This is a genomic window from Mesorhizobium sp. M0408 (genome assembly GCF_040321495.1).
In the GTDB taxonomy this organism is placed as follows: Bacteria; Pseudomonadota; Alphaproteobacteria; order Rhizobiales; family Rhizobiaceae; genus Mesorhizobium.
This window is the reverse complement of the sequence record NZ_JAMYRO010000005.1, coordinates 109,893-167,563: the sequence shown is the minus strand read 5'-3', so window position 1 is coordinate 167,563 and position 57,671 is coordinate 109,893. Positions and strand designations below refer to the sequence as shown.

The 57,671-nt window shown below is 62.3% G+C and carries 46 protein-coding genes and 2 pseudogenes (2 of these 48 cut by a window edge); 16 read left to right on the top strand and 32 right to left on the bottom strand.

The genetic code is table 11. The annotated features are described in order from the left end of the window. Positions 1 to 1,468, bottom strand: the start of a protein-coding gene (locus NKI67_RS07930; RefSeq protein WP_023675974.1) for an adenylate/guanylate cyclase domain-containing protein. The gene continues 1,832 nt to the left of window position 1, outside the view; the window shows 1,468 of its 3,300 coding nt (coding positions 1-1,468); the start codon lies at positions 1,466 to 1,468; the stop codon falls past the left edge of the window. Between the two features lie 216 nt (positions 1,469 to 1,684). Here NKI67_RS07930 and NKI67_RS07925 point away from each other — a divergent pair. Further along, positions 1,685 to 1,910, top strand: a pseudogene (locus tag NKI67_RS07925) (tetratricopeptide repeat protein); the annotation flags it as partial. A 97-nt stretch (positions 1,911 to 2,007) separates the two neighbouring features. Here NKI67_RS07925 and NKI67_RS07920 read toward each other — a convergent pair. From NKI67_RS07920 to NKI67_RS07910, 3 genes are all read right to left on the bottom strand, one after another. Beyond that, on the bottom strand, positions 2,008 to 3,393 hold the full coding sequence (locus NKI67_RS07920) for a hypothetical protein (protein ID WP_023675973.1): 1,386 nt from the start codon (positions 3,391 to 3,393) through the stop codon (positions 2,008 to 2,010). A 203-nt stretch (positions 3,394 to 3,596) separates the two neighbouring features. Further along, complete coding sequence (locus tag NKI67_RS07915) at positions 3,597 to 4,121, bottom strand: GNAT family N-acetyltransferase (protein ID WP_023675972.1); 525 nt, start codon at positions 4,119 to 4,121, stop codon at positions 3,597 to 3,599. A gap of 91 nt (positions 4,122 to 4,212) precedes the next feature. Further along, positions 4,213 to 5,019, bottom strand: coding sequence for a hypothetical protein (locus tag NKI67_RS07910; protein WP_352644938.1), 807 nt, complete (start codon positions 5,017 to 5,019; stop codon positions 4,213 to 4,215). A gap of 204 nt (positions 5,020 to 5,223) precedes the next feature. Here NKI67_RS07910 and NKI67_RS07905 point away from each other — a divergent pair, with 204 nt between their 5' ends. Next, entirely contained in the window at positions 5,224 to 6,639 is a 1,416-nt protein-coding gene (locus NKI67_RS07905; protein WP_023675969.1) for an adenylate/guanylate cyclase domain-containing protein, read from the top strand. Positions 6,640 to 6,676: 37 nt separating this feature from the next. Here NKI67_RS07905 and NKI67_RS07900 read toward each other — a convergent pair whose 3' ends face one another. The 8 genes from NKI67_RS07900 to NKI67_RS07865 form a co-directional block, all read right to left on the bottom strand. After that, the gene (locus tag NKI67_RS07900) at positions 6,677 to 7,156 is read right to left on the bottom strand and encodes a class I SAM-dependent methyltransferase (protein ID WP_023675968.1); all 480 of its coding nucleotides are present in this window, start codon (positions 7,154 to 7,156) and stop codon (positions 6,677 to 6,679) included. Positions 7,157 to 7,363: 207 nt separating this feature from the next. Continuing rightward, positions 7,364 to 8,545, bottom strand: coding sequence for an ABC transporter permease (locus tag NKI67_RS07895; RefSeq protein WP_031211575.1), 1,182 nt, complete (start codon positions 8,543 to 8,545; stop codon positions 7,364 to 7,366). Further along, positions 8,542 to 9,540, bottom strand: coding sequence for an ABC transporter permease (locus NKI67_RS07890; protein ID WP_023675966.1), 999 nt, complete (start codon positions 9,538 to 9,540; stop codon positions 8,542 to 8,544). The genes NKI67_RS07895 and NKI67_RS07890 overlap by 4 nt, the downstream gene beginning before the upstream one ends. Before the next feature lie 2 nt (positions 9,541 to 9,542). Then, positions 9,543 to 11,441: an ABC transporter substrate-binding protein gene (locus NKI67_RS07885; protein ID WP_023675965.1), complete on the bottom strand. Its 1,899-nt coding sequence runs from the start codon at positions 11,439 to 11,441 to the stop codon at positions 9,543 to 9,545. Continuing rightward, positions 11,438 to 13,333: an ABC transporter ATP-binding protein gene (locus tag NKI67_RS07880; RefSeq protein WP_023675964.1), complete on the bottom strand. Its 1,896-nt coding sequence runs from the start codon at positions 13,331 to 13,333 to the stop codon at positions 11,438 to 11,440. The genes NKI67_RS07885 and NKI67_RS07880 overlap by 4 nt, the downstream gene beginning before the upstream one ends. A 149-nt stretch (positions 13,334 to 13,482) precedes the next feature. Beyond that, positions 13,483 to 14,823 (bottom strand): adenylate/guanylate cyclase domain-containing protein, encoded by a 1,341-nt coding sequence (locus NKI67_RS07875; protein ID WP_023675963.1) that lies wholly within the window; start codon positions 14,821 to 14,823, stop codon positions 13,483 to 13,485. Between the two features lie 45 nt (positions 14,824 to 14,868). Next, positions 14,869 to 16,254 carry a nucleotide sugar dehydrogenase gene (locus NKI67_RS07870; protein ID WP_023675962.1) on the bottom strand — a complete coding sequence of 462 codons (1,386 nt, stop codon included), beginning with the start codon at positions 16,252 to 16,254 and terminating at the stop codon, positions 14,869 to 14,871. A gap of 63 nt (positions 16,255 to 16,317) precedes the next feature. After that, positions 16,318 to 17,478, bottom strand: a complete 1,161-nt coding sequence (locus NKI67_RS07865) for a DUF3095 domain-containing protein (RefSeq protein ID WP_023675961.1) — start codon at positions 17,476 to 17,478, stop codon at positions 16,318 to 16,320. Between the two features lie 92 nt (positions 17,479 to 17,570). Between NKI67_RS07865 and NKI67_RS07860 the strand changes: the two genes are divergently transcribed. Then, complete coding sequence (locus NKI67_RS07860) at positions 17,571 to 18,656, top strand: glycosyltransferase family 4 protein (RefSeq protein ID WP_023675960.1); 1,086 nt, start codon at positions 17,571 to 17,573, stop codon at positions 18,654 to 18,656. Beyond that, positions 18,656 to 19,480, top strand: coding sequence for a polysaccharide deacetylase family protein (locus tag NKI67_RS07855; protein WP_023675959.1), 825 nt, complete (start codon positions 18,656 to 18,658; stop codon positions 19,478 to 19,480). Before NKI67_RS07860 ends, NKI67_RS07855 begins: the two co-directional genes overlap by 1 nt. Before the next feature lies 1 nt (position 19,481). On the opposite strand, the gene NKI67_RS07850 is transcribed toward NKI67_RS07855, so the two are convergent. From NKI67_RS07850 to NKI67_RS07840, 3 genes are all read right to left on the bottom strand, one after another. Then, positions 19,482 to 20,336 (bottom strand): MBL fold metallo-hydrolase, encoded by an 855-nt coding sequence (locus tag NKI67_RS07850; RefSeq protein ID WP_023675958.1) that lies wholly within the window; start codon positions 20,334 to 20,336, stop codon positions 19,482 to 19,484. 122 nt (positions 20,337 to 20,458) lie between these two features. Beyond that, positions 20,459 to 20,908, bottom strand: coding sequence for a cyclic nucleotide-binding domain-containing protein (locus NKI67_RS07845; RefSeq protein WP_023675957.1), 450 nt, complete (start codon positions 20,906 to 20,908; stop codon positions 20,459 to 20,461). Positions 20,909 to 21,065: 157 nt separating this feature from the next. Beyond that, the gene (locus NKI67_RS07840) at positions 21,066 to 23,780 is read right to left on the bottom strand and encodes an ABC transporter transmembrane domain-containing protein (protein WP_023675956.1); all 2,715 of its coding nucleotides are present in this window, start codon (positions 23,778 to 23,780) and stop codon (positions 21,066 to 21,068) included. 2 nt (positions 23,781 to 23,782) lie between these two features. Here NKI67_RS07840 and NKI67_RS07835 point away from each other — a divergent pair, with 2 nt between their 5' ends. Continuing rightward, positions 23,783 to 24,103, top strand: coding sequence for a hypothetical protein (locus tag NKI67_RS07835; RefSeq protein ID WP_156937314.1), 321 nt, complete (start codon positions 23,783 to 23,785; stop codon positions 24,101 to 24,103). 145 nt (positions 24,104 to 24,248) lie between these two features. After that, entirely contained in the window at positions 24,249 to 24,917 is a 669-nt protein-coding gene (locus NKI67_RS07830; protein ID WP_156937317.1) for a class I SAM-dependent methyltransferase, read from the top strand. A 212-nt stretch (positions 24,918 to 25,129) separates the two neighbouring features. Here the strand turns inward: NKI67_RS07830 and NKI67_RS07825 are convergent, their stop codons facing one another. From NKI67_RS07825 to NKI67_RS07810, 4 genes and pseudogenes are all read right to left on the bottom strand, one after another. After that, positions 25,130 to 26,308, bottom strand: coding sequence for a glycosyltransferase family protein (locus NKI67_RS07825; protein ID WP_023675953.1), 1,179 nt, complete (start codon positions 26,306 to 26,308; stop codon positions 25,130 to 25,132). Further along, positions 26,305 to 27,549: a glycosyltransferase gene (locus NKI67_RS07820; protein ID WP_023675952.1), complete on the bottom strand. Its 1,245-nt coding sequence runs from the start codon at positions 27,547 to 27,549 to the stop codon at positions 26,305 to 26,307. The genes NKI67_RS07825 and NKI67_RS07820 overlap by 4 nt, the downstream gene beginning before the upstream one ends. A gap of 1 nt (position 27,550) precedes the next feature. Beyond that, positions 27,551 to 28,765 (bottom strand): glycosyltransferase family protein, encoded by a 1,215-nt coding sequence (locus NKI67_RS07815; RefSeq protein ID WP_023675951.1) that lies wholly within the window; start codon positions 28,763 to 28,765, stop codon positions 27,551 to 27,553. Between the two features lie 490 nt (positions 28,766 to 29,255). After that, a pseudogene (locus tag NKI67_RS07810) lies at positions 29,256 to 29,559 on the bottom strand (ferritin-like domain-containing protein); the annotation flags it as partial. Between the two features lie 401 nt (positions 29,560 to 29,960). Here NKI67_RS07810 and NKI67_RS07805 point away from each other — a divergent pair. Together NKI67_RS07805 and NKI67_RS07800 are read left to right on the top strand one after the other, a co-directional pair. Beyond that, the gene (locus NKI67_RS07805) at positions 29,961 to 30,299 is read left to right on the top strand and encodes a hypothetical protein (RefSeq protein WP_023675950.1); all 339 of its coding nucleotides are present in this window, start codon (positions 29,961 to 29,963) and stop codon (positions 30,297 to 30,299) included. A gap of 188 nt (positions 30,300 to 30,487) precedes the next feature. Further along, positions 30,488 to 31,726, top strand: a complete 1,239-nt coding sequence (locus tag NKI67_RS07800) for a M24 family metallopeptidase (protein ID WP_023675949.1) — start codon at positions 30,488 to 30,490, stop codon at positions 31,724 to 31,726. Between the two features lie 9 nt (positions 31,727 to 31,735). Here the strand turns inward: NKI67_RS07800 and NKI67_RS07795 are convergent, their stop codons facing one another. Next, positions 31,736 to 32,608 carry a helix-turn-helix domain-containing protein gene (locus NKI67_RS07795; protein WP_023675948.1) on the bottom strand — a complete coding sequence of 291 codons (873 nt, stop codon included), beginning with the start codon at positions 32,606 to 32,608 and terminating at the stop codon, positions 31,736 to 31,738. A 106-nt stretch (positions 32,609 to 32,714) separates the two neighbouring features. Here NKI67_RS07795 and NKI67_RS07790 point away from each other — a divergent pair, with 106 nt between their 5' ends. The 6 genes from NKI67_RS07790 (at position 32,715) to NKI67_RS07765 (ending at position 41,015) form a co-directional block, all read left to right on the top strand. Beyond that, positions 32,715 to 33,986, top strand: coding sequence for an ABC transporter substrate-binding protein (locus tag NKI67_RS07790; protein WP_352644933.1), 1,272 nt, complete (start codon positions 32,715 to 32,717; stop codon positions 33,984 to 33,986). Positions 33,987 to 34,189: 203 nt separating this feature from the next. After that, complete coding sequence (locus tag NKI67_RS07785) at positions 34,190 to 35,050, top strand: carbohydrate ABC transporter permease (RefSeq protein WP_352644931.1); 861 nt, start codon at positions 34,190 to 34,192, stop codon at positions 35,048 to 35,050. Then, on the top strand, positions 35,047 to 35,898 hold the full coding sequence (locus NKI67_RS07780; RefSeq protein WP_023675945.1) for a carbohydrate ABC transporter permease: 852 nt from the start codon (positions 35,047 to 35,049) through the stop codon (positions 35,896 to 35,898). The genes NKI67_RS07785 and NKI67_RS07780 overlap by 4 nt, the downstream gene beginning before the upstream one ends. Before the next feature lie 8 nt (positions 35,899 to 35,906). Beyond that, entirely contained in the window at positions 35,907 to 37,004 is a 1,098-nt protein-coding gene (locus NKI67_RS07775; protein WP_023675944.1) for an ABC transporter ATP-binding protein, read from the top strand. A 56-nt stretch (positions 37,005 to 37,060) separates the two neighbouring features. Continuing rightward, positions 37,061 to 39,094, top strand: a complete 2,034-nt coding sequence (locus tag NKI67_RS07770) for an aldo/keto reductase (protein ID WP_023675943.1) — start codon at positions 37,061 to 37,063, stop codon at positions 39,092 to 39,094. A 139-nt stretch (positions 39,095 to 39,233) separates the two neighbouring features. Then, complete coding sequence (locus NKI67_RS07765; RefSeq protein WP_023675942.1) at positions 39,234 to 41,015, top strand: NAD(P)/FAD-dependent oxidoreductase; 1,782 nt, start codon at positions 39,234 to 39,236, stop codon at positions 41,013 to 41,015. Between the two features lie 154 nt (positions 41,016 to 41,169). On the opposite strand, the gene NKI67_RS07760 is transcribed toward NKI67_RS07765, so the two are convergent. The 3 genes from NKI67_RS07760 to NKI67_RS07750 all read right to left on the bottom strand — a co-directional run bounded on the left by NKI67_RS07760 (position 41,170) and on the right by NKI67_RS07750 (position 43,574). Continuing rightward, the gene (locus tag NKI67_RS07760; RefSeq protein WP_023675941.1) at positions 41,170 to 42,399 is read right to left on the bottom strand and encodes an amidohydrolase/deacetylase family metallohydrolase; all 1,230 of its coding nucleotides are present in this window, start codon (positions 42,397 to 42,399) and stop codon (positions 41,170 to 41,172) included. Between the two features lie 22 nt (positions 42,400 to 42,421). After that, positions 42,422 to 42,787: a RidA family protein gene (locus NKI67_RS07755; RefSeq protein WP_023675940.1), complete on the bottom strand. Its 366-nt coding sequence runs from the start codon at positions 42,785 to 42,787 to the stop codon at positions 42,422 to 42,424. 358 nt (positions 42,788 to 43,145) lie between these two features. Continuing rightward, positions 43,146 to 43,574, bottom strand: a complete 429-nt coding sequence (locus tag NKI67_RS07750) for an Lrp/AsnC family transcriptional regulator (protein WP_023675939.1) — start codon at positions 43,572 to 43,574, stop codon at positions 43,146 to 43,148. A gap of 123 nt (positions 43,575 to 43,697) precedes the next feature. On the opposite strand from NKI67_RS07750, the gene NKI67_RS07745 reads away from it, so the two are divergent. Further along, a complete protein-coding gene (locus NKI67_RS07745) occupies positions 43,698 to 44,801 on the top strand; it encodes a saccharopine dehydrogenase family protein (protein WP_023675938.1) in 1,104 nt (367 codons plus the stop codon). Between the two features lie 168 nt (positions 44,802 to 44,969). Here the strand turns inward: NKI67_RS07745 and lpdA are convergent, their stop codons facing one another. The 4 genes from lpdA to NKI67_RS07725 form a co-directional block, all read right to left on the bottom strand. Continuing rightward, a complete protein-coding gene (lpdA, locus tag NKI67_RS07740; RefSeq protein ID WP_023675937.1) occupies positions 44,970 to 46,364 on the bottom strand; it encodes a dihydrolipoyl dehydrogenase in 1,395 nt (464 codons plus the stop codon). Between the two features lie 246 nt (positions 46,365 to 46,610). Then, a complete protein-coding gene (locus tag NKI67_RS07735) occupies positions 46,611 to 48,023 on the bottom strand; it encodes a dihydrolipoamide acetyltransferase family protein (protein ID WP_023675936.1) in 1,413 nt (470 codons plus the stop codon). A 10-nt stretch (positions 48,024 to 48,033) separates the two neighbouring features. Then, positions 48,034 to 49,047 (bottom strand): alpha-ketoacid dehydrogenase subunit beta, encoded by a 1,014-nt coding sequence (locus tag NKI67_RS07730; protein WP_023675935.1) that lies wholly within the window; start codon positions 49,045 to 49,047, stop codon positions 48,034 to 48,036. 2 nt (positions 49,048 to 49,049) lie between these two features. Further along, positions 49,050 to 50,282, bottom strand: a complete 1,233-nt coding sequence (locus NKI67_RS07725) for a 3-methyl-2-oxobutanoate dehydrogenase (2-methylpropanoyl-transferring) subunit alpha (protein WP_023675934.1) — start codon at positions 50,280 to 50,282, stop codon at positions 49,050 to 49,052. Positions 50,283 to 50,712: 430 nt separating this feature from the next. Here NKI67_RS07725 and holA point away from each other — a divergent pair, with 430 nt between their 5' ends. Then, positions 50,713 to 51,759 carry a DNA polymerase III subunit delta gene (gene holA / locus NKI67_RS07720; RefSeq protein ID WP_023675932.1) on the top strand — a complete coding sequence of 349 codons (1,047 nt, stop codon included), beginning with the start codon at positions 50,713 to 50,715 and terminating at the stop codon, positions 51,757 to 51,759. A 228-nt stretch (positions 51,760 to 51,987) separates the two neighbouring features. Here holA and NKI67_RS07715 read toward each other — a convergent pair whose 3' ends face one another. The 5 genes from NKI67_RS07715 to mnmE form a co-directional block, all read right to left on the bottom strand. Next, positions 51,988 to 52,869, bottom strand: a complete 882-nt coding sequence (locus NKI67_RS07715; protein ID WP_023675931.1) for a ParB/RepB/Spo0J family partition protein — start codon at positions 52,867 to 52,869, stop codon at positions 51,988 to 51,990. Positions 52,870 to 52,914: 45 nt separating this feature from the next. Beyond that, the gene (locus NKI67_RS07710; protein WP_084641031.1) at positions 52,915 to 53,715 is read right to left on the bottom strand and encodes a ParA family protein; all 801 of its coding nucleotides are present in this window, start codon (positions 53,713 to 53,715) and stop codon (positions 52,915 to 52,917) included. 33 nt (positions 53,716 to 53,748) lie between these two features. Then, entirely contained in the window at positions 53,749 to 54,390 is a 642-nt protein-coding gene (gene rsmG / locus NKI67_RS07705) for a 16S rRNA (guanine(527)-N(7))-methyltransferase RsmG (RefSeq protein ID WP_023675929.1), read from the bottom strand. Next, the gene (gene mnmG / locus NKI67_RS07700) at positions 54,387 to 56,276 is read right to left on the bottom strand and encodes a tRNA uridine-5-carboxymethylaminomethyl(34) synthesis enzyme MnmG (protein WP_352644926.1); all 1,890 of its coding nucleotides are present in this window, start codon (positions 56,274 to 56,276) and stop codon (positions 54,387 to 54,389) included. Before mnmG ends, rsmG begins: the two co-directional genes overlap by 4 nt. 202 nt (positions 56,277 to 56,478) lie before the next feature. Then, positions 56,479 to 57,671, bottom strand: partial view of a tRNA uridine-5-carboxymethylaminomethyl(34) synthesis GTPase MnmE gene (gene mnmE, locus NKI67_RS07695; protein ID WP_023675927.1) — the 3' portion only. Its footprint extends 136 nt past the window's final position; the window shows 1,193 of its 1,329 coding nt (coding positions 137-1,329); its start codon lies beyond the right edge, outside the window; its stop codon occupies positions 56,479 to 56,481.

Here is a 57,671-nt window from a genome sequence, read left to right as displayed (position 1 = left end):
GCGTGACCAGCAACATCAACCGCGTGCGTTCCAACCTGTCCATCACGAAACGTAGTGCCTCGAGCGACACGGCGTCGGCCCAGTGCAGGTCTTCGACGACAATCAATAGCGGCGACAACGCAAGCCGCCGTTCGATGATTGTGCGGACTGCGTAGAGAATTTGCCGCCGCAGCTGCTCGGGCTCGACATGCTGCAAGGTGGCATCGGGGTCGCCAAGGCCAAGCACATGGTAGAGCAAAGGCATCAGCCGCTTCGCCTCCTCGCCCTGCAGGCCGAGATCGGCAAGCAAGCCTGCGAGCTTCCCCCGCATTTCGTCCCCATTGTCGTTTTGCATCATCCCGGCAGCGCTGCGCACCACTGCGCCCAAGGCGCCAAAAGATTGTTCACCCAGCGGTGAGCACGTGGCCTGCCGCACGGCAACGTTGCGAAAACGCTCCTCGTCGCCGACGCGGGCGACGAACTCCTTCACCAGCCGCGATTTCCCGATGCCGGCTTCTCCGACGAGGCGGACAAGTTGGGCCGAGCCGCCGCACGCCTGGTCAAGGCTCGCCATCATTCTATTGAGCTCCGCACCACGACCTATTAGCGGCGCACTGAGGCCGAGCGCCTCGAGCCCGCGCGCTGCACGCGGCACCGCTAGCGGTGCGTCCAGTCGATGAACGAGCACGCTGCCAGCCTTGCCGCGAAACACGACATCACCCAGCGACTCGTAAGAGAAGGCATGCCGGGTCAGCCTGTGAGTGAGCTCGCCTACCAGCACCTCACCCGGTGCGGCCAGCGATTGCAGGCGTTGCGCCGTATTCACTGTGTCGCCGGTCACGGAATAGGATCTGGCGGTGCCGATGCCCAATCCGCCAGTAACGACCGGACCAGTGTTTATGCCGATGTGGAGTAACAGAGGCGAGCCGGAGTGGGGGGTGCTTTCGCCGAGCCGCGCCGTCCGGGCGATCATGTCGAGAGCGGCGCGAAGCGCACGTTCCGGATCGTCCTCATGCGCGACCGGCGCACCGAACAAAGCGAGCAGTGCATCGCCGATGAATTTGTCGACGAAACCACCAAAGTTTCGCACGGCCGCCGTCAATTCCTTGAACAGTTTGTTCTGCAGCGCTTGCATGACCTCGGGGTCGAGCTGCTCGCTGAGTGTCGTAAAGCCGCAAAGGTCGGCGAACAGGACCGTTACCGTCCGGCGATCGGCGTCAGAGACGGGATGCAGCCCTTCTTCGCTTTCGATGTTCGGAAGCAGCGACGGAGTTCGAGAAGGCGGCACAATGGTCCGGCTTGGTGCCGGAGCAGGCCGTTCGACGGCTTTTGCGGGCGCACCGACGCTTGCCCCACATTTCGGACAGAACTCGAAATCAGGTGCGCAGGTGTAGCCGCAACTGGCGCATGGCACGGGCTGGCGCCTGCCACACCTCGGACAGAAGGCGTAACCGCCCTCAATCTCGAAACCGCAGCCCGAGCAGTCCATCGAACAAGACCTCACTAGTGGCCGTGACGGCGTGATCTCGCCCGCACTTCACGGCCAGACTATTCACAAGGATGCACCGATAGTCGTCGACGGGCAAGCGGCAGCGAGCGATCCGTGTGGGTCCGGTGGCAGAGCGCTGCCCATTCGGGCGGCTGCGTGGCCGTCGTCTGCGAAAGTTCCCTCTTACCCTCCGTCTTCCTGCTATCATGAAGATGAGAGGCCGTTGACCTCTTGATGCAACGGGCTGACTCGCAACGCTGTCACCGACGTCTCGCGCGCTTCCGGCCCGCAGCTACGGCCATCTGGGCCGTTTCGCCGAAGCCCGCGCGGCATGGCAGGAGGTGCTTCGCGTCAATCCCGACTATTCGTTGGAATACCGTAGCAAAGTCTTGCCCTACAAGAACCGGTCGATTTCGAACACGTGGTGGATGGGCTCCGCAAGGGGCGGTGCGGTGCAATGACAGGTGAGGCCTATGCGGCCGGATCAGACGCTAGAGGCTCCCCGATAGATCGCCGTCGCTTGCGGTTGCGCACTAGTCTCAGGTCGGCTTGATCTCTGCCTGGCCGATCTTGCGCCATCTGGCGTTTTCGCGAACCAGTTTCAGGTCGTCGGTCGTCTCGGCAAATGTCCGCAATCGGTATTGCCGGAGCAGGTTTGGGAAGAGCGCCACTTCCGGCAGGCCGGCAAGCTGCTCGCGGACTGAGATCTTTTCATCGATGACCCGCATGCCCCAGGCATTTTCCCGAACCTGCAGCTCCGCGGCCAGATCGCGCTCTTCCGGCGCGTTTTCGTCCAGCACGGCCAGAAGGATCGAGTGGAAAAGCGCTACGTAGCCAATCTGTCTCAGGCCGCCCACGACCCGCACGCGCGGCAATATGGCAAGGACGAGGAACGTCAGGAACAAGTTCGGCAGCAGCACGCCTTCCAGCAGCGCCCGCCTGAGATGTGGCCGCTCGAACGGGATGGAAAGACCTTGCGGCCTGTCAGGCTCGATCAGGTGCCCGTTCTCGAGAACGAGCTTGCGCACGCGCTCCTCGCGGATTCCCCAGAAATAGTCCGTGGCATTGGGCAGGAATCTGCCAAATGGGCTCGATGCGGCCTCTTGCCAGGCATGTTCGAGACGCTGGCGTCTTGCGGGTTCAATGAGCAGCCTGGAAAGAAGGCTGCCGTCATATTCCAGATGCCGCGCCATGGCAGCCGCGGCGGCCCGATCATCGATGAAAACCGGCAGGGCCATGCCGGCACGATCCCAATTGGCGACCAGATCCTGGTTCAGGGCAGTCAGCGCATCGGCGGCGGTTTCAAACACCTTGTCCTGGCTGGCAAGCAGTGTGCCCAGCCAGCGGCTGGCATCCGTTTCGTCGCCCACCGCTTCGAGCGCGCGCTTGTTGAGGGAGACGGGACCGGCCACGCAGGCGCTTTTGCGGCACAGTTTGTGGCGCCCCATGCCAAACAGGTTGATCTTGTCGTCGCCGACGTCGAGCCATCCCGGCCCCTCCCGGCCAACTGTCTCCATGGTCATTGTCGTTCCCATGAAGCCGACGAAGGCCGACAGCCCGTTTTCGACCGCGCCGAGCCAGGCAAGCAGGAGGGCATCGAAGGTGATCCGGTCCATCAGAAGCAGGCAGTGCAGGCCGGACTGAATCACCGGTCTGTGCTCGAACTCGTCGAGGGCTTTGCCGATCTCGTCAGGCTGCATGATCCTACCGAGGCGCTGATGCAGGACTTCGCGCAGGATCGAGCGGGCAGCGATCGCCGGGCCCGATGCAGGCCTTGCCACCGGCCGCCAAAGATGGCGGGCGTAGTCGGAAACCGGTGCATTCCAGTTCTGCTCGATGTCGCGCACGACCTCCGGGCAGAGCAGCGACAGCACAGCCAGAATTTCCACCGGAGGGGTAGGGCTTGGGTCAAAGACGGCGGTCATTGGTCCCGTCTAGCCGCTTGCGGTGCAAACGCCAAGCGAGACCAGACTTGCTGGATGCGGCCGGCCCACACATAGATCGTCAACTCGATTAAGATGGCGTGAGACGAAATGGCCGTATCCTACGCAGCTCTCCATGAGCAATCACCTGTTCGCTCCGCACGAATTGTCAGACTGGCTAAACAGCTAACGCCAAACAGCGGATCTTAGAACCGCAGCCGGGCCATGCTCAGGAGGTCGTGGTACTGCCCGTCGGTAAAGCCGGCCTTCACATGCCGGCCTTCGATCTCAAAGCCGTGGCTCTTGTAGAGACGGAGGGCCGGTTCGTTGTCGGCATAGACGGTCAATTCGACCCGCTTCAGGGCGCGCCAGTTGTCGGCCACGTCAAGCAGCGCGCCAAGTATGGCAGAGCCGATACCTTTGCCGACAAAGGCATCGTCAAGGCCAACATTGATCTCGCCGATATGCGAACGGCGCGGTGAACCCTGCACGACCAGGCTGCCATGGCCGACGACCTTGCCGTCCAGCTCGGCAACGATCCAGGTGGTTTCCTGGCCGGACTTGGCAATGCGCCGCGCCACCTGCTCCACCATCTCGAAAGGCATCCTGAACGTGCCCCAGCGGAAGCCCGGCATGTTGAAGATAGCGCAAAGCGCCTCCGCATCGCTTGGCCGGACGGACCGCAGCAGCGGCTGGATTTTCTCGGAGGGTGGCGAGGTCGTGCTGGTCATGGCGTTCCCGGCGAAGGCAATCGGCCCGGTACGATGCACCGGACGCCACCTGAAAATCCAGCCGTCTCTGACCTATGATGCCGATTGCGAGCTAAAAATTCCGGGAGGCGGCGTAGAGTTTGAAGACGCCGCTGATGCCTATCCAGCCGAAAAGGGCGAGCCAGCACAATGTCCCGGTCGCCGTCCAGTCGATCCGGTGCACCGCAGCGTCGGTGATGACGACGCCGAGGATGGCAAGCAGGCCAACCAGAAACTGCGCCAACCCGAGCACCAGCAGTTCCTCGCGCGGCGCGCTTCTCCAGACGAGATATATACCGCCCGCACCGGCGAGGAAGATGGCGCTGTAGACCTGAGCGTGGAAGGCATCGATCGGCCATGGCCAGATGCCACTGAATGTCAGGGGAAACAGCAACAGGCCGACGCCATAGAGCCCAAGGATCGCGGATTCCGCCGGCATGTAGCCGCTCCATGCGGGATTTAAGGTCACGCCTTTTGCAGAAGGACGGGCCCTGGCCCGCCACAGGAACAGCCCGGATACCGCGACCGAAGCAAGATAGACCAAAAACCACAGCCAGGGCGCTTTGCGCTCGAAGTTGAAATAGCCGAGATTGATGAACGAAGCCACCGACACGATGACGGTGAAGATGAAGGCCATGACGAGCACGAGCCTGCCGGGCGACCAGCGATTCCAGACCAGCAGTGCCGCCATCACGACCATTTCGGCGGTGTAGAAGCCACCGAGGAAGCGCGCATTGAACGGCGTGACGGCCCAAGGCCAGCCCGGTTTCACCAGCGCAGGCATGAAAAACAGGCCGGCGCCTACGATCAGGACGATGATGACCACCGCAGAAAAAAGGCGCAGGGCCGCGGGAAATGGCGGATTGTCGGATGTCGGCATGGGAGAAAATCCCAAAGATGAATGCTCCATGGACCATCATAGTGCTGCTTGCGGCCGGTTAAAATCCGCCGAATGGAAATTGAACGGTCACCAGGCTTATCCATTCGAATGGCCGTACGGTCCGTTTCGAAGTAAGATGGAGCACTCGGACCAAAGACCGGTCCGGTCAAAACGCCTCGGGGTGCATTTTCCGGAGCCTGCACGATGAACGAAGCTCAGGATCTGTTCTCACTTCTGCGACAATCGGCCGATGTCGATCCGCAGGCGATCGACGCGATCAAGCGAACCATCGCGGAGGGCGAGGACCGCGAACTTTGCCGCATCAATGCGCCAGCCTTCGCCAGCAAGCATGGCCTCGACGAGGAGCGCGCAATAAGCGCCTTTCTCCATGCGGCGCGGGTGGGTATCTTCGACATTTCCTGGAATGTACTGTGCCCCGGCTGTGGCGGCGTGCTCGACACCAACGCCACGCTGAAAACCCTGCAAAAGGACGAATACACCTGCGCGCTGTGCTCCGAGGGCTATTCACCGACCCTCGACGAGATGGTCGAGGTGACATTCACCGTCAGTCCCCGCGTGCGCAGGATTGCCGCCCACAATCCACACGAACTGCCGGTGGCGGAATATTTCCGCCAAATCTACTGGGCGTCCGGCGTCGATCTGCCGGAAGAGGATTTCGCGAAAAAGCTAGAAGCGTTCTCGCTGGAGGATATCGAGCTTGCGCCCGGTGAAAAGGCGGTTCTGCCCATACAGCTTCCGTCCGAATTCATCATCGTCTTCGAGCCGGTCACCCATTCAGCGCAGTTCATCGACGGGAAGGGCGAACCAACAAAGGAGCGCCGGAGCCTCTCTTTGGCCTTCGACCGCGACCATGTCCAGAACCAGACGCTGGAGATGCAACCCGGCCCGTTGCGCATTTCGCTGGAAAACCGGACCGACACCCGCGTGCTGCCGACGGTCTTCATCGCCGGCCAGGCATTGCATGATTTCCTGGGAAAACGCCGGCCCTTCCTGACCGCCAAGCGCCTGCTCACCAACCAGACGTTCCGCGATCTCTATCGCACGGATACACTCGACATCAACCAGCGCCTGAAGATCACCAGCCTGACGTTCCTGTTCACCGACCTGCGCGGATCGACCGAGCTTTACGAGCGGGTGGGCGACCTTTCAGCCTTCGATCTCGTGCGCGAGCATTTCCAGGTTCTGCACGAGATCGTCACGGCGGAGGCAGGCGCGGTGGTGAAGACGATCGGTGATGCGGTGATGGCGACCTTCGCGACGCCTGATCGTGCGATTGCTGCAGCCCTCAGGATGCGCGATGCCATGCGTACGCTCAACGACAAGAGCGGGCGCGAGGATCTGCTGCTCAAGATCGGAGTCCATGCCGGCCCCTGCATCGCCGTGTCTATGAATGAGCGACAGGACTATTTCGGCCAGACGGTCAACATTGCTTCGCGGGTCCAGAACCTTGCCAACGCACAGGCGATCTTCGCCACTCGAGCGGTGGTCGACGACAATCTCACCGCCGATCTCTTACACAGGAACGCGCTGACGCCCGTGCCCCACGAGGTCTCGCTGCGCGGCATTGGCCGGGAGATAGCAGTATACACGATCCCCTGAAGGCTTGGCCCCTGAAGATTTGGCTCGTCCCGGCCCCTCACACGCGCCTACAGATAAAATAACGATCGGCGGGAACCGAAGGTGGCGGCGGGAGGCGTTGCAACTGCGGGTGATCTAGCGGCGTGCCGCTGACCGCGATGCCGCCGACGCGAAGCAGGCGCGCGGTCAGATCGGGAAGCCAGGTAGAGGTCACTGCATCGCAATCTTCATAGCCGGTGCCGATGTCGGCATGAACAAGAGCGGCGTCGATGCCAATGAACCTGCTCGCCGTCTCGCGTATTTCGCCGAGCACGAGGTTTTCAGCTTCGGGAATTGAGCTGGCGTGTGCGGCAAGTGCGCGGTCGAACGCTACGATCCGGCGTCCGGGCAGGCGCTCGCGCAGATGGTGGAACGTCCGGCCATTGCCGAGGCCGAGCTCGAGCACAGGCCCCTCCATCTTCGCCACCTCGGCGCAGACATGATCAAGTATGTCGCGCTGTGCGGTCATCCTCCGGATGAAACTGTCAAGGCGACTCATGTGCGATTGTATGTCCAGAACCAGTTCACGAAATCAACTGCCCCCGACCAGAGCGTTTCGCGGCTGAAACCCGAGGCCGACGTGTTAAGCCCCGATCGAGTCTTGCCGCGTGTAGAGGCGGACGATGAACACTGCAACAAGCGAACAGTTGCCGACAAGGATCATACGGGTGGAGTCGGCGGCACTGCGCGCGGCGGAATAGCGCTGTCACTTGTAGGGGTCCGCGGCGTCCCGCAACCCGTCGCCGAGGAAGTTGAACGCCAAGATGACGAGAACGACGGGGAGCATCGGCAAAAGCAGCCATGGATAGAACGCGATCACGCTGACGCTGCGCGCCTCGGTGAGCAGGATGCCCCAGCTGGTTATCGGCGCCCTCAGGCCGAGCCCGAGGAAGCTCAGCGCCGTCTCGCCCAGGATCATGCCGGGTATGGAGATCGTCGCCGTCGCGATCAGATGCGACATGAAGCCGGGAATGAGATGCCGCCCGATGATGCGGCTGCTTCTGGCGCCCATCAATTGCGCGGCCAGAACGTAATCCTCCTCGCGCAAGGCTAGAAGCTTTGAACGCACGGCCCGCGCCAGTCCGGTCCAGTCGAGCAGCCCGAGGATGACGGTGATGCCGAAATAGATCAGGATCGGACTCCAGGTTATCGGCATGATCGCCGCCAGAGCCAGCCATAGCGGAATGCTGGGGATCGATTGCAGAACTTCGATTATCCGTTGGACGATCAGGTCGAAGATACCGCCGTGATAGCCGGCCAGTCCGCCGATGACAATGCCGAGCAGGAAGCTGAAACTGATGCCGACGAGGCCGATTGTCAGTGAAATGCGTGCGCCATAGATGATGCGCGAGAGCACATCGCGCCCCAGCCTGTCAGTGCCGGCCAGAAAGAGCTGGCCGTTTTCGGCGGGGCAGACAAAATGCCTGTCACCTTCGATAAGGCCCCAGAACCGGTAACTGTCGCCCTTGCAGAAGAAACGGATCCGCTGAACATCATCCTGTTTCTCGACGTAGTTCCGCTTGAGCGTGTCCATATCCAGCGTCATCTGGCGGCCATAGACGAACGGCCCGACGAACTGGCCGTTGTGGAACAGGTGCACTCGCTGCGGCGGCGAATAGATGTAGTCCATGTTGCGCGTGTGCAGATCGTAGGGCGCCAGGAACTCGCAGATCAGTATCCCGAAATAGAGCGCTGCCAGGAATATGCCGGATACAAGGGCAAGCCGGTGCCGACGGAATTTCCACCACATCAGCCGCAGCTGCGACGCCTGAAAGACCTTCGACTGCTCCGGCGTCATCGCCTCGACCGACTCCAGGTCAAAGGGCGCAATGGAAACGTAGTGTTGCAGCGGGGCGCCCGGAGCGGGCAGCGGCGATTGCGTGTTCATTTGGTGCTGCCGCCTTGCAAACGAATTCGCGGATCAAGTAGCGCCAGCGCCAAGTCGGAAATCAGGACGCCGATGACCGTCAGGAAGGCGAGGAACATCAGGAACGACCCTGCCAGATACATGTCCTGGCTTTGCAGCGCCTTGATCAGCATCGGCCCGGTCGTCTCCAAAGACAGCACGATTGCCGTGATTTCGGCGCCGGAGATGATGGCCGGCAGGATAGAGCCGATATCTGAAATGAAGAAATTGAGCGCCATGCGCAGCGGATATTTGACCAGCGCCCTGAAGGGATGAAGGCCTTTGGCGTGCGCGGTCACGACATATTGCTTATGTAGCTCATCGAGCAGATTGGCGCGCAGCCGCCGGATCATGCTTGCCGTGCCCCCGGTGCCGATGATCAAGACCGGAATCCAGAGATGGGCGAGGATCGATTTCGCCTTGGCCCAGCTCATCGGCTCGCCGAGATATTGCTGGTCCATGAGATGGCCGATAGACGTGCCGAACCAGATGTTGGCGAAATACATCAGGATCAGCGCCAGCATGAAGTTCGGAATCGCAAGGCCGAGAAGGCCGAAGAAAGTCAGGCCGTAGTCGCCCCAGCTGTATTGATGCGTGGCGGAGTACATGCCGATCGGAAAGGCGATGAGCCAGGTAAAGATGATCGTGACGAAGGAAACCAGCACCGTCAGCCACATTCGGTCCCCGACGACGTCGCGAACCGGCAGCTCATATTCGAAGGAATAGCCGAAATCGCCGTGCAGCATCCCGCCGACCCAGTAGAAGTAGCGAATGACCGGTGGCTTGTCGAAACCATATTCCTTGCGCATCATCTCGATGCGATCGGAATCCACCGCTTCGCCTTGAGCCCGAAGCTCGGCAACATAGCTGTCGAAATAGTCGCCTGGAGGAAGTTCGATGATCGTGAACACCAGTGCCGATATGACCAGCAGCGTTGGAACCATCACGGCGATACGCCAGACAAAATATCGAAGCACGCTCAGGACTCTCCAAGCCAGAATGTATCCGGCATATAGACACCGAAATAGGCGGTCGGGTCGTAGCCGTAGAGCGCCTTGTCAGGCAGATTGCGCAGCCGCGAGGATGCCAGAATCGGCTGATGCGTTCCGTTTACCGTGCCGATCGAAAACACCTGATCGGTATAGATCGACAGCATTGAATTCCAGATCTCGGCGCGCTCCGTGGCTTCGGTCGATGCGTTCCAGCGCTTGAGTAAAGCCATCAACTCGACCACGGGCGGAAGATCGGGCGCTTCGCCGACCTTGCCACGGGACAAGTAGTGAGCACCCCAGAGCGGCCATTGCAGCTGGTCATCGACGGTGGGGGCGAGTTGGTAGGGGTTCATGTCGGCGGTCGGCACGCCATTGTCGATGCCCGACCACATCGACATCATGATCTGGCCACCAAGCGCGCGGCTGCGGAAGATGTCGCGCTGCGAAGTCCGGATGAACAGGGCGATGCCGATCTTGCGCCAGTGATCGGTGATGAGCTCGAGCGCGTCGGTTTCCAGCGTGCTTTCGCCGGCCGTTTCCACTACGAGCTGCGCCGGGCGTCCGTCGGGGAGTATCCGCAGGCCGTCATCGTCACGCGCCTGAAGCCCGACCTCGTCGAGCAGGGCATTGGCCTGGTCGGGATCATGGGCGACCCAGGCTTTCGCGAATTCCGGCCGGTAGAGCGGGCTCTCCGGCAGGACCGTATCGGCACTTTCCTGCGCCAATCCGTAGAACACAGCCAAATTGATCTCGCGCCTGTCCACAGCGAGCGAAAGTGCGCGGCGCACGCGCACGTCACGAAAAAGGCCACGCCACACCTGGTCGGCACAATTCAGATTGGGCAGCAGCGCCAGCCGCGAACCTTGTGTGCGTTTCCAGAGATGCATCTTCACCGGGTAGCGCTTCTCCGCATCCTTCAGGAAGGAGTAATCGGTGAAGTCAATTCCCATGCCTTGCAGGTCGCTCTCGCCCGCACCGGTCTTGGCGGAAATGATCGCCGACGAGCTGACATTCATGACAATCCGGTCGACATAAGGCAGTTGCCGGCCATTCTCGTCTATTCGATGAAAGAACGGGTTCCGCTCGAAGACGAACTGCTCAGCCGGCGGCTTGGTCCGGTTCTGCCAGGGATCGAGCGTCGGCAGTTCCGGGTTCTCCGGGCGATACTGCCGCGACATGCGGATATGCAAGAGCGTCCATTTCTGGGCCCGGTTCTCCTTCATTAGGCCGGCGAGCCGGAATGGATCTTGGTATTTCTTGTGGAACTGCTTGAGATAGGCGGCCGGCAGAACAAGCGATAGGGGCGAAGCAGCGGCGAGCTTGGGCAGGAAGTCGGGATTGGGCGCATCCCAACTATAGCGGACCGTCAACGGATCGACGATCTCGAAGCGTGGCGGCTTGCCGTCCGCCAGCAGGGCCGGGGCGAGCCCGCCTTGCGAAAGCTCATCGTTCAGCCAGACATCTTCCCAGCAATAGCGAAAATCCTCCGACGTCAGCAGGCTACCGTCAGACCATTTATGTCCTTCTCGTATCTTGAAAGTGAAGACACGATCATCCGCTACATCGAAACTTTCGAGAATGTCGGCTTGCAGGTTAAGCTTTTCGTCATAGCCGACCAGGCGAGCGTACCCGTAGATTGTCATCATCCGGATGTCTTTCTGGCTGCCGATGATCGTGCGCAGCGTGCCGCCATATTGGCCGGGCTGCCGGCCCATCGCGGCGAGATTCAACGCGCGAGGGCGCTTGGGCAGGCGTTCGGCGAGTGCCGGCAGCGCTCTGGCCTTCAGCTGCGGCTCAAGAAATTCCGGCTCCAGGTCGCCGGCGCGCAACGTGCCCGGCAGAAATGCCGAAGCCATGAGTCCAAGGACGGTGCGCCGGCTGATCAATGGCGTAGCTCGCTGAAATCGGCCGAACGTCGGGCCAGCACGAGGTGGCCGCCGCCAAGATCGAGCGGCGACAGCATATCCTCGTCGCCCTCGTCGCGGAATTGCGGTCCCCATGCGCTGGTGTCGGAAGCGCCGCTGAGTTTCAGCGTCTTGAAATCCATCGGCCTGTCGAGATCGGGGAAAGGTACTGCGGCGACCAATGAGCGCGTGTAGGGGTGGACCGGTTTCCTAAGCAGAATTTCGCGCGGCGCGAGCTCGACGATACGCCCGCCGCACATCACCGCGATACGGTCTGCCATGTAGTCCACCACCGCGAGGTTGTGGGATATGAACAGGTAGGTCAGGCCCAGTTCCTTCTGCAGGTCCTTCAGAAGGTTCAGGATCTGCGCCTGGACAGAGACATCGAGTGCCGAAACCGGCTCGTCGCAGATCAGGAGTTCAGGCCCCAGCGCCAACGCGCGCGCGATGCCGATACGCTGACGCTGCCCGCCGGAGAAACTATGCGGATAACGCTTTATGAAGCGCGGGTCGAGCCCGATTGCCTGCATCAGGCTCTTGACCGTGGCGAGTCGGGACGCGGCACTGCCACGTCGATGGATTTCCAGCGGCTCGCTCAAAATGTTCTCCACCGTCATGCGGGGTGAAAGCGACGAAACCGGATCCTGGAATACCATCTGGATTTTCGCGCGCAGCATGCGCAGGGCGTCTCCCTCGGCTTCCAAGACGTCGATCGGACCATCGCGGCCATTGAAGATCACAGAGCCGCCGGTAGGGGTGACAGCCCGCATGAGGATCTTGCTGACGGTGGTTTTGCCGGAGCCGCTTTCGCCGACAAGACCCAGGCACTCACCCCGCCTGATATCAAAGCTCACGCCGTCCACGGCGCGAACAGAGGTTTGATGATCTCCGCCGAACCATCCGGACTTGCGGATCGTGAAGGTCTTTGTCAGATCCCTGACCGACAGCAGGATGTCGTCCGGCCCCTTCGATGCCGGCGCCGTCTGCTTGCCGAGCAGGTTCCCGACATTCACCGGCACCTCGCGGAGCGCCTTTAGCCTTTCGCCGGGCTTCAGGTCGAAATGCGGAACGGCTGCCATCAGGCCCTTCAGGTAAGGGTGGCCCGGCCGGCGGAATATCGCCTCCACAGGTCCCGCTTCCATGATCTCGCCATGGTACATGACCACCACCTCGTCGGCGACGTTGGCGACTACGCCAAGGTCGTGCGTGATCAGCAGCATCGCCATGTTCAGCTTCGTCTGAAGCTCGCGCAGCAATTGCAGGATTTGCGCCTGGATGGTGACGTCCAACGCCGTCGTCGGCTCGTCGGCGATCAACAGCGCGGGCCGGCAGATAAGCGCCATGGCGATCATGGCGCGTTGACGCAATCCTCCCGAAAGTTCAAAGGGATACATGTCATAGGCGCGCTTGGGGTTGGGAAAGCCGACAAGTCCGAGCATTTCCTTGGTCCGCGCCTTGCGCTCCACCCAAGCCATGGGCGTATGAATCTGCAGGGATTCGCTCACCTGATTGCCGATCGTATGCAGCGGCGACAGTGATGTCATCGGCTCCTGAAATATTTTGCCTATGCGGCTGCCTCTCAACGCCCGGATTTCGGGTCCGTCACGCGGCATCTGCAGGATATCCTGCGTCGTGCCGGGCTTTTCAGGATCGGAAAACAGGATACGCCCGCGAACATGGGCTGTGTTCGGCAAAATGCCCATCACTGCCTGGCTAAGAACCGATTTTCCGGAACCGGACTCGCCCACAAGCGCAGTAACCTTGCCGGGCAGGACGCGAAGATTTGCACGCCTGACGGCATGCAACGGTCCCCCTATAATGGCAAAAGAGATGCCAACATCCTCGATCCGCAGCAGATCAACGCCCAAATTCATTCTCACACCAGCCCCCACTCTGGCAGGTCCAGAAGGCGAGACTAGCGCATTGCCAGCCTAGAGCAACTTGGATTCGAACAGTCCCCAGTTCCCTGGCGGAACCGGCGACCGGACTGCATACCAAACGCGTTCGGATCAGATCGTGGCGGTTACTGGAGCTTCCTCGGGTCGCCCGCGGACGGCCGCGCGGCATTGCGATGAAGCAGCATGACCTGCTCGGCGTCCGATATTCGGTCGTAAATCGGCTCCAGCGCACCGTCTTCGTCGAGCGAGAGAGCACCCGACAAATCGGGTGAAAGCACCGTTAGCTTCTGCCTGATGCCCGCCAGTTCCTCCATGCCGAGCGCCAGCCAGTTGTTGGCGCCGCAATAGCCGGCGAAGTCTTTGCTGGCGAGAACGCTGTGCGGATATTTCTTGGTCAGGGTCTGGAGGCGCTGGACCTCGTTTACAGCCGAACCGAAGACAGAGAATGTGAGCCGGTCGGTAAGCCCGACATTGCCGAACATCACATTGCCGACATGCAGGCCGATACCATAGTTTATGTCGCTCAATCCCTGCTGCTTTCTGCGCAGATTGAGATCCATCATGCGCGCGGTGGCCTTGTGCGCTGCTGCAAGAGCAGCCTGGCAGGCGATCTCGGACTGTGAACGGTGCCTTGCGCAAGGGTAGACGGCAATGAAGCCATCACCTATGAAACTCATGATCTGCCCGCCCTTGCGATTGAAAGGTGCAGCAGCGGCGTCGAAAAACTGGTTCAGCGTATCGATATAGACTTCGCGGCCGGAGGTTTCGGCAAGTCTTGACGACCCGCGCATGTCGCCCATGACCAGTGCCGCCCGGATTGTATCACCCTCGCCGCGCTTGATCTGGCCGTCGAGCACGCGCCTGCCGGCGTCGCCGCCGAGATAAGTGGTCATCATGTTGTCGGCAAGCTTGGTGAGCACCGCCATCTTGGTTGCGATAGCGAGATGGTTCTGGATGCGCAGCAGCGCCGAAATCATGCTGTCGCTGAAGCCTGCAGCACTGTCGGTGGACCAAGACCCGATCATGCCCTGACTGGTGTTGCCGCTGAAGGGATGGACGAAAGCCATGTAATCGGTGACGCCCATCAGCTTGAGGTCATCGAAAACAGGAAATTCCGACGGCACCGACGGGTCGAGCCGGCGCCGCAGATGGTCGAGCTTGTGGCTGAGCAGATGGTAGTATGGGCTGGTCAGGAATCTGTCGGAATGAACGCCGTTCTCCTTGCGGAAGCCTTCCACTTCCAGGCCCTGGCCGCGGAGCCAGGTGAAGCCGAGCGCGTCATAAAGCGGATGAAGCATCGAAAAGCTCAAATGCACCCGCTTCAACGGCAGGCCGGCAGCAGCCAGCCGTTCACAAAAGCCCCTTACCAATGTTTCCAGGTCGTCGCCCGCCAACGCCGATTGGGTCAGCCAATCGGCAACCTTATCCATGAGAATGGCAGAAATTTCTGCTTGCGCTGTGCTCATGCTATCTCGAAATCTCCTTGCACAAATTCGCCGGCTCGGACGCCGTCAGGCCTTCACCACCGCCTCTCGGGCTAGCCCGAGGCGGCCAAAAATATTGCGTGTGTCGACGATCAGTAGAGCGTGATCCGCGATCGCCTGATAGTCGATCGCGTCGTGGTCGGTCGCAACGACGACAGCGTCGAAATCCTTCAAGGCCACCTCGGTCAATTCGACCGAGCGACGCCCCTTGATCGCCATATGCTCCCGTGTGCCCGGGATTTCGGCAACATGCGGATCGTGGAATTCCGCCTTGCCGCCCCATTCCTCGATGAGTTCAATGAGCCGCAATGAGGGGCTTTCGCGGATGTCGGGCACATTCTTCTTATAGGCGAGCCCGATGATGAGAATGCGCGAGCGGCTGAGCGCCTTGCCGCAGCGCCGGTCCAGCGCCTTCGCCAGTTCATCGACCACATGACGCGGCATGGCCGTGTTGATCTCTGCCGCCAGCTCGATGAAGCGGGTCGGCAGTTCGTATTCGCGAGCCTTCCACGTCAGGTAGAAGGGATCGATCGGAACGCAGTGCCCACCAAGTCCAGGGCCAGGATAGAAAGGCATGTAGCCGAAGGGCTTGGTCTTTGCCGCCTCGATCACCTCCCAGATGTCGATTCCCATCGCCCCGAGCACGACCTTCAACTCGTTGACGAGGGCTATGTTGACCGAGCGGAAGATGTTTTCCGTCAGCTTGACCGCCTCGGCGGTCGCCGTGGTGGAAACTGGAACGACGGTCTTGACCACGCCCTGGTAGAAAGCCTGCACGAGCGTTGCCGCTTCAATGCCGTCCCCTGCCACGACCTTGGGGATTGTCGCGACCTCAAAGCTGCGGTTGCCGGGATCCTCGCGTTCGGGCGAGAAGCCGAGGAAGAAGTCTGTCCTCGACTGCAAGCCGGTTTTTTCCAGGATGGGCTTGATCACGTCGTCGGTGGTGCCGGGATAGGTGGTCGATTCCAGCACGATCAGCTGGCCGAGACGCAGATGCTTCGCGATGTTGCCTGCCGTGTTCCTGACAAAGGAGAGATCCGGCTCGCGGTGTTTCGTCAGTGGCGTCGGAACGCAGATGATGATGACATCGCAGACGGCCAGTTCGGCAAAATCCGCAGTGGCGCGGAACCGTCCGCTTGCCACCTGGCCGGCAAGGGCTGTCGACGTCACCGCCTCGATGTAGGATTGGCCGTTGTTCAGGCTCTCGACCTTCTGGCCTTCGATGTCGAAGCCGGAAACCGGGAAGCCGGCGCGAGCGATCGCGACCGCCAGCGGCAACCCGACATAGCCCAGTCCGATCACGCCGACTTGCGCGGCGCGCGTCGAAATCCGGTTCAGAAGACGGTCATATGTCGATCGTGAGGCGTCCAAAAATCTGCTTCCCGTCAATTCGGACAGGCCGTCCGCTTCCATGGTGAGGCTCACCGCTCCCAAGAACCCCGAGGCATATTGCGGAAAATCGATGTCCGCAAGCCGTCAGATCGGCACCTTCGCCTTCAGGCTTGCGGCAGCCATCGCATAGCCGCCGGCGGCGCCATCGATGAAATGAACGTGATCGCGCTGCAGCGGCGATGCGACGAGGCATGTCATCAAGGCCGATTTCTGGCGGTGCAGGCCATAGTTGCAGATGCCCGCCTCTTCCGCCTGTTTCAGCCGGTTCTCGATCCGTTGCAACACATCCGCGTCAACGTCGATGGTCATCTTCAAGCCATCGTCGAACTTCCGGAAATCCGAATTGCTGGCCACTTCGCGTTTGTAGATCTTCGGATCGAATCTGCCGATCGTCCAGCCAAATCTATCCGCAACAGCCGTAAGCGTCATCAGGAACACTATCCACAGCTTCGACAGCCACCGCCGTCCTGCCGGCGCCGTGGCCCGCGCCTCGACATCGAGGCCGGCGGGCAGCAAACTATAGTCCGGCCCGTTCACCGGCACCGGGTGGCCATCGCGTTCCTGCCTGCCGGCAAGGGCGATGATGTCGGAAACCAGAAACTGAAAACCGCGCAAGTCGCGCGACGCCCCCGGTATGGCTATGATCGAGACGATTTCGCCATGCCGGGCTTCGATCGGGTTCCAGCGGCACGAGAGGCCAGTCAGATCCGGTCGCGTGCCGGCCGGCGCAGGATCGATGCGGTAGCGCCCCGCTTTCATCTCGGCTTCCGCCCAACTGCCGCCACCTCCGGCGAACATGGCATAGAAGACCGCATCAGAGGCCTGGAACCTCGCCACGCGAACATCGAGGCCTTGCGCTCTTATATCCTTTATCGGCACGATTGCGGCACGCAAGGTCAGATCCAGTTCGTCCGCCACCCATCTCTGGACAGCCGCCAGCGCGTTACGGGTGATCTCCAGCGCCGAGCCAGGAAACGCCACGAGCGCGCCGTCGCCGCCGAAGACAAAGGGAAGATCTTGCCTACCCAGCGCATTGAGCAGCGCCGAAATGACGCTGGCACCGGCCATATTGACGGTTTTATAGCGCCCCGCCTCGATCGCCTTGGTCGAGCCGACGATGTCTGCGGTGGCCAGCGCCCAGCCATCGGGGAGAGGCCGATAGTTATCGATATCGGCAACGCTTTCAAACTTTGCGAAGACCGGCAGAGAAGCAACAAACGGATCGGACGCGGCAGCTGTTTCCATGAGCATCAGATAGCACATTCCAGTGCTTGAGGGTGAAGTCGATCATGCTTCGAAATTGACTTGCGCAGGCTTTCCGATGATAGGGTCCGGGGATGCGAATTGCCTTCTATGCGCCGCTGAAGTCGCCCAATCATCCCGTTGCCTCCGGCGACCGCCAGATGGCACGGATGCTGGTCAAGGCGCTGGAGCATGGAGGACATAGCGTCGAACTGGCATCCGAATTGCGCTTCTATCTACGCGAACCGGATTCGAAAAGTTTCGATGCGCTCAAGATCGAGGCCCGGGAGGAAGCCGCGCGGCTGGCAAGGCTTTGGGATCGTGACGGCAAGCCCGATCTGTGGTTCACCTATCATCCCTATTACAAGGCGCCCGACCTGATCGGGCCCGAACTGGCGTTGGCCTTTGGTGTCCCCTATGTGACAGCGGAAGCCTCCTATTCGAGGCGGCGCAACACCGGTTTGTGGGCCGATACGCAAGCGTTGGTGGCGCGAGCCGTCGAACAGGCGGCGCTGAACATCTGCTTCACGCAAAGGGATCGTCAGGGACTGGCAGATGCGGTACCCGACGCCGCTTTCGGCATGCTTTCGCCCTTCATCGACACATCGCTATTCCGGGAAACGCCGGCACGCGGTTGTCCGACGCGCCTCGTTACCGTCGCCATGATGCGCCCGGGCGACAAAGTCGAAAGCTATCGCATGCTGGCGCAGGCGCTCGGTTCGATCGGTCACCTGCCCTGGACCATGTCGGTCGTCGGGGACGGACCTGCCCGCGAGGAGATCAAAGCGCAATTCGCCGGCTTGCCCGCCGAGCGTATCGAATGGCTTGGCGCGATTGAGCCAGCCGCCGTGCCGGATGTCCTCTACAGTGGGGGAATTTACGTCTGGCCGGGTTTCGGCGAGGCCTATGGCGTTGCCTATCTTGAAGCACAGGCCGCCGGCCTTCCGGTTGTGGCTCAGGACGTCGCCGGCGTGCCGGAGGTCGTCCGGAATGGCCAGGCCGGGTTTCTCACCCCGCCGGACGATGTGGCGGCGTTCGCTTCTGCCATTGAAAGGCTTCTGGCCCGTAACGACGAAAGATCCATCATGGCCGCAGAAGCCAGACGTTTCATCCTCGAAGAACGTTCTCTCGGTGCTGCAGCGGCGCGTCTGGCCGAACTTCTTGCGAAGATCCCGGTCTGATGACATCCGATCAAATCTGGCAACCCTTGGTGGAGGAACTGGCGAGCCGGCAACGGGCGGACCGTAAGGCAGAGTTCTGGCTGCGCGACGATGACGCCGTGGATCCGACGCCTGCGCTTGATCGGTTGCTCGACCTCACCGGTGAATTCGCGGTTCCGGTGACTCTGGCCGTCATTCCCGCCCTGACTGACGAGAAGCTTGTCGTTCGGCTTGACGAGGCGCCGCATGCCACGGTCGCCATCCATGGCTGGGCGCACCGAAATCATGCGCCCGAGGGCCAGAAGAAGCAGGAGCTCGGCGCGCATCGGCCACGCGAGGCGGTGCTCGATGATCTGGCTCGCGGGCTGGCGCACGTAACCGGCCTGCACGGCGCACGTGCCGTTCCGATGCTGGTGCCACCCTGGAACAGGATCGACGCCGGCTTGGTATCCGACCTTGGATCGATAGGATTTTCGGCATTGTCGGTCTATGGGCCGCCAAGGCCGGCTTCACTTGCGGTCATCAACAGCAATGTCGACATCATGGATTGGCATGGCACGCGCGGCTGCCGCGATCATGGCCTATTGGTTCAGACTATCATCGCGCAATTGCAGCATGCATTCGATGGGGGCGAACCGGTGGGCCTGCTCACCCACCATCTCGTACATGATGAATCGGCCTGGCTCTTCCTCGAACGGCTGTTCACAGTCACCGCACAGACTGAAGCCTGCGCATGGCTTCCGATCAGGACATTGATCGGGCGCAGCGCCGGTAGAACAATTCCAGGAAAGTATGAACGGTTTCCGTCCGGAATTGCGTCAAAACAAAGAGATAGAGGAAAATAGCTCAGCGCCTTTTGCGCAATGAGACTGGAAGTTTGAGCGTCTGGCCATCCCGCGCGGCAAAAGCGCCGGTAAACCTGTCCTTGGCCAGCTTCTGGATCTTGTCCAGTTCCTTGTCGGTGCGTGTCGGATCGTGGTGAAACAGCGCAAGCCTCCGCGCACCGGCCGCCTCACAGAGCTTGACGCCCTGTTGCCAAGTCGAGTGCCCGTAACCGCGGCGGCGTTCCATTTCCTCCTCGGTGTAGGTGCAATCGTAAATGACGAGGTCGGCATCTTCGATCAGGCCGAGCACCGCCTGATCGAGTTTGTCCGGCTCGTGCTCAGTGTCTGTGATCACCGCCACGACGCCGCCGCCCCATTCGACCCGGTAGCCTATGCAGCCGCCCGGATGCATAAGACTGCCGGTTCGGACCACCACCCCTTCGCGCGGGTGAAGCACGTCTCCAGATACGAAATCGCGATAGTCGAGGCTTGCCTTGCAGGCCTCCAGTTTCACCGGAAACCACGGCGGCCGCATGAACTCATCGACCATCTGCCGGGTCGTCATGTGTCCTGCAAGATGCCCGGACCAAAGCGTAACCTTGGCGCCCCGGTCATAGATCGGCGCAAAAGACGGCAGCCCGATGATGTGATCGTAATGGCAATGGGTGAAAAGCAGGTCGAAATCGGTCACGCCCAACGCCTGAAGCGCCGCGCCGGCAGGCCGTAGGCCAGAGCCTGCGTCGAACAGAAGCGTATGCTTACCGCATCGCATCTCGACGCAGATTGAGTTGCCACCATAGCGAGAGAATTCTGGCCCTGATACCGAAATGCTGCCGCGGACACCCCAAAACCTGACCAGGAAAACGTTGTCGTCCATGCTACCCCTTCGCCCATCATATCCAAACAACTGCTGCTAGGCGAGACAGGCTTTCTCCGGGTGATCTTCTCAGCGAGAGGACAGTGCCGTCACGACGGCGAGGATCGAGCGCACGTCCTTCGTTATTTGGCGCTTCGTGCGTCGATCAGATCCGCGGTCGTATGGCTTAGGCGATCGGCAAGAACCCGCAATATCTCGATGGTCATTTCCGGGAACTCCCTCATAAGCCTCAGGAAATGATCCTTGCGGATTCTCAGGGCTTCCAGCGGACTTGCCGCTCTGACGGTGGCAGTGCGGGAGCTGTTGCACAATATGGCGATCTCGCCAACGATCGAATTTGGCTCCAGTTCGGCAACTTTTATCGGTCCGCTGTCGGAATCGACAAGAATATCCGCCCTGCCTGAAAGGATGACATAGGCGGCGTCTCCCTCGTCGCCCTGCCGGAAAAGGATCTGGCCGGCGCTGTAGCTCACACGATCGGATGTGAACGCAAGCAGCTTGAGCTTTGTCGGCTCGATGGCAGAGAACAAGGGAACGCGTTGCAGCATTCCAACTTCATCCTTGAGCAGCATTGTCGCAAACCTTCCAAAATTCGCGTTTGCCAGACTAGAGCAATGGACGCCCAGATGGAATCAATTCTCTTTCCGGGATGGCGAGACAAACCACGCGAAAGGTGGCGAGCCCGATATCGTGCACCGGCAGAATGATCCCATCTGAATGTCCGTTGCTCTATGACAACAGTTCCTTGAAGATACCGTTCCCTGCCAAAAGTGTCTCGTGTGTTCCGTCTTCCGCCAATTGACCCGAGTCGAAGACGATAACGCGATCGAACATCATCGCCATTGCCGGATTCGTCACGACCCACACAATTGCCGGCGAATGGCCGTCGCGCCTGGCTTCCTCGAGCACATTTCGCAGCACCTTATCCTGCATGCGCTGGTCGAGCGCCGACAGCGGCCGGTTGAGAATGAGAAAATCGGGACGCTTGAGCAAGGCCCGGGCAACATCGAGCTTCTGTCGCTGTCCACCGGTCAGCCGCCTGCCGCCGGAGCCGACGTTGAAGTCCAGGCCGACATCCAGAAGTTCGCCATAAAGCCCCAGTTCGTCAAGAATGTCATAGACGATGGAGCGTATGCGGTCGGGCGCGTCGGGATGATTGTTGCCCACACGCCCGAACAGGACATTATCCATGACGGTGGCCGCGGCAATGTATTTGGCAGGATCATACCGTTCGACCGCATTGTGCATCTCGGGCGGCAGGTCTTCATAGAACCGGTTGCGTGCAGCGACGATCTTGCTCATCAGCTCGTCGCTCAGCAGGCCGAAGCGGTGCCGGGGCTCGATATAGGCAAAGCTCAAGGTGACGATCATGGCGCGATCGTTCTCCGAAACCGCCTCGTAGGGACGGTTCTTGAGCCGTTGCAGCAAGGTTTCGTAGGCGGGTATCTCCTCCGCGCTCATGAAGGCGAGCTGCTGGAAGAACTGGTGATCGGGCGGCAGGTCGGCAAACAGCTCGATCGCCTGTTTGGCGATCTCCAAGCCCATTTCGTAGAGCGTGCGGTCGAGGCCGGCTTGCCTCAGCACGGAAGCAAAATAGGGATTGGCCGCCAGGGCCCTGTCGGCCAGTTCGGGGCCGGCGGCAGCGCCGAAGAGCAGGTTTTGGCCGATCGTTGCTTCCTTGTTGTAGGCGCCCGGTTCGAAAGGAACCACCAATCCGCTCAGCCCCTCTTGTTCCAGCCGGGTCCGCAGCGCCGCACGCAGTTCGACGATCCGCCTGGCAAGCTCCGTGTGACGCGTGAGATCGGCCGAAGAGCGCAAGCCGAGATCCAGAATGTCACGCGACAGAACAACCGCGTCGAGCACCCGGCGCACGGCTTCAAAGAGGTCGTGCGGGCCGGTAGCGCCAGCGGAAGCATAGTTGATCCAGTCGCTGTGGATATCAAGATCCGGATTGCCCGACCGGCGCGCCTCGTGAATGTTCCAGCGGTGCTGATCTGCCGCAGCACCGTCATAAGGCACCGATGTCAGCGGCGCATGCTTCAACCCGTAGAGCAGGTTGTCGCGGAGGCTTGCCTGGAACAGGAAAACATCCGACGAGGCATACGACATGCGCCGGCCGGTTACTGCTTCGGGGAGTTCAAGCAGGTCGTCGGTGCCCGAAGCGACCCTTCCGCTGTCCGGCCAGTTCAGCCGCGCGAAGGCTTCTGCAAGCGCCTCCGCTCCACCTGTTGCGGTACTGACCAGTGCCACCGTCTCACCCGGCTTGACCTGGAGGGAGATACGGTTAAGGAGCATTGCACCGCCATCGTCTGCTACGGACAGATTGATCGCCGACAGCGGCTTGGTCATCGGATCGGGATCGTCGATCGTCAATACCCCGATTTTCGGCGCGATGAGACCTTCGACGGTGAACTGTTCAACGACCTGTTGATATTTGACCTGGACATCCTGCCGATCCTGATCCCAGTCGATCAGTTCCTTCATCGGTCCGGGCAGGTCCTTGTAGGCGCCGATCACGGCCACGAGCTGGCCGACGTCCAGCCGCCCCTGGAGGACCAGATACCCGCCGATCATGTAGAACAGAAAGGGCGTGAGCTGCGCGAGAAAATTGTTGAGGAACTTCACCATGAATTTCCATTGGTAAAGATCGAAGCGGATCTTGAAGATGAGCCCGAGCCGGGCAGCTATGTCGGCGCGCTCGTAGTTTGATGTATCGTGGACGTGAACCGCGCCGATGCCGTCGACGATTTCGCCAACCCGGCCCGAAAGCGCGCGCGCCGTCAACTGCCGTTGGCGCCCGAGCACGATCAGCCGCCGCCGCATTCGCGGGATGAGCACGATCTGGATCGCCACGATCACGACCGCTATCATTCCGAGCCAGACGTTCTGGATCATGATGAACAGCATGGCCGTCAGCGCTTGGCCGCCGAGCAGTACCGGCTGCAGGAAGGCGTCGCCGATGAAGCCGCCCAGCGGCTCCACCTCGTCCTTCACCATGGTCGCCACTTCGGCGGATTTCACCCGCTTGAAGTAAACTGGCGGAAAACGCAGCACACGGTCGACCAGATCGAAGCGGATACGCCGCAGCATGCGTTCGCCGAGGCGGCCCTTGTAGGTGTTGATGTAGAATTTGAACAGGCCGTTGATGACGACTAGCAAGAGGAACACAAGGCTCAGGGCAAACAGGGTCTCCTCGCGGTCGAGCTGAAAACCGGAGAAGAACTGGACCTCTCCAATGAACGGCAGGTTGTAGTGTAGCCTCATGAATGGCTGGGTCGCGCCCGGTTGCTCGAAGCCGCGACCTTGGATCGGTCCGTTGACGATCAGCTTCGGCAGGTCGAAGGACATGAAATACGGGATCATCGAAAGCACGACGATCATCAATATCCAGAGCTGCTGCTTCTTGGTGTGCGTCCAGATATAGCGGGCTAGGCTGGCTTCCATATGTGGCTGTGGACCCTTCAGTTGGAAGGATGCAGGATGTAAAAGCACCTGCTGGCGAATGGCGTATCGGCAATTTCTTCATCGCCAACGACAAGCTCGAAGCTGCTGTGCACGGACATTGTCCTGCGCTCAACGATGCAAGGAATCTGCGAGGCGGCGCGATCCAGTTCCGGCGCATGGTCGATGGCAACGACATGGGCATTGTTGATCGGCGAAGAAAGCAGCTGGCCAAACGGTCCGCGGCTTTCGTAGGGCTTTGGCGAACAGCCGAGCAGCACGAGGCCGCAGCTGCGCGGCTGGTGCTGGCGGATGGACGCCGATGATCCGGACAGATGCAACAGGCTCTCTCCGGCACCGGGCAATAGCCAAGCGGCTTGCAGCATGATCACGTCCGCGGAATCAAACAGTCTTGCGGGAGGCAAGATTGCGTTGTGTCGCCCAAAATCCCAACATACAAGACGAATTATGATGGATGTCACGCAACCACGCAATGCCATGGACTGGCACGAGCAAGCCTTGGACCTCACGCGGGGAATTGCTGCTTATGTCAACTGCCCTCTCGTGGCAGGGCTGGCGCGCGTCGTCGCCAAGCATCCGAAGGCCGATATCGCCAACGCCTTCAACCACAAGCAGGTCGCCTGCAAGATGTGGGCGCTCGATAGGCTGTTCGAAAGCGGCGGCGGCCGCTTCGGGCGCATATGGGTTCTGGGTGGATGGTACGGCGTATTGCCGGCAATGCTTTTCAACGACGCCCGCTTCGACATCGCGGCGGTCGATAGCATCGACATCGACCCCGAAGTCGCGCCGGTCGCCCGGACCCTCAACCGGGAAGCCGGCGACCGGTTCCGGGCGCTGACGGCAGACATGTACGCACTCGACTATGCGGCCGGGCGGCCCGATCTGATAGTCAATACGAGCTGCGAACACATAGCCGATCTGCGCGCCTGGCTTGCTCTGCTTCCGCCGGGCACGAATGTACTGCTGCAATCGAACGATTATTTCAGCGAGCCGACGCACATCAACTGCGTGGCTTCGCTTGCAGCCTTCGAGGAAATGGCGGCGCTACGGGAGGTGCGGTTCTCCGGCGAACTGCCGACAAAAAATTATACGCGCTTCATGCTGATTGGAACTGTTTAATGCATTTCGCCCAAAAGCGCGTAGCGGTTTTGGGACAACGACACGCATAAAACAGGACTTGAAGCGCGTCGCACGAATCTCACCAGACGCGACGCGCGTTAGAGCATTTGCAGGAAAGTGTGGAAACGGCTTTCCGTCCGGAATTGCGTCAAAACAAAGAGACAGAGCGGTTCTGCGTGAAACGATGAACCGCTCTAGGATCTATCGTCTGTTCAATCATGAACTTTTCCGAAACCGGGCCCCACATTTAGGGACCATGTTCGATGCCGCTCGCGCAGGATTTGCGCGGAGCGACGCGCGCCTTCCAGATCGAGACGATGCGCGGATGGCGTCGGTTCCACAAGCGCTTGTTCGATCGCTTGCGCCAAACCTTCAGGCGTCAGATCCTTTTCCATCAGCACCGTTGCAAGACCGAGTTCTTCGAGCATCAGGGCGCGAACCGTCTGTTCGGTTTCCCCGCCGGCTGCAAATGGGACGAGCAGGGAGCGACAACCCGCGCGCAGGACATCGCAGACCGTGTTGTAACCCGCCTGCGAGACTGACAGGCGGGCGCCGGTCAGCAGGCTGGCGAAATCCTCGCGGAACCGGAAGATGGACAGGCCCGGCGTGGCATCGCGTGCGATCGCGTCAAACTCGTCTTTCGGCAGGTTTGGGCCGGTGATCAAACACCATTTCCAAGCGTTGTTGGCATTCCGCGCCGCTGCGATGGTGGATCTGACAAGGCTCTTTCCGGCAGCCCCGCCGCCAACCGACACCAGAACGTCGAAGCGCTCGGAGGCCGCGGGCGATGGCGGCGCGGCAACGAGCCCCGTGTAGGTGACCTCGGCCCTGATCGCCCCAGCCAGTGGAAATGTCTTGTCGATGGTTGCGAAAGCCGGATCGCCATGGACCATAACAAGATCGAAATGCCTGTTGATGAGATCGACCGTTTCCTCGTTTCGGCCCAGCTTGACGCGCTCCTGGAGGATATCACGGACGGACGTCGCCAGCAGCGGTCTGGGCGACGTCGCGTCGATGGCCTCGATCAGCGGCAAGAGTTCGAAACGCATCTGCCGGCGTCCAAATGGAAACGCCTCGACAATGACGATATCAGGCCTGCAATCCCGGAATGCCTGCAGCAGCATCTCTGAACGCCATTTCTTGAAATCATCGTCGATCGGGTTGCCTTGCAGGTCGACAAGTCCCGAAAATCCTTCATCACCGGAGGTGACAGGTGGCAGGGTTACAGATTGTACACCCAGTCCCGGAAACCCGGCGATCGGCGCTCCGCCGGTCACGACGGTAACGTCAAACCCGTCATCGACCAGAGCCGCCGCAATGCGGCTGGCGCGCGCGAGATGGCCGATGCCGAGCAGGTGCTGGACATAGAAGAAAGCGCGCAGCCGCTTCATTCGGCGGCCCGCCACTCCCGCTCGAACAGTTCCTTGAGCTGTCCAATGCTTGCCATATGATCGAAATTGCCGCGCACGCGCCGCTCTGCGGCGTCGCCGAGGCGGTCGCGGAGCACGGGATCACGGATCAGGCGCTCCAGCGCCTGTGCCAGGGCAATCGGGTTTTCCGTCGGAACCAGCAACCCGGTTTCATCCGGCGATAAAAGCTCCGGCACGCCGGAAATATCGGTCGACACGCAGGCAAGCCGCTGGCTAGCCGCCTCCACCAGAACGTTCGGCAGACCGTCGCGGTCGCCATTTGCGGTGATCCTGCAGGCCAGGGCGAAGATGTCGGCGCGGCGGTAGCGCTCAAGCACCTCCTCCTGCGCAAGCGCGCCTTTCCAAGAGACGCGACCATCCAGGCCGAGCTTTTGCGCCAGCGCCTTGAACCGTTCCAGTTCTTCGCCGCCGCCGATATGCTCGAAACGCCACGCCAAATCGCCGGGCAACAGGGCAAGGGCCTCCAGCAACGTATCGTAACCTTTCTTTTCAACGGCGCGCCCGACACTCAGAACGACAACCGGTTCGTCCGGAGCCGAGCCGTCATGCTGCTTTCGCGCCTCGCCGAAACTGCCGAAGCGATCAAGGTCGAGCCCATGATAGCTCAGATGCACAGACGAGTTGCCGTTAGCGAGTTTTTTCAGACGATCGAAGCCGGTTTTCGTGCAAGTGACCGTCCAGCGCGCCGAGGAAAGCTTGCCGGCCAGATCCCAGTCCGCCGAAGTCCAGATGTCCTTGGCATGGGCCGAGCAGGTCCAGGGCAGGCCACGAAGCTGGCTGGCATAGCGCGTCACCGATGCAGGCGTGTGCGCGAAATGTGCATGCAGCCAGCCCGCGTTTTCCGGCCATTCGGCCGCCAGCACGAGCGCTTGCCCGAAGCGGCGCGCGCGATTGCGCGTAAAGTCGCGGGGCATATCGGCAGCCAGCGATCCGAGCGCGCGCCAGAAGCCCGGACGCAGCAGACAGGCAAACAGCGAGCGAAGCACGCGCAGCGGCTCTTCATGCAGATATTCCGGCAGATAATGGACGGGCGCTTTGATCTCGTCATGCACGGGGTGGCGTTTTTCGTCGGTCGGCCGCCTGAGCGCGACGAGTATCAGGTCGAACCCCGCACGCTCAAGACCGAGCAGTTCCTGCGCGATGAAGGTTTCGGACAGCCGCGGGTAACCCTTCAGAACCACGACGATCTTGCGATGTTGCAACTCAGGTCATTCCTTCAATGACCGAAAGGTGATGGCCGGCCCGCCGGTCGAGCAGTTCCGCGACGATTTCGGAAATATGAGGCAGCCCCTCCAGCGTCAGATGCGGATTGCTCTGCGATGGGCGGGGCCGGTCCGGCAGCACCTTCAGTGCATCAGCAAACCGCCGGGAATCCTCGGCTTCTTCCGGCAAAAGCATCTCGATGAGGCCGAGTTCGGCTGCGCGCCGTGCGCGGATCAGTTGTTCCTGGCGGGGCTCGACGCGCGGCACGATCAGCGCCGGCTTGTCGAAAGACAGTATCTCGCAATAGGTGTTGTAGCCGCCCATCGCCACTACCGCCTTGGCGCCGGCAATCAGGTCTTCCATGCGGTTGTCGAACTCGATGATCTTGATGTAGGGGATCTTGGACCCCTTCTTGAGCAGCTTGTTGCGCTTGCGCGCCGGCATGTAAGGCCCAAGCACGATCAGGGCTCTATGCTGCAATTGCGGATCCTGCTGATAGGCATCGATGACGTCGTGGATCAGATCGGCGCCGTCACCGCCGCCACCGGTAGTAACGAGGATATAGTCGCCCTCGGGCCGGTGGCCGGGCAACTCGTTCCGCTGCAGGCTCCGTTGCAGGAAACCGACGAACCTCATCTTTGCCCTGACAGCCGGGGGCACATCCAAGCCGGTCAACGGATCGTAGAAATCCGGCGGACCATAGGCCCAGACCTTGTCGTAGAAGACGCCTATCTTGCGCATCACGTCTCTGCGTGCCCACTCTGCTTCGAGCAGATGCGGCGCATCCATCACCTCGCGCAGGCCAAGCACCAGCGTGGTGCCCCGCGTCTTGAGGTAGGACAGCGTGTCCTCAATCTCACCGCGCAGGCCGAGCGGTTCCTTGTCGACGATGAAGATATCCGGCCGGAAGGTCTCAGCTGTATGGCGGATGATCGACTGGCGCATCCTTAGCGTCTCATGCAGATCGATGTCCTTTTCCAGCGAGGTGTATTCGCCGTTGCGCAGCTTGATGACGCTGGGGATCTTCACGAAGTCGACACGGGCGCGGTAGTCGAAGGCGCCAGCGATAGTCGCACCCGAAATGATAAGCACCTGAAGTCCGCGGAAATCCTCGACCAGCGAATGCGCGATAGTCCGGCAGCGCTGCAAATGGCCGAGCCCGAACGTGTCGTGGCTGTACATGAGAATTCGAGCGTTTTCTGCGTGCTGGGTCATTGTTGAACGTCTCTTAGAATTCTCGCCTTGAGGACCGTGAGCGACCCGCAGGATTCGAAACCATCCTCGCGGGTCTACCGACCTGTTCTGAAACATGAGGGCGCAATTTTCAATTCGTATTACAAAGAGGGTCCATATGCTGAAACCAGGAAGCTACGTCTGCTCAGCGGCCTGCTTGCCACGTGGTCCAGAAGAACCTGCATCATTTCACTGGTATTGACCATCTCGGATTCTCGGCGGCCTTGACCGCTGCGAAAAACGTGGAAACTCCAGAATGGAATAAGGTATGGGCTGGGTACTTCACTCCGAGCGTCTAAGCCAAGCTCCTAAACCATGATGTGCCTTGGCGGTGGGAAGCCGGAGCGTTGACGGAGTAGGGGACACGTTCGAACCGCCTAGATCTTGACTTCTCAGACCAGAATCTAGGGGTCAGGAGTTCGACTCTTTTCGGGCGAGCCAATTGAACTCACTAGCTTTTTGGACGCCATGGGCGCATGAACTCGCCGATTGCAGGCGTGTCAAAGCTGACCTGTTTGCCGCCAACGACAGCGCCGGCCTTCGGACCGGCATCCGAGTCTTCGATCCCTTTCCGGTTGTGCCGCGCAGGTAATATTCGGCTTCCATATATTCGAGATTGAGGGCGAACCGGAAAAAATGTCTTCGTCTTTGACCTCATCCTGCGCATAGGCCCGGGAAACCGGGGCAAGGCCGGTGGCCGAAGCGAGCGTTGCTCCCAGGCCAAACTGCAACGCGCGGCGGCGCGAAACACGAAATGCAGGCGTGACGCGGATCATGGCTTCCTCCCAAAAGCCCGCCGGCATCAAACATTTTGGCACCTCAAAAGCGCGCCTGCGCTCCCAACTTCACGAAATGTGGAATGTTCCTCAATCGCCTTGAATGATCTCACCGATGGCCGAGCAGCTAGGTTTCCTCGACCCTAGCCTGATGTCAGCCGACGCACACTGCGCTGTAGCGGCGCCGGATCTGCCGGCAGCAAAAATCCCGCCGCTGCGGTCGTCCGAAGTACGCTGTCGATAAAATCCAGGACTTTTGCGTATCGATTTCGGACCAAGGTCCGTCTTGTAGAATACTGTATTTGAACAAAGCTAGGTAACAGCCGACTTTCGGATTCGAAAGTCCTGACGTTTTTCATCTGAAACCCATCCTGGCGGGAGGGCGACTCGAAGGAGGAACTATGAAAACGCGCACCTGTCTATTCGCGACTGTAGCCGCTCTCACCCTTGTCGCATCTCCGGTACTCGCTGCTCCCGGCGGCAATGGCAATGGCAACGGCAATGGCGGCAGCAACGGTAACGGCGGAAACTCGGCCGGGGCCGGCTCGCAGGGACACGGAGCCGCCACTTCCGCCGCGGCCAAGGACAAGTCGACGACCGGCGTTGCTCATGCAATGGCGGTCGTTGCCACGACACCGGCCTCACCGCAGGCAACGCTGGCCTTGCAGGCAGCGCTGGATAGGAAGGCCGCGAAAGACGCGGCAGACACTGCCGACGACACCTCTGACGAAACCGAGTAAGCATTCGAAACAGACCACTTGTCGCGTTGAAAGCCGTGGTTCGCCGCGGCTTTTTTCGTTTCCCGACGACGAACTCTCAAGGTGAACAGCGCTTCCAGAAAAAAGCTGCTCCACGGCGGCACTGAAGCTACGCTAAGGCCAAACGCCGCCGCATCGGCGTCGGATTCGAGTGCATTCGAGGAGATCCCATGACCGGCTTTGTCGACCGCGAGCGCGCAACTGACCTGATGCAGCGCGCCGGCATCGAGGCGCTGGTGCTTTGCGAGCCCGAGGCGTTCCAATATGCCACCGGTGCCTGGATCGGCCCGGCCGGCCTGTTCCGGCGGGCCGGCGCCGGTTTCGTCGTTATTCCCAAGCGAGGCGACCTGCCGATCGGCGTCGTGGTGGCGGATTTCCAGGCTGCCCGGCTCCGGGCGGCGATGGCCGGCGCCGTGCTGCGCACGCATGCGATCTGGATCGAATCGGCGTCGCTCGAGCCGGCGACGGCCGACCGGCCTGTTGCGCAGCGCATCGAGGCCGGCCTGGTTGGCCGCGCTCCCGGTTTTTCACGTCCGGCGACCTTTGAGCTTGCCCGCTCCGTCCGCGAGCTGAAAACGATCCTCGCAGAATTCGGGCTGGAGCGTGCGACGCTCGGCATCGAGCTGGATTTCGTCTCGGCCAGCGATTTTTCCGCGATGCAGGCGATGTTGCCGGGCACTGCCCTGGTCAACGGCTCACCGGTTCTCGACAGGCTGCGGGCAATCAAATCGCAGAGCGAGATCGACCTTCTGCAGCAGGGCATCGCCCTGTCGGAAGCCGGCCTGTCGCGGCTGCAGCAGCATGCGACAAACGGCATGCGTCAGTCTGAGCTGGTCGCGCTTTACCGGCAAGGCGTCGCGGATGCAGCCGCCGGGTCGTCGCAGCAAATCTCGACGGCGGAATACGTCACGCTGGGCGCTCGCCCGAAAGGCGCCGACGCCGTCGCCGCCGCCGGCGATCCGCTGAAGGCCGACATGGTGTGCAGCGTGAACGGCTATGCCTCGGATATGTCGCGGAATTTCACCTTCGGGCCGCCGTCGCCCGAACAGGCCGAATTGCATGCGATAGCCGAACGCGCCTTCGCCGACGGGCTTGCCGCGCTTATGCCCGGAAAGCCGTTAGCCGCCGTGCATCGCGCCGCCAGCGAAAGCCTGGCGCGCCAGGGCCTGCGTTCCTATCGCCGCGGCCATTTCGGCCACGGCGTCGGCCATTCCGTGTTTTCCGAGCAATGGCCGTTCATCTCGGCCGACAGCAATGTCGTGATCGAGGCCGGCATGGTGCTGGCATTCGAGATCCCGCTCTACATCGACGGTCTCGCCAGCTTCAATCTCGAGGACCAGTTCCTGATCACCGCCAACGGGCCGTCGCCGATGAACCGCCTGCCGAGGCGCCTGGATATTATCGGCTGAATCCAGCCGTTATCTGGCGCCGGCCACGCCCCTGCGGAAATCCGACGGCGACATGCCGGAAAGCTTGCGGAACGACTTGTTGAAGGCACTGAGCGAGCCGAAGCCCGATTCCATGGCGACGCGCAGCACATTGGCATCCTGATGCATCAGCAGCGCCTGCGCGTAGCTGAGGCGCAGCAAATTCACATATTCATTGAGCGTCATGCCGGTCGATTTCTTGAAGATGCTCATGGCGTATTTGGGATGGATATCGGCCGCCGCGGCGATGTCGACGCAATCGATCTCGTAGAGGAAATTCTCGGCGATGAAGTCGCACATGCGCCCGACATTGCGCAGCGATTGCTGATCGAAGGGACTGCCTATCTCCTGTTCGACCGGGGTTTCGGGCACCAGCCGGTAAGGCTCGAAGCGCACCCGCTCCAGCCGCAGCAACAGCTCGTTGACGGCATGCTCGGCCTTGACCGGGTCGCCGGAGCGGGCATAGCGGTTCCAGCGCTCGAAATTGTGGTCGTCCGAACGGTCGGTGGCGTCGGTCACCAGCGTCGCCCCGGTCATCAGTCTGTTGCGGACCTCGACGGGCAAATGCAGCCGGAAGAAATGCACCAGCGGCAAATGCGCGCCGGCATAGATGGCATCGTCGGAGGCTTCGTCCATCTGGTGCGGCAGGCCGCCCCAGAACAGGCACATGTCGCCCGCAGAAAGCGAAAGCCCGTGCCCGTCCATGCGGTAATGCACGGCGCCACGCACGATGAAATTCACCTCGACCTGGGCGTGCCAATGCGGCTTGAGCATCACCAGGGGCTGGGTGTGGAACATCTGCAGCAGCAGCGGCAGGCCCTCCACGCTGCTGGCGCCAGGCTGGTAAAACGGCCTTTCCGGCATCTTACTTTCCGCTCATTTCTTATTCCCTTTGTCGCGGACAAGGCTTTCCCGAGGCCTAGTCTAGCCACGCTCGCAAACAGAGAGCAACTGAAATGGGAGGATTTCAATGCGCATAAAATTGACCTGCGCCGCGCTCGCGCTTGCCTTGGGCTCCAGCCCGGCCTTTGCGCAGTCCGGTGAAATCACGATCTGGAGCTGGAATATCGCCGCTTCGTCGCTGAAGGCGACCATAGCGGGCTTCAACAAGCAGTATCCCGACATCAAGGTGACGGTCGAGGACCTTGGCAACCAGCCGACCTACGACAAATCGATCGCCGGCTGTGCCGCCGGCGGCGAGGGGCTGCCTGACATCGTTACGATTGAGAACGGCGAAGCCGAAAACTACTGGAGCCAGTTCCCGGATTGCTTCGTCGACCTGCATACGCTCGGCTACACCGCGGAAGACCAGGCAAAATTCCCCGACTTCAAGCGTACCGAGCTCGAGGTTGACGACAAGGCCTATGCGATGCCCTGGGATTCCGGTCCAGTGGCGATGTTCTACCGCCGCGACTTCTACGAGAAGGCTGGCGTCGATCCGTCCTCGATCAAGACCTGGGACGATTTCATGGCCGCCGCCAAGAAAATCCAGGCCGCCAATCCCGGCGTCACGATGACCAACGCCGATTTCAACGGCGATTCCGAATTCTTCCGCATGATCTCCAACGAGCAGGGTTGCGCCTACTTCTCCGCCGACGGGCAATCGATCACGGTCAACCAGCCCAAATGCGTCGATGCCATGACCAAGATCAAGGAGATGAAGGACGCCGGCATCATTTCCTCTGCCGACTGGAGCACCAAGATCACCAACAATACCGCCGGCAAGGTCGCCACGCAGATGTATGGCGGCTGGTATGAAGGCACCGTGCGCACCGAATCGCCCGATGGGGCAGGCAAATGGGGCGTCTATCTGATGCCGAGCCTGACCGCCGACGGTCCGCGCGCCGCCAATCTCGGCGGCTCCTCGCTCGCCATCACCTCGGTGTCTAAGAACAAGGAAGCCGCCTACGCCTATCTGAAATACACGCTTGCGACGAATGAGGGCCAGATCACCATGCTGAAAGGCTTCGGCCTGGTGCCGTCGCTGATCTCGGCGCTCAACGACCCTTATGTCTCCGAAGGCCTGCCCTATTGGGGTGGCCAGGCCGTGTGGAAGGACATCCTCGGCACCTTGCCCAAGGTCGTCCCCAGCCGCGGCACGCCGTTCCAGAGCGACGCCGAAATCATCATCCGCGCGGTGCAGACCAAATATCTGGCCGGCGGCTATCCCGACGCCAAGGCAGCTCTCGACGATGCCGCAAGCCAGATCGCCGCGGCGACCGGCCTGCCGGTCAAGTCGTGATCTAGACGAGGCGGCTCCGAGCGCGCGGCTCCTTCTCCCCTTGTTGGAGAAGGTATCGCCGAAGGCGACGGATGAGGGGTGCTCCAGCTTGGCGCCGGCGGCACTCCGGCCATCACCCCTCAACCGTCTCGGCGCTACGCGCCGATCCACCTTCTCCCACAAGGGGAGAAGGCAAGAACTTGAAAGCAGAAAGGAGGAAAACGATGCGCTACCAGAACGCCACGGCGTATCGCTTCCTCGCGCCGTATCTGCTGATTTTTTCGATCTTCTGGCTGTGGCCGATCATCGATTCCTTCCTGATCTCGTTCCAGGCGACGCGCACTGTGCCGTGGCGCTTCGCGCCGACCTTCAACTGGGGCCGGTTGATCGGCGATCCGGCCTTCTTCAATGCCTTGAAGAACACATTGCTGATCCTTGTCATCCAGGTGCCGGTGATGATTTCCCTGGCGATTGTGATGGCGGTGCTTTTGAATTCGCCACTGCTCAAGGCCCGTGGCCTGTTCCGCTTTGCCTTCTTCGCGCCGGTCGTGGTCGGCGAGGTCGCCTATTCGGCGGTTTTCCGGCTGATGTTCAATCTCGACTACGGCATCATCAACAAATTGCTGAACGGCATCGGCCTGCCCAGTGTCGACTGGTTTACCAACGTCACCCCGGCGATGGCGGTGATCATGATGGCGGTGACGTGGCGCTGGGCCGGCTACAACGCCATCATCCTGCTCGCCGGCCTGCAGTCGATTCCCGAGGATGTCTACGAGGCGGCGACCCTGGACCGGGTCAGCAAGGTCAAACAGTTCTTCTACATCACGCTGCCGCTGCTCAAGCCGATCATCGTGTTCTGCGCCGTGCTGTCGATCATCGGCACCATGCAGCTGTTCACCGAGCCCTTCCTGATCACCGAGCGCGGCGGGCCGGGCGGCGGCACCGAAACGCTCGGGCTGCTGCTTTACCGCCAGGGCTTCCGGTCGCTCAATTTCGGCTACGCTTCGGCCGTCGCCTACACCATGGCCGGGCTGGCGATTTCCATTTCGCTGGTGCAGATATGGCTGACGAGGGAACCGAAATGACCTCGCACTCAAGAGTCAGCCGTTCCCAGGCCAGATTGGGACGCAGCATCGCGCTGCATCTGTTCCTGACGCCGCTGGCGCTGGTCTGGCTGTTTCCGCTGTGGATGATGGTGGTTTTTTCGACGATGCCCGACAACGGCATCTTCAGCCCCGACATCGAGCTTTTGCCGCATGGCAATTTCCTCGACAATGTCAGCAATCTGCAGCGCGGCACCAATTTCATCGGTGCCATCGGCATCTCCGTCTCGGTGGCGGTGACCTATACCTTCCTGTCGGTGATGCTGACCTCGATGGCCGGCTGGGCGCTGGCGCGTTACAACTTCTTCGGCAAGGGCATGGTCGTCGCCATCATCTTCGGCACCATCACGCTGCCCTATGCGGTCGTGCTGATCCCGCAATTCATCATGGTGGCGCGCGACTTCAAGCTCGCCAACACTTGGGTAGCGCTGATCGTGCCGCCGCTGTTCAATTCGCTGGGCGTGCTCTTCATGCGGCAGAGTTTTTCGATGATGCCGCACGAGCTGTTCGACGCCGCCAAGGTCGAGGGCGTCAAGGAATGGCGGATATTCCTGTTCGTCGCACTGCCTCTGGCGCGGCCGATGCTGGCGGCGCTCGCCATCATCCTCTTCCTTGCCTCCTGGAACAACTATCTCTGGCCGCTGCTGATCAATTCCAAGCCGGGCGCAATGACCGCGCCCGTGGCGCTCGGCACGCTGATCGGTCTCACCAAGGTGTCCTGGGGCGGCATCATGGCGGGCGCGGTGATGCTGACGGCGCCAATGCTCGTCGTGTTCGTGCTTCTGCAGCGCCATTTCGTTGCCGGCATCGCCGCCGGCGCCATCAAGTAAGGATCAGCATGGCGGCAGTCACACTCAAAAACGTCATCAAGCGCTTCGGCGTCTTCGAGATCGTCCACGGCGCCAATATCGACATCGATGACGGCGAATTCGTCGTCTTCGTCGGCCCTTCCGGCTGCGGCAAGTCCACGCTGCTCCGGATGATCGCCGGGCTCGAGGACATCAGCGACGGCGAGATCGCCATTGGCGGCAAGGTGGTGAACGACGTCGAGGCGGCCGATCGCGGCATCGCCATGGTGTTCCAGTCCTACGCGCTCTATCCGCACATGACGGTCGAGCAGAATCTGAGCTTCGGCCTGAGAATGACCGGCAACCCCAAGGCAGATACCGAGCGGCGGGTGAAGCGGGCTTCCGAAATCCTGCGCATCGCCGAGCTGATGAAGCGGCGGCCGCGGCAATTGTCGGGCGGCCAGCGCCAGCGCGTCGCCATCGGCCGCGCCATCGTGCGTGAGCCGCAAGTGTTCCTGTTCGACGAACCGCTCAGCAATCTCGATGCCGAGCTCCGGGTGCAGATGCGCGTCGAGATATCGCGCCTTCATAAGGAACTCGGCGTTACCATGGTCTATGTGACGCACGACCAGACCGAGGCGATGACGCTGGCCGACAGGATCGTCGTGCTCAACGCCGGCAATATCGAGCAGATCGGCGCGCCGCTCGATCTCTACGACGACCCCGCCAACCGCTTCGTTGCCGGCTTCGTCGGCTCGCCGAAAATGAACTTCCTGGCGGCAAAAATGGTCGGGGCCGACAACGGTGCGGCGGTCGTCGAACTGGTCAATCATCGCGGCGCGCGACTGCGCAAGCCGCTTTCGGATGCCTTGCCTGCAACAGGCGGCGATGTCGTGCTTGGCGTGCGGCCGGAGCATTTCTTCGACGCCGGCCAGGGCGACTGCGACCTTACCCTCAAGGCCGACGTCGCCGAGCACTTGGGATCGGTGAGCTATGTCTATGCCAATTCCGGTACCGGGGGCGGACGCGAGGAACTGATCATCGAGCGCGAGGCCTCGCGGCATCGCGCGAACGGCGACGACCTGGTGGTGTCGATCAAAGCCGACCGCTCGCTTCTCTTCGACGCCACCGGCGCACGCATTCGCTAACCCATCTTTCTTTTGTCCGATCGCGATTGCTCGCGGCCACCCCACGGAGATTTGACATGACGTCCAAACCAGAAAAAGTTCGCTGGGGCATTCTCGGGCCCGGCAACATCGCCAAGGCTTTTGCCGGGGGCGTCGCCCATTCGCGCACCGGCACATTGGTCGCCTTAGGGGCGCGCAATCCCGGCAAGGCGGGGCTCACCGAGGCTTTCCCCGGCGCTCGCATCCTGGACGGCTACGAGGCTTTGGTTGGCGATCCGGATGTCGACGCGATCTATATTTCGACGCCGCATCCGAGCCATGCCGAATGGGCGATCAAGGCGGCCGAGGCCGGAAAGCACGTGCTTTGCGAAAAGCCGCTTGGCCTGACCGCATTCGAAGCCGACGCCATGATCCATGCCGCGCGCAAGGCCGGCACCTTTCTCGGCGAAGCCTTCATGTACCGGCTGCATCCGCAGACGGCCAAGTTGGTCGAGCTGATCAGGGCCGGCGCGATCTGCGACATCAAGATGATCAAATCCAGCTTCGGCTTCGCCATGCCGGGCTTCATGCCGGAGCACCGTCTCTACGCCAAGGATCTCGCCGGCGGCGGCATTCTCGATGTCGGCGGTTATCCCGTCTCGATGGCGCGGCTGATTGCCGGCGCCGCGGCGGGAAAGCCCTTCGCCGAGCCGGACAAAGTCGTCGGCGCTGCGCATCTCGGCCAATCCGGCGTCGACGAATGGGCGTCGGCGCTGTTGCATTTTCCGGGCGGCATCGTCGCGGAAGTGTCCTGCAGCATCTCGCTCGCTCAGGACAATGTCTTGCGTATTGTCGGCAGCAAAGGCCGCATCGAGGTGGCGGATTTCTGGTATGCCGGCGGCCAGCAAGGCGGCACCGGCGAAATCCGCATCATCCGTCCGGGTGACACCGAGGTGGTCGAGGTCACGGAGGACGGCTGGCTGTACGCATTTGAGGTCGACGCCGCCGGCGAGGCCATTCTCGGCGGAAAGCAGGAGTTCGCCTGGCCCGGCATGGGCTGGGCCGACAGTCTCGGCAATCTGCGCGTGCTCGACAAATGGCGGGCCGCAATCGGGCTCGAATACGACATCGAGAAACCGGCAAAGCGCGTCAACACGATCTCCGGACGGAAGCTGCGCTCCGGCGGAACCGCCATCCCCAAGCGCAGCATTCCGGGCCTGCCGCGGCCGGCCTCGTGCCTGGCGCTCGGCTTCGAGGATTTCCGCACCTTTTCGTCGGGCGCCATCCTGCTCGATGCCTATTTCGAGGCCGGCGGCAATCTGTTCGACACCGCCTTCGTCTACGGTTCCGGCTATACCGAGACGCTGCTCGGCCAGTGGCTGAAGAACCGCGGCGTGCGCGAGCAGTCGGTGGTCATCGGCAAGGGCGCGCACTCGCCGCTCTGCTATCCCGACGTCATCGGCAAACAGCTTACCCAGTCGCTCGAACGGCTGCAGACCGACCATATCGACGTCTATTTCATGCACCGCGACAATCCGGATGTGCCGGTCGACGAGTTCGTCGATGCGATGGACCGCGAGGTCAAGGCCGGCCGCATTCGCGGTCCGTTCGGCGGCTCGAACTGGACGATGGAACGCATGGATGAGGCGATTGCCTATGCCGAGCGCACCGGCAAGCAGAAGCCCGGTGCGCTTTCCAACAATTTCTCGCTGGCCGAAATGCTGGAGCCGATCTGGGCAGGCTGCGTCACCTCCTCCAGCGACGAATGGAAGGCCTGGCTCGCCGCCCGGCAGATGCCGAATTTCGCCTGGTCGAGCCAAGGCCGCGGCTTCTTCACCGACCGCGCCGGCCGCGACCGGCGCGACAATGAGGAGCTGGTCCGGGTCTGGTATTCGGAGAGGAATTTCGGCCGTCGCGACCGCGCCATCGAGCTCGCCAGACGGCTGGGCAAAAGCCCGATCCACGTCGCGCTCGCCTATGTCCTGGCGCAGCCCTTTCCGTCCGTCCCGCTGATCGGGCCGCGCACGCTCGACGAATTGGAAGACAGCCTCCAGGCGCTCGACATTTCACTTTCGCCGGACGATCTTGCATGGCTGGATAGCGGTTCGGATCAGGCCCGCGCGCGGGCCTGACGGCAGCGGCGATCGCTTCGGCCTACGTTGGCCCCTTAGCTTCCGGACTGTTTGCGCTGCCCTCACCCTCTCCCGCAAAGAACCCGGAAAGGGTAAGAATGAGGGCAGCGCAAACGTCACTGGAAGTTAGGGAAGACAGATGCTCGACATCGCACCGACGAAACAGGCGGCCACCTGGCTTGGTTCTTTTGCGCGAGCACTCGAGGCCGGCGACGTCGAGGCCGCAATCAACCTGTTCGTCGAGGACTGCTACTGGCGCGATCTCTTGACCTTCACCTGGAACATCAAGACGATGGAAGGCCGCGCCGCGATCCGCGACATGCTGGCGGCGACGCTGGCAACGACAAAGCCTGCCCGATGGCAGCTCAGCGGCGAAGCGACTTCGGACGAGGGCATGATCGAAGCCTGGTTCAGCTTCGAGACGTCATCGGCGTGGGGTCAAGGCGTCATGCGCCTCAGGGACGGCAAATGCCGGACGCTGTTTACGGCGATGAGCGATCTCAAGGGGTTGGAGGAGCGCAAGGGCCCGGCGCGGCCGCTGGGTGTCCGCCACAAGGCAGACCCGGAACGCGAAACCTGGCTGGAGGCGAGGCGCCGCGAGGCGCGTGACCTCGGCGTTAGCCAACAGCCCTACTGCCTGGTTATCGGCGGCGGCCAGGGCGGCATCATGCTGGGGGCGCGGCTCAGGCAATTGGGCGTGCCGGCCATCGTCATCGAGAAGAACACCCAGGCCGGCGATTCCTGGCGCAATCGCTACCGCTCGCTCGTGCTGCACGACCCGGTCTGGTACGACCATCTGCCCTACATCCCGTTTCCCGAGAACTGGCCGGTGTTCACGCCCAAGGACAAGATGGGCGACTGGCTGGAGATGTATACGCGCGTCATGGAGCTCAACTACTGGACCTCCACGACATGCGTCAGCGCGTCCTATGACGAGACCGAAAAGGTCTGGACGGTCGAGCTCGACCGCGCCGGCGAGCGCATCACGCTAAAGCCGAAGCACATCGTCTTTGCAACCGGTGCTTATGGCCCGCCCAGGCGCATCGACCTGCCGGGCGCCGAGGTCTTCGACGGCGAAATCCTGCATTCCAGCCAGTATTCCAGCGGCGAAAAATTCCGCGGCAAGAAGGTCGCCGTCATCGGCGCGGCAAGTTCCGGCCATGACGTCAGCGTCGACCTCTGGGAGAGCGGCGCCGAGGTGACCATGGTCCAGCGCTCGCCGACGACGGTGGTCAAGTCGGACACGCTGATGGAGATCGGTTTCGAGATCTTTTCGGAAAAGGCGCTGGCCCGCGGCATCACCACCGAGAAAGCGGACATGATCGTCGCCTCGACGCCGTTCGCGCTGCTGCCGCAAGGCCAGCGGGCGCTTTACGACATCATCAAGGCGCGCGACGCGGCCTTCTACGATCGCTTGCGCGGCGCCGGCTTCGCCATCGATTTCGGCGACGACGAGACCGGGCTCCTGATGAAGGCCTACCGCACCGGCTCGGGCTTCTACATCGATGTCGGCGCTTGCGACCTGATCATCGACGGCGAGATCGGCATCCGCAGTGGCGTCGGGATCAAGTCGCTGACGCAGACAGGCATCCTCTTCGACGACGGCACCGAACTGGCGGCCGACGCAATCATCGCCTGCACCGGCTATCTCTCGATGAACGAAACCGTGGCGGCGATCGTCTCGCGCGAAGTCGCCGACAAGGTCGGCCCGTGCTGGGGGATTGGCTCGGGCGTGAAAGGCGACCCGGGTCCGTGGCAAGGCGAATTGCGCAACATGTGGAAGCCGACGGCACAGGAAGCGCTGTGGTTCCACGGCGGCAATCTGGCGCTGTCGCGCTTCTATTCGAAGTACGTCGCGCTGCAGATCAAGGCGCGCATGGAAGGCATTGCGACGCCGGTCTATGGAGCGCCGGGGCGGTGACGGCCGATCTCCCCCCTTGAGGGGGAGATGGCCGGCAGGCCAGAGGGGGGCGCCGCGCGTCGAGCGCCAACCTCCATCCGTTGCAGGAAGACGAGCCCGGTCGAACCGACCCCCTCTGTCGCCTTCGGCGACATCTCCCCCTCAAGGGGGGAGATCACCCACGCCCGAAATGCCGGCTCGCCACATCGACATGAGTGTCGTGCGCATGCGCTTCGAAGCGTTCGGTCTCGCCGAGATCGTCCACCGCCTCGTTCGGCCACCAGCTGCCGCCGACCACGATTCCGTCCGAGACCAGCCTTTGCTCGGCGACCAGCGAGGCGCCGACCGAATCGACAAAGGTGAAGCGGCCCGGACGCAGCCGCAACACCGCGATGTCGCCGACCGCACCCACCGCAAGCCTGCCGAGATCGGGCCTGGCGATCGCTTCGGCAGGGCGCTGCGTGGCGGCGCGCAGCACCTCGACCAGCGGCATGCCGAGCGCCAGCAGCTTCGACATGCAGACCAGGATGTCGAAGGCCGGCCCGTCGACGCAGTAGAGATGCACGTCGCTGCTGATCACGTCCGGCGCCAGCCCCTCGCTGAGCATCGCTTTCGCCACTTCGAAATCGAACGAGCCCATGCCGTGGCCGATGTCGAAGATGACGCCGCGCTCGCGCGCCAGCCGCATATCTGGCCGCACCGCCCCCGAGGCGAAGACCGGCGCGTTGGGAAACGGCCGGAAGCAGTGGGTGAGGATGTCGCCCTTGCGCAGCCGCGGCAGCACTTCCGAGCGGCCCGGCGGCGGCTCGTCTATGTGCGCCATCAGCGGCAGGCCGGCTTTGTCGGCGGCTTCGAGCGCGAGATCGACCGGCGCGATGCCGCTGGTGCCGCCGGCATGGCGACCCGAGCGGACCTTGACGCCGACAACCACGTCCGCGTGCTCGCGAGCCGCCGCTACCGTCTCGCGCGGTTCGCAGAGCCGGAGATCGCTACACTCGCCGACCGCCACGGTCTGCGAGAAGCCGAATATGCCGGCAAAGGAAATGTTGACATAGGCCAGGATGCGGACTTTCGAGCGCTCGATGACGTGGCGGCGAAAGCCGAGGAAATTGCCGGCGCCGGCACTTCCGGCATCGATGAAGGTGGTGGTGCCGCTCTTTGCGGCGAGCCGGTCGGCATCGACGCCGAGCGACGTGCCGCCCCAATAGACATGGCTGTGCAGGTCGATCAGGCCCGGCGCGACGATGGAGCCCGTGGCATCGATGACGCGGGCGGCACGTTCGAAGGGGATTTCGGTGTCGATCGCGGCGATACGGCCGTCGGCAATCGCCAGATCGCTCTGCGCGTCGAGGCCGGACGCCGGATCGATGAGGCGGCCGCCTTTTATCAGGAGATCGAATTGCATCGCGCCTGTCTCCACTTTCCCGTCAGGCCGGCCTGTAGGCAACGGCCTCGACCTCGATCTTGATGTCGATCATCAGCCGCGACTCCACTGTCGTGCGCGCCGGCGGGTCTTTCGGGAAATGCCTGGCATAGACGGTGTTGAAAATGCCGAAATCGCGGGCGTCTTCGAGCCAGACCGTCGTCTTGACTACGTCGTCGAGGGTACAGCCGGCCAGCGCCAGTGCCGCCTTGACGTTCGACAGCACCTGCTCGGTCTGTTCGGCGATGCCGCCCTTGACCACCAGCCCGTCTGTGCCGACCGGCACCTGGCCTGAGACATAGACGAAATCGCCGGCCCTGACCGCCGGCGACAACGGCACATGGGATTTTCCAAAACACTGCTTGGGCAAGGAGGCCTCCTGTCTAGGTTCTTTGGGTGAACGCGCGGTGCTGCGAGAGATAGGGGGCGGCTGCACGCCATCGATCCACATTTTGAAAGCCTATATCGCTTTGCTGCGGTAACGCCACAACGATCACCGCCCTTGGTGATCCTTCGCGACCCCCTCTGTCCTGCCCTCTTTGCGATCACTTGGCATCTCCCCCTCTAGTGGGGAGATCGGCAGCTTCGCCGATAGCATCCATTCAGCCACCTTGGAGATTGGCGAAAGCCGCGGTGACATCCAATCTCCCCCTGGAGGGGGAGATGCCCGGCAGGGCAGAGAGGGGGGCGCTGTCCCGACAGCGTCTGGACCCGCGACACCAGCCGGCTCAGCGGTCGATCCGCGTCGACAGGATGATCGACGACGACGTGCGCTCGACTCCGTCCATGGCGCCGATCTGGTCGAGAAGCGTGTCGAGATCCCTGATCGACGGCGCCTCGACGATGACGATCATATCGAAATTGCCGCTGACCGAGTGCAGCGTGCGAACCGGTGCCAGCGCCTGCAGGCTGCGCACCACCTTGTCGGCAAGCTTGGGGGTGACGGTGAGCAGGACATGCGCCCTGACCAGCCCCTGCTCGTAATCCGGCAACAGCCTGACCCCGTAGCCGGCGATGATGCCGCGCTGTTCCAGCCGCTCGATCCGGCTTTGCACCGTTGTTCGTGAGACGCCGAGCCGCCGCGCCAGTTCGGCGGTCGAGGCGCGCGCATTGGTGCGCAGCAGGGAAAGCAGAGCCTGGTCGGCATCGCTGAGCATTTCGACGAACCTTACCGGCACATTGCCCAAAGAGAGGCTGCGTTTCGTACAATCTCACGCTTCCTTTCGACAGGCAAGCTGCGATTCTAACCGTGAATTTAGCATTGGTGCGAGGGACCGGTCATGAAGGAAATCATCGTCGTCGGCGCCGGCAAGATCGGCTCGACCATTGCCGAGATGCTGGCTTCCACGGGCGACTACCATGTCACGCTCATCGACCGCTCGGCGGCGCAGCTCGGCGCGGCCGAACTGTCTGAAACGGTCGAGACGCTGGAACTCGATATCGAAGCCGCCGGCACGCTCGAAGCCGCCTTGGCCGGCAAGTTCGCGGTGCTCAGCGCCGCGCCCTTCCATCTGACCACGCGCATCGCCGAGGCGGCGGCCAGTGCCGGCGTGCATTATCTCGATCTGACCGAGGACGTCGTCAGCACCAGGCGCGTCAAGGAACTGGCGCGTTCCGGCAACAGCGCCTTCATTCCGCAATGCGGGCTGGCGCCGGGCTTCATCTCGATCGTTGCCAACGATCTCGCCAGCCGCTTCGACACGCTGGAAAGCGTGCGCATGCGGGTCGGCGCGCTGCCGCAATACCCGTCGAATGCGCTGAACTACAATCTGACCTGGAGCACCGACGGCGTCATCAACGAATATTGCGAGCCGTGCGAGGCGATCGTCGAAGGCGAGCTTGTCGAAGTGCCGCCGCTGGAGGAGCGTGAAGAATTCTCGCTCGACGGCGTCACCTACGAGGCGTTCAACACCTCGGGCGGGCTGGGCACGCTGGCCGAAACGCTGAAAGGCAGAGTGCGGACGCTGAACTACCGCACCATCCGCTATCCCGGCCATGCCGCGATCATGAAGGCGCTGCTCAACGACCTCGGCCTGCGCCACCGCCGCGACGTGCTGAAGGACATTTTCGAAAGCGCCCTGCCGGCGACGCTGCAGGACGTGGTCATCGTCTTCGTCACCGTCAGCGGCCGCAAGAACGGCCGCCTGCTGCAAGAGACCTACGCCAACAAGATCTACGCCAAGCGCGTCGGCGAAACGGTGCGCAGCGCCATCCAGATCACCACCGCCTCCGCCATCTGCGCGGTGCTCGACATGCTGGCCGACGGCAGCTTGCCGGCCAGGGGCTTCATCAAGCAGGAGGACATCGCCCTCGACGCCTTCCTAGCCAACCGCTTCGGCCGCGCCTATGCGCAGCACGAAATGGTTAGCCGGCTTGCAGGGTGAGCTGCGTAATCTCCCCCCTCGAGGGGGAGATGTCGCCGAAGGCGACAGAGGGGGTCGCCTCGCGTAGAGCGCCAACCTCCATCTGTCGCAAGGGAGGTCGCATCCAGTCGAACCGACCCCCTCTGGCCTGCCGGCCATCTCCCCCTCAAGGGGGGAGAGCACGAGCCCTCAGACATGCACCGCCCGCCCCAGCGCCTTCAGCGCCGCTTCCGGAAAACCCTCGCCCTGTGTCGGATGGGCATGGATCGTCCCGGCGATATCCTCCAGCGTCGCACCCATCTCCAGCGCCAGCCCAAACGCAGTGGACAGCTCCGACACGCCCTGGCCGACGGCTTGAATGCCAAGCACCAGATGGTTGTCCGCCCGCGCCACTACCCGGACGAATCCGTCCTCGCCCAACTTCGTCATCGCCCGGCCATTGGCGATGAAGGGAAACAGTCCGACCTTGATCTCGCCACGGGTCTTGGCCTCCTCCGGCGACAGGCCTGCGGTGACCAGCTCCGGATCGGTGAAACAGACAGCCGGGATCGCTCGTCTGTCCCAGCTGCGCTTGTGGCCGGCGACGATCTCGGCGACCATTTCGCCTTGCGCCATGGCCCGGTGCGCCAGCATCGGCTCGCCGGTGACGTCGCCAATGGCAAAGATACCACGCATCGAGCTGCGGCACTGGTCGTCGATGCGGATGAAGGATCCGGCCATGTCGAGGTCGATCTGCTCCAACCCCCAGCCTTCGGTCACCGGCTTGCGACCGACCGTGACCAGCACCATGTCGCCGGCAATCTTGCCGTTCTTGCCGCCATTCGTCTCGACCAGCAGCGCGTCGCGCTTAGTGGACAGCCCCTTGGCCTTGGCGTTCACGAGCACCTCGATGCCGAGTTCGGCCAGCCGCTTCACCACCGGCCGGGTCAGTTCCGCATCATATTGCGCCAGCACGCGCGGCAACGCCTCGACTACGGTCACCTTGGCGCCCAGCTTGGCAAAGGCGATGCCGAGTTCCAGCCCGATATAGCCGCCGCCGACCACCGCCAGCCTCTCCGGAACTTCGCTCAGCGCCAGCGCCTCGGTCGACGAAATGACCGGCCCGCCGAACGGCAGCGATGGCAGATCTACCGGCGCCGAGCCGGTCGCTATCACCACAGTTTCGGCTCGGATCACCTGCATGCCGATCTCGGTCTCGACGGCAACGGTCTTGCCGTCGCGAAATGTCGCCCAGCCATGCACCGTCTTCACGCCAGCTTTCTTCAGCAGGCCGGCGACGCCGTTGTTCAGCCGGCTAACGATGCCGTCTTTCCAGGCAATGGTCGCCGCGAGATCAAGCGACGGTGCCGCGACCGTTATGCCGAGTGGACTTTTGCCGCCGGCCATGTGCGAGAGCTTTTCGAACTCTTCGGCTGCATGGATCAGCGCCTTTGACGGGATGCAGCCGACATTGAGGCAAGTGCCGCCCGGTTTGCCTGCCTCGACGATCACTGTGTCGATGCCAAGCTGCCCGGCGCGGATGGCACAGACATAGCCGCCCGGACCGGCGCCGATGACCAGCAGCTTGCAGGAGATTTCCTTCATCATTGCACCTTAGTTCGACGAGCCGGCGGGGCAGCACCCCCCTCTGTCCTGCCGGACATCTCCCCCTCAAGGGGGGAGATTGGCAGCTTTCGCGTTCGGCTTAGTCCTGCAAAGCTGGAGATTGGCGAAAGGCGGGATGACGGCCGATCTCCCCCCTTGAGGGGGAGATGCCCGGTAGGGCAGAGGGGGGCGCGAAGGATCGCTACTGCTCTCATCTCGCGCCCCTGCGATCCTCTGTTCATCTCATCAATCCACAAAAATCAGCGCCGGCGTTTCCAGCAGCGTCTTTATCCGCTGGATGAACACCGCCGCGTCCCAGCCGTCGATGACGCGGTGGTCGAAGCTGGAGGACAGGTTCATCATCTTGCGCGGGATGAACTGGGTACCGTCCCATACCGGCCGCACCATCATCTTGTTGACGCCGACGATCGCCACTTCCGGATGATTGATCACCGGCGTCGTCGCCACGCCGCCCATGGCGCCCAGCGAAGTGATGGTGATGGTCGATCCCGAGAGTTCGTCGCGCGTCGCCGTGCCGGATTTTGCTGCCTCGGCCAGCCTGACAACCTCGGCTGCACAGTCCCAGATGTCGCGCGCCTCGGCGTGCTTGACCACGGGCACCATCAGCCCGGAAGCCGTCTGCGCGGCGATGCCGATATGGACGCCGCCATGCTGGTGGACGATGCCGGCTTCGTCGTCGAACAGTGCGTTGACATTGGGCTGGTCGGCGATTGCCTTGACCATCGCCCGCATCAAGAACGGCAGCAGCGTCAGCTTCGGCCTGTTCCCGCCCGGCCGCTTCTCCTTGTTGAGCGCGGCGCGCAAATCCTCGAGCGCGGTGACGTCGATCTCCTCGACATAGGTGATATGCGGGATGCGCGACTTGGCCAGCGTCATCTTCTCGGCGATCTTTCGCCTGAGCCCGACTATCTTGATGTCCTCGACCGCCTCGTTGCGGGCAAGGCCGGAAACCTTGGCGAGCAGAGGTCCGCGCGCCAGGAAAGCCTCGATGTCCTCATGCTGGATGCGGCCGGCCGGGCCGGTTCCCGGGACCTGCCGAAGGTCGATGCCGGCCTCTTTCGCCCTCAAGCGGACGGCCGGTGAGGCCAGTGGCTTTTCGCCCTCCGGACGCGGCGCGCCGGAGGTCCGCGCAGTACCCCCACCGGCGGCAGTACCCCCACCCCTAACCCCTCCCCACAAGGGAGAGGGGGATTCGCCACCCGCCGCACTTAGTCCCTTATGCGTTGGTGTTTTTTCAGATGATCGTGGAGCGGTCTCGGGTTCGGCCTTGGAGGTTGCGGCACGTCCCCCTCCCCCTTGTGGGGAGGGGTTAGGGGTGGGGGTACTGCGCTCGGTGGGGGTATTCTTGGCGCCCGCCTCAGTGGCCTGCGACGCAGCATCCCTGACATTGCCCTCGCCCGCCACCTTCAACCTGACAATCGGCGAGCCGATCGCCACCGTGTCGCCGATCTCGGCGCCCAACCAGACGATTTCGCCATCGACGGGCGAAGGAATTTCGACCGTCGCCTTGTCGGTCATGACAGCGGCCAGCACGGCATCCTCGCGCACGAGATCGCCGACCTTGACCTGCCATTCGACGAGCTCGGCCTCGGCTACGCCTTCGCCGACATCGGGCAGCTTGATGACATATTCGCCCATCGTTCCCCCTTCAGGCTTCCACCGTTTCGACGAGCGCGCGGCCTAGCCGGGCAGGACCAGGAAAATAGTCCCACTCCTGCGCATGCGGATAGGGCGTGTCCCAGCCGGTGACCCGCGCCACCGGCGCTTCCAGATGGTAGAAGCAGCTCTCCTGAACCAGCGCCGAAAGTTCGGCGCCGAACCCCGATGTCAGCGTCGCCTCGTGCACGATGACGCAGCGCCCCGTCTTGTTGACCGAGGCGACGATCGTCTCGAGATCGAGCGGCAGCAGTGTCCTCAGATCTATGATCTCGGCATCGATGCCGGTCTCCTCGGCTGCCGCCTGGGCGACATAGACCATCGTGCCATAGGCAAGCACGGTGACTGCCGCACCCGGCCGTCGGATCACCGCCTTGCCGAGCGGCACCGTGTAATGGCCGTCGGCGACTTCGCCGAGCTCATGTTTCGACCATGGCGTTACCGGCCGCTCGTGATGACCGTCGAAAGGGCCATTATAAAGCCGCTTCGGTTCCAGGAAGATCACCGGGTCCGGATCCTCTATCGACGCGATCAAAAGGCCCTTGGCGTCATGCGGGTTCGAGGGCACCACGACTTTCAGGCCGGAGACGTGGGTGAACAGCGCCTCCGGGCTCTGGCTGTGGGTCTGGCCACCAAAAATGCCGCCGCCGGTCGGCATCCTGACCACGATCGGGCAGGTGAAATCACCGTTCGACCGGTAGCGCAGCCGCGCCGCTTCCGAGACGATCTGATCGTAGGCCGGATAAACATAGTCGGCAAACTGCACCTCGACGCAAGGCTTCAGCCCGTAGGCGGCCATGCCGATAGCCGCGCCGACAATGCCGGATTCGCTGATCGGCGCATCGAAGCAGCGGCTCTTGCCGTATTTCGCCTGCAGGCCCTGGGTGCAGCGGAAGACGCCGCCGAAGAAGCCGACATCCTCGCCGAACACGATGACGCGCTCGTCGCGCGCCATCGACACGTCCATGGCGTCGCGGATCGCCTCGATCATGGTCCGCCGCGGCATGGTCAGACCCCTGCGTGTTGGCGCTGGCGCCTGAGATGCGGCGGCATCTCGGCATAGACGCCCTCGAACATGTCGCGCGCCGAGGGCTTGCCGCCGGCATGCAGCGTGCCATGGCGCTCGGCCTCCCGCTGCGCCGAAATCACCGTGTCGAGGATTTCGGCCTCGGCCTGGGCGTGGCGTTCGTCCGACCAGACGCCGCGCTGGATGAGATGGTTCTTCAGCCTGACGATCGGGTCGCCGAGCGGCCAGGCATCGGACTCGGCCTTCGGCCGGTAGGCCGACGGGTCGTCGGAGCTCGAATGGGCGCCGACGCGGTAAGTGACGTATTCGACCAGCGTCGGCCCGAGATTGCTGCGCGCCCGTTCCGCCGCCCATTTGGCCACCGCATGGACGGCGAGATAGTCGTTGCCGTCGACGCGCAGCGACGGAATACCGAAGCCGAGCCCACGGGCGGCAAACGTGCCGGAACCGCCGCGGGCGATGCCCTGGAAGGTCGAGATCGCCCACTGGTTGTTGACGACGTTGAGCACGACCGGCGCCTTGTAGGTCGAGGCGAACACCAGCGCCGAATGGAAGTCGGACTCGGCAGTCGAGCCGTCGCCGATCCAGGCGGCGGCGATCTTCTGGTCATTGCTGATCGCCGAGGCCATCGCCCAGCCGACCGCCTGGATGTACTGCGTCGCCAGATTGCCGGAGATCGAGAAGAAGCCGTGCTCCTTCGACGAATACATGATCGGCAATTGCCGCCCTTTCAGCGGATCGGCCTCGTTCGAATAGATCTGGTTCATCATCGTGACCATCGGGTAGCCGTCGGCGATGAGCAGGCCTGCCTGCCGATAGGTCGGAAAATTCATGTCGCCCCGCGACAGCGCCTTGCGGAAGGCGCAGCTCACCGCCTCTTCGCCGAGATGCTGCATGTAGAAAGAGGTCTTGCCCTGGCGCTGCGCCATCTGCATGCGCGCATCGAAGCTGCGCAGCGTCATCATATGGCGCAGCCCCTCCAGCAGTTCCTCGTCGGAAAGCAGGCCGGCCCACGGCCCGACAGCCTCGCCGGCGCGGTTGAGCACGCGAATGATCGAGAACGCCAGATCGCGGATGTCGCGCGGGTCGACGTCGATCTTCGGGCGCGGCACCGAGCCAGCTTTTGGAATGCTCACATTGGAGAAATCCGGCGTCCCGCCCGGCCGCACTTCCGGTTCCGGAACATGGAAGCGCAGCATTCCGGCATCGGCCATGATCTCGGTCCTCCACTGTTGCCCGGCTAGGATATTTGCACACCGCCAGACCAGTGCCAATTCGTCGGGCGAGGCTTCGCTGCCGCTGGCTGCTGCCCGCGGCAGACAGGATGGAGATATGTCGGCGAAATTTCTTGTCGATCTTCCGGATCGGCGCGCAATTTGGGAGATGATTGCGCCGGGTTTCCCGCCAGATAAGGCAATGCGTCGGGTTGGTCGGCGCGGGCACCTCCTTCTCCCCTTGTGGGAGAAGGTGGCCGAGCGAAGCTCGGTCGGATGAGGGGTGTTCCAGCTTGGCATCGACAGCACTCCGGCCGGCACCCCTCAACCGTCTTGGAGCTACGCGCCAATTCACCTTCTCCCACAAGGGGGAGAAGGAAAGGAGGGCGGCGCCGTTCACCCCGCGCCCGCGTCATGCTAATCAGCGCCTATGGCACAAAAGAAAGCATACGAGGTCGATGCATGGCTCGCGAAGCCGGATCCGCGCGTCTCGATCGTGCTGCTTTACGGTCCCGATCGCGGGCTGGTTGCCGAGCGGGCAAAGGCCTTTGCCGGCAAGACCGGCCTGCCGCTTGACGATCCGTTCTCGGTCGTCAGGCTGGACGGATCGGAAGTCGATCGCGACGAGGGCCGCCTGCTCGACGAGGCCCGCACCGTGCCGATGTTTTCGGAGCGGCGCCTGCTATGGGTGCGCAATGCCGGCGCTCAGAAGGCGCTTGCCGATGACGTCAAGGCGCTGACGTCGGAGCCCGCGCGGGACGCGATCATTCTCATCGAGGCCGGCGACTTGAAGAAGGGTGTCGGCCTGCGCGCCGTGGTGGAGGCGGCGGACAATGCCATGGCATTGCCTTGCTATGCCGATGAGGCCAGGGATATCGATACGGTCATCGACGACGAACTGCGCAAGGCCGGCATGTCGATGACACTGGAGGCGCGGCAGGCGCTGCGCCGCAATCTCGGCGGCGACCGGCTGGCCTCGCGCGGCGAGATCGAAAAGCTGGTGCTTTACGCGCATGGCCAGGCCGAAATCGGCCTCGACGACGTCAAGGCGACGTCTGGCGATGTCTCGGGCCTCTCCTTCGATGCGGCGGTCGACGCCCTGCTCGAAGGCAGGATCGCCGACTTCGATACCGCCTTCACCCGCCATTGCCAGTCCGGCGGCCAGCCCTTTCTGGTACTTTCATCGGCGATGCGGCAGTTGCAGGCGATCCAGGCGATGCGCGGCCAGATGGACGCCGGCGGCCGCAATGCCGCTTCGGTCGTAGCCGCGGCGCGCCCGCCGGTTTTTTTTTCGCGGCGCAAGCTGGTCGAGAAAGCCCTCGAACGGTGGAGCAGCGAAGCGCTCGGCCGCGCCCTCAACCGCCTGCAGACGGCGATCCTGCAGACACGCCGGCGGCCGGATCTGTCGGTCGCGCTGGCACGCCAGGCCCTGCTCGGCATTACCGTGGAGAGTGCCAGGCTGGCGCAGCGCACCTAATCTCCCCCCTTGAGGGGGAGATGTCGCCAAAGGCGACAGAGGGGGTCACAGCGCGTAGAACACCAGCCCCTTCCGCGAAGACAGAGGACGTGGGCGCTTGAAATTTGACGACCCCTTCTGGCCTGCCGGCCATCTCCCCCTCAAGGGGGGAGATTAACTACTTCGACGATTTCGCCAATCACCGCGCGGCAGCAAAACGTTATTTGCCGGCTAATTTTAGCAACCTACCTACTCCCGCTTCAGCCTTCGGCAAAGCTCGTCGAGCTGCTCCAGTGTCCGGTAGGCGACGCTGATCACGCCGCCGCGCTGGTTGTGCTCGATCGTGACGATCATGCCGATCGTGCTGGTCATCAGCCGCTCCAGCGCCAGCGTGTCGGCATCCTTTTGCGGCGGTGCGGCGGGCTGGCGTTTTGCCGCCGGCGCGCCGACCGGCAGCTGCGCCAAGGCCTCGGCCTGGCGCACCGAAAGCCCCTCGTCGATGATCCGCTTGGCAAGCCCGGCCGGGTCGTCGGCCGTCACCAGGGTGCGGGCGTGGCCGGCCGAGAGCGCGCCGTCGACCAGCATGTCGCGAATGACGTCGGGCAGCTTCAGCAGCCTCAGCGTATTGGCGACATGGCTGCGGCTCTTGCCGATCACCTGGCCGAGATCGGCTTGGGTATAGCCGTGGTCGTCGATCAGCTGCTGGTAGCCCAGCGCCTCCTCGACCGGGTTGAGGTCGGTGCGCTGGACGTTTTCGATGATCGCCAGTTCGAGCGCCGTGCGATCGTTGACGTCACGTACGATGATCGGGATTTCGGTCAGCCCGGCGCGTTGCGCCGCGCGCCAACGACGCTCGCCGGCGATGATCTCGTAGCGGCCCGTTTGGGTTTTCGACGGCCGCGCCACCACCGGCTGCACCACGCCATGTTCGCGGATCGACTGGGCGAGGTCGGTCAGGTCGGCGTCGCCAAAATGCCGGCGCGGGTTCTTCGGGTTGGGGCTGAGGAACTCGATCGGCACCTTGCCGTCGGCCGCCAGCCCGGGCTTTTCCGGAGCCGCCGGGCGATCGATTTCGCCGATCAGCGCCGCCAGTCCCCGTCCCAGTCTTTTTCTCGAAGGGTCTTCGTTCATCGTCCGTCCAAATCGTTTCGGTATCGAATCGCTTGTTGGTTACTGCTAGGCGACACGCAATTTGCGCTCGCGGCGGATGACTTCCGAAGCAAGCTGCAGATAGGCCTGGCTGCCCGAGCATTTTAGGTCGTAGAGAATCGCCGGCTTGCCATAGGACGGCGCCTCGGAAACGCGGACATTGCGCGGGATGACGGTTTCATAGACCTTGTCGCCCATATGCGCCCGCACATCCTGCACCACCTGGTTGGCGAGATTGTTGCGCCCGTCGAACATGGTCAGCACGATGCCCTGGATCGTCAGGTCGGGGTTGATCGAGCGGCGCACCTGCTCGACCGTCTCCAAAAGCTGGCTCAGGCCCTCCAGCGCGAAGAACTCGCACTGCAGCGGCACCAGCACCGAATCGGCCGCAGCCATCGAATTCAGTGTCAGCAGGTTGAGCGACGGCGGGCAGTCGATCAGCACATAGCCGAAGTTGGCCGAGCGCTCGGCCGAAGCCCGCAGCGCGTTGCGCAGCCGCAGCACCCGATCCGGCGCCGAGGCGATTTCCATCTCGATGCCGAGCAGGTCGAGCGTCGACGGTACGATCGACAGGCCAGGCACCGCCGTCGGGATCGCCGCCGCTTCGAGATCCAGCTCGCCGGTCAGCACATCATAGGACGAGACGCTGCGGTCGCGCCGGTCGATGCCAAGCCCGGTGCTGGCATTGCCCTGCGGGTCGAGATCGACGATCAGCACCTGTTCGCCTATGGCCGCCAGCGCGGTGGCCAGATTGATGGCCGTCGTCGTCTTGCCGACGCCGCCCTTCTGGTTGGCGACTGTGATGATTCGGGGGCCGTTCTTCATCATGGGTCTATGCCAGAAATTCATTTGGGTCGCCGGTCACAAGCCAGGGTGCTGTCGCAAGTCGGATACTTCGAGAATGACGCCCTGCGCGTCGGTTGCACTGGCATGTTCTACCAGATCGAAAGACCATCGTTGAGCGCTTTCTGCCAATTCGGCGCGGTAATCCCGGCCTTTGTGAAACAGGCCGCGCGACCCCTTGGTCAGCCACGGTGCCGCCAGGTTGAGCAAAGCCGGCAGCGAGGCGAGTGCCCTGGCTGTGACGATTTGCGGTGCTGGAACAAGAGGATAGCTGTCGTCGATGCGGCGCGCGATAACCTTGGCGGGCAGGCTGAACTGTCCGATGACCGCTTGCAGGAACGATGCTTTTTTCCGGTTGCTTTCAACCAGGTCGATACCGGCGCCGTCCCGCTCGGCAAGCAAAAAGGCCAGCACAAGGCCCGGAAACCCACCGCCGGAGCCGAGATCGACCCAGCGCTTCGCCTCTGGTTTGATTCGCGCCAGCTGCGCGCTGTCGAGGATGTGGCGGCGCCAGACATCGTCCTGCGTCGATTGCGCGGCCAGATTGATCCGGCGGTTCCATTTCTGGAAGACGGCCTCGAACTCGACCAGGCGATCGAATGTTTCACGTGAAACCGGGCCCGCTGCCGTCTGCAGGTTTGCCCAGGACGCAGCGCTCACGCGACCTGCTTTCGCGCGGCCGCCTCGGCATTGCGGACATGGGCGACAATAATCGCCAGCGCCGCCGGCGTCATGCCTTCCATGCGTTGCGCATCGGCAATCGAGCGCGGCTGGCGTGCCAGCATCTTCTGCTTCAACTCGTTCGACAGGCCGGGAACAGAAGCAAAGTCGAGCGACTCGGGAATAAGCCTGCTCTCCTCATGCCTGATCTGCGAAACATCGGCCTGCTGGCGGTCGAGATAGACAGAATATTTGGCTTCCGTTTCAAGACGTTCGGCCGTTTTGCTGTCGATCGCCGCGAAAGCCGGCTCGACCCGCGCCAGCCAAGCGATGTCGACGCCGGGATAGGCCAGCAACTCATAGGCCGAGCGACGGACGCCGTCCCGGTTGATTTCGAGCCCATGGCGCGCTGCCTCATTGGGGGTCATGGTGGTGCCGAGGGCGAGCTGTCGCGCCTTCTCAAGGTCTTGCATACCATTGTTGAACCGCTGCATCCGCTCCGGCGAGGCAATCCCCAGCCTTATCGCCAGTGGCGTCAGCCGCTCATCGGCGTTGTCGGCTCGCAGCGAAAGCCGGAACTCGGCCCGCGAGGTGAACATGCGGTACGGCTCGGCGATGCCGCGGCTGGTCAAATCGTCGACCATCACGCCGATATAGGCTTCGGTGCGGCTCAGCACGATTTCCTCGCTCGCCGACGCCTTGCGCGCTGCATTCAAGCCGGCAAGCAGCCCTTGCGCGCCGGCCTCCTCGTAGCCGGTGGTACCGTTGATCTGGCCGGCGAGGAAAAGGCCGGCGATCCGCCTGGTTTCCAGCGTCGGCTTGAGCTCGCGTGGATCGACATGGTCATACTCGATGGCATAGCCCGGCTGCAGCATGGTTGCCCGCTCCAGCCCCGGAATGGTCTTCAGGATGTCGAGTTGCACGTCCTCGGGCAGCGAGGTCGAAATGCCGTTCGGGTACACCGTGTCGTCGTCCAGCCCTTCCGGCTCCAGAAAGATCTGGTGGCCTTCGCGGTCACCGAACTTGACGATCTTGTCTTCGATCGACGGGCAATAACGCGGCCCGACGCCTTCGATCGACCCCGAATACATGGCCGAGCGGCCGAGATTGGTGCGAATCAGCTCGTGCGTCGCATTGGTCGTTCGGGTGATGCCGCAATGGATCTGCGGATTTTCGATGCGATCGGTCAGCAGCGAGAACGGCACGGGGTCCTCGTCCGCCGCCTGGCTCTCCAGTGACGCCCAATCGATCGTCCTGCCGTCCAGCCGCGGCGGCGTGCCGGTCTTCAGCCGCCCGAGCCTGAAGCCGGCGCGGCTCATCGTCGCCGACAGGCCGACGCTCGCCTGCTCGTTCATGCGGCCGGCGACGATCTTCTTCTCGCCGATATGGATCAGCCCGCGCAGAAAAGTGCCGGTCGTCAGCACCACGGCGCCGCAGGCGAGCCGGCTTCCATCCGCCAATAGCACCGCCGCGATGCGTCCGTCGTCGATTTCCCCGTTGTTGATTTCGAAATCCAGCACCTCGCCTTCGATGACATCGAGGCCAGCCTGCTGGCGGATTGCCGCCTGCATGGCGAGGCGATAGAGTTTTCGGTCGGCCTGCGTTCGTGGACCACGCACCGCTGGCCCCTTGCGGCGGTTGAGCAGGCGGAACTGGATGCCGGCGGCATCGGCGACGCGCCCCATCAGCCCGTCCATGGCGTCGATCTCGCGAACCAGATGGCCCTTGCCGAGGCCGCCGATCGCCGGATTGCAGGACATCACGCCGATCGTGTCGAAGCGCAGCGTCACCAGCGCCGTCCTGGCGCCAGCCCGCGCAGCGGCACTGGCTGCCTCGCAACCAGCATGACCGCCACCCACCACAACCACATCATAGTGATTGGTCATTTGTATATTCCGATTCAAATCTGCCGACACATGTGCCCGTGAGCCTGCACTGTCAAGGACACCAACTAGTCGTTTCACGTGAAACAATTCCGTCTGCGTTCATCGCTACGTGTTTCACGTGAATCATCACCGGCTTCCCGCCACTATGCGAGCACGCTAGCGACACGCCCGCATCTCGGCACTTGGCAATGTTTCACGTGAGTCATTTGCCGATACAGAACTGCGAAAAGATAACGTCGAGCATATCCTCTACATCGACCGACCCAACGATTCGTCCGAGCCGATCCGCCGCCAGGCGCAGCTCCTCGGCCTGCAGTTCCTGGCCGCGATCACAACTGGCCACTGCTGCGAGCAGGAAGCGTTTCGTCTCGTTGAGCAGCTCGACATGCCGCAGCCGCGACGGCAGGATATCGCCGGCCTTGCCGATCTGGACTGCGGCACGACGCCCGATCTCGTCCAGCAGTTCGGTCAGACCCGTGCCGTCCCGCGTCGAGATAGCGAAATCATAGTGCGCCGCGGGCGAGGGCGATTTGCCCCCCAACAGGTCAATTTTTGTTCCGACCCTCAGCGCCTGAATGTCGCTCGTCAGCACACCGATCGCGATTGGGTCTGCCAGATCCTCCAGCAGCAACAGCAGATCAGCGCTGTGCGCCTTGGTCCTGGCTTTCTCGATGCCGATCGCCTCGATCATGCCAGGCGCCTCGCGCAGGCCGGCGGTGTCGGTTACCCTTACCCGCATCCCCTCAAGGTCCAGTACCACCTCGAGCAGGTCGCGGGTCGTGCCCGGCTCGTCGGTGACGATGGCCGCTTCGCGCTGCGCCAAGGCGTTGAACAGGCTGGACTTGCCGGCATTCGGCGCGCCGAGGATTACCACTTCGAACCCATCGCGAATGATTTCGGCAGCTCGGAAGCCGGCGACGTGGCGCTCTATTTCCCCGATCATCGCCCGGACATCGGACCAGACTGTATCGGCGACCGAGCCCGGCACGTCATCCTCGTCGGCAAAGTCGATCTCGGCCTCGATCATCGCGCGGGCGTGGATCAGCCGTCGGCGCCAGCCCAGATAGAGTTCGCTCTGCACGCCTTGGGCGTTGTGAACGGCAAAGCGCCGCTGCGCCTCGGTTTCGGCGTTGATGAGATCGGCCAGCGCCTCGGTTTCGACCAGATCGAGCTTGCCGTTGAGAAAGGCGCGGCGGGTGAATTCGCCAGCCTCGGCATGCCTGACGCCGTCGAAGGAGGTGATCGTTTCCAGCATCCTCGCCACAACGGCGCGCCCGCCATGCACATGGAACTCTGCAACGTCCTCGCCGGTAAAACTGTCGGGGCCGGCAAAGAAGACGACCAGGCCGCTGTCCAGCACCGATCCGTCGGGCGCCCGGAACTTGCGATAGGTGG

Coding starts and splice junctions, on each gene's coding strand:
- NKI67_RS07920 (WP_023675973.1), bottom strand. CDS start 3,393: ATGACCGCCGTCTTTGACCCAAGCCCTACCCCTCCGGTGGAAATTCTG.
- NKI67_RS07915 (WP_023675972.1), bottom strand. CDS start 4,121: ATGACCAGCACGACCTCGCCACCCTCCGAGAAAATCCAGCCGCTGCTG.
- NKI67_RS07910 (WP_352644938.1), bottom strand. CDS start 5,019: ATGCCGACATCCGACAATCCGCCATTTCCCGCGGCCCTGCGCCTTTTT.
- NKI67_RS07905 (WP_023675969.1), top strand. CDS start 5,224: ATGAACGAAGCTCAGGATCTGTTCTCACTTCTGCGACAATCGGCCGAT.
- NKI67_RS07900 (WP_023675968.1), bottom strand. CDS start 7,156: ATGAGTCGCCTTGACAGTTTCATCCGGAGGATGACCGCACAGCGCGAC.
- NKI67_RS07895 (WP_031211575.1), bottom strand. CDS start 8,545: ATGAACACGCAATCGCCGCTGCCCGCTCCGGGCGCCCCGCTGCAACAC.
- NKI67_RS07880 (WP_023675964.1), bottom strand. CDS start 13,333: ATGAATTTGGGCGTTGATCTGCTGCGGATCGAGGATGTTGGCATCTCT.
- NKI67_RS07875 (WP_023675963.1), bottom strand. CDS start 14,823: ATGAGCACAGCGCAAGCAGAAATTTCTGCCATTCTCATGGATAAGGTT.
- NKI67_RS07870 (WP_023675962.1), bottom strand. CDS start 16,254: ATGGAAGCGGACGGCCTGTCCGAATTGACGGGAAGCAGATTTTTGGAC.
- NKI67_RS07865 (WP_023675961.1), bottom strand. CDS start 17,478: ATGGAAACAGCTGCCGCGTCCGATCCGTTTGTTGCTTCTCTGCCGGTC.
- NKI67_RS07860 (WP_023675960.1), top strand. CDS start 17,571: ATGCGAATTGCCTTCTATGCGCCGCTGAAGTCGCCCAATCATCCCGTT.
- NKI67_RS07855 (WP_023675959.1), top strand. CDS start 18,656: ATGACATCCGATCAAATCTGGCAACCCTTGGTGGAGGAACTGGCGAGC.
- NKI67_RS07850 (WP_023675958.1), bottom strand. CDS start 20,336: ATGGACGACAACGTTTTCCTGGTCAGGTTTTGGGGTGTCCGCGGCAGC.
- NKI67_RS07845 (WP_023675957.1), bottom strand. CDS start 20,908: ATGCTGCTCAAGGATGAAGTTGGAATGCTGCAACGCGTTCCCTTGTTC.
- NKI67_RS07840 (WP_023675956.1), bottom strand. CDS start 23,780: ATGGAAGCCAGCCTAGCCCGCTATATCTGGACGCACACCAAGAAGCAG.
- NKI67_RS07830 (WP_156937317.1), top strand. CDS start 24,249: ATGGATGTCACGCAACCACGCAATGCCATGGACTGGCACGAGCAAGCC.
- NKI67_RS07825 (WP_023675953.1), bottom strand. CDS start 26,308: ATGAAGCGGCTGCGCGCTTTCTTCTATGTCCAGCACCTGCTCGGCATC.
- NKI67_RS07815 (WP_023675951.1), bottom strand. CDS start 28,765: ATGACCCAGCACGCAGAAAACGCTCGAATTCTCATGTACAGCCACGAC.
- NKI67_RS07805 (WP_023675950.1), top strand. CDS start 29,961: ATGAAAACGCGCACCTGTCTATTCGCGACTGTAGCCGCTCTCACCCTT.
- NKI67_RS07800 (WP_023675949.1), top strand. CDS start 30,488: ATGACCGGCTTTGTCGACCGCGAGCGCGCAACTGACCTGATGCAGCGC.
- NKI67_RS07795 (WP_023675948.1), bottom strand. CDS start 32,608: ATGCCGGAAAGGCCGTTTTACCAGCCTGGCGCCAGCAGCGTGGAGGGC.
- NKI67_RS07790 (WP_352644933.1), top strand. CDS start 32,715: ATGCGCATAAAATTGACCTGCGCCGCGCTCGCGCTTGCCTTGGGCTCC.
- NKI67_RS07785 (WP_352644931.1), top strand. CDS start 34,190: ATGCGCTACCAGAACGCCACGGCGTATCGCTTCCTCGCGCCGTATCTG.
- NKI67_RS07780 (WP_023675945.1), top strand. CDS start 35,047: ATGACCTCGCACTCAAGAGTCAGCCGTTCCCAGGCCAGATTGGGACGC.
- NKI67_RS07775 (WP_023675944.1), top strand. CDS start 35,907: ATGGCGGCAGTCACACTCAAAAACGTCATCAAGCGCTTCGGCGTCTTC.
- NKI67_RS07770 (WP_023675943.1), top strand. CDS start 37,061: ATGACGTCCAAACCAGAAAAAGTTCGCTGGGGCATTCTCGGGCCCGGC.
- NKI67_RS07765 (WP_023675942.1), top strand. CDS start 39,234: ATGCTCGACATCGCACCGACGAAACAGGCGGCCACCTGGCTTGGTTCT.
- NKI67_RS07760 (WP_023675941.1), bottom strand. CDS start 42,399: ATGCAATTCGATCTCCTGATAAAAGGCGGCCGCCTCATCGATCCGGCG.
- NKI67_RS07750 (WP_023675939.1), bottom strand. CDS start 43,574: ATGCTCAGCGATGCCGACCAGGCTCTGCTTTCCCTGCTGCGCACCAAT.
- NKI67_RS07745 (WP_023675938.1), top strand. CDS start 43,698: ATGAAGGAAATCATCGTCGTCGGCGCCGGCAAGATCGGCTCGACCATT.
- lpdA (WP_023675937.1), bottom strand. CDS start 46,364: ATGAAGGAAATCTCCTGCAAGCTGCTGGTCATCGGCGCCGGTCCGGGC.
- NKI67_RS07735 (WP_023675936.1), bottom strand. CDS start 48,023: ATGGGCGAATATGTCATCAAGCTGCCCGATGTCGGCGAAGGCGTAGCC.
- NKI67_RS07730 (WP_023675935.1), bottom strand. CDS start 49,047: ATGCCGCGGCGGACCATGATCGAGGCGATCCGCGACGCCATGGACGTG.
- NKI67_RS07725 (WP_023675934.1), bottom strand. CDS start 50,282: ATGGCCGATGCCGGAATGCTGCGCTTCCATGTTCCGGAACCGGAAGTG.
- holA (WP_023675932.1), top strand. CDS start 50,713: ATGGCACAAAAGAAAGCATACGAGGTCGATGCATGGCTCGCGAAGCCG.
- NKI67_RS07715 (WP_023675931.1), bottom strand. CDS start 52,869: ATGAACGAAGACCCTTCGAGAAAAAGACTGGGACGGGGACTGGCGGCG.
- NKI67_RS07710 (WP_084641031.1), bottom strand. CDS start 53,715: ATGATGAAGAACGGCCCCCGAATCATCACAGTCGCCAACCAGAAGGGC.
- mnmG (WP_352644926.1), bottom strand. CDS start 56,276: ATGACCAATCACTATGATGTGGTTGTGGTGGGTGGCGGTCATGCTGGT.